We start from the raw sequence: 55,171 nt of genomic DNA on the forward strand, positions 1-55,171 counted from the left end.
GGGGGTGCCGCCACAGGAGGTCGTATGGATGCCATCAGCAGTTTCGCCGCGCGTTATGCCCGTAGCCGCGAAGAGGAAATGTCGATTGACGAGTACCTCGCCGAGTGCAAGCGCGATCCCATGGCCTACGCCACGGCCGCCCAGCGCATGCTGGCCGCCATTGGCGAGCCCGATATGGTGGACACGCGCAATGACCCGCGCATGTCACGGCTTTTTGCCAACAAGGTCATCAAGCGCTACCCGGCCTTTGCCGAGTTCTACGGCATGGAGGACGCCATCGAGCAGGTGGTGAGTTTCTTTCGCCATGCTGCGCAAGGGCTGGAAGAGCGCAAGCAGATTCTTTATCTGCTGGGCCCTGTGGGCGGCGGCAAGAGTTCGATCGCCGAGCGCCTCAAGCACCTGATGCAGAAGGTGCCTTTCTATGCGCTCAAGGGCTCGCCGGTGAACGAATCGCCGCTGGGCCTGTTTGATGCGCTGGAGGACGGCCCCGTGTTGGAGGAACAGTTCGGCATCCCCCGCCGCTACCTGCAGCGTGTGCTCTCGCCGTGGGCGGTCAAGCGGCTCGACGAGTTTGGCGGCGACATCCGCCAGTTCCGCGTGGTCAAGCGCTACCCCAGCATCTTGAAGCAGGTGGGCATTGCCAAGACCGAGCCGGGCGATGAGAACAACCAGGACATCTCCAGCCTGGTGGGCAAGGTGGACATCCGCAAGCTAGAAACCTTTGCGCAGGATGACACCGACGCCTACAGTTACAGCGGAGGCCTCTGCCTGGCCAACCAGGGCCTGCTCGAATTCGTTGAAATGTTCAAGGCACCCATCAAGGTGTTGCACCCGCTGCTCACGGCCACGCAGGAGGGCAACTATAAGGGCACGGAGGGCTTTGGCGCCATTCCGTTTGACGGCGTGGTGCTGGCGCACAGCAACGAGAGCGAGTGGAAGGCATTTCGCAACAACAAGAACAACGAGGCGTTTCTGGACCGCATCTACATCGTCAAGGTGCCGTACTGCCTGCGCGTGAGTGAAGAGACCCGCATCTACGAAAAACTCATCCGCGAGTCGTCGCTGGGCAACGCCGTGTGCGCGCCGGGCACGCTCAAGATGATGGCGCAGTTCGCCATCCTCACGCGGCTGAAGGAGCCCGAGAACTCCAGCATCTTCAGCAAGATGCAGGTGTACGACGGCGAGAGCCTGAAGGACACCGACCCGCGCGCCAAGAGCTACCAGGAGTACCGCGACTACGCAGGCGTGGACGAGGGCATGACGGGTATATCGACCCGCTTTGCGTTCAAAATTTTGTCGAAGGTGTTCAACTTTGACAGTGCCGAAGTGGCCGCCAACCCGGTGCACCTGATGTATGTGCTGGAGCAGCAGATCGAGCGCGAGCAGTTCCCTGCCGAGCTGGAGACCAAGTACACCAGCTACATCAAGGAGTTCCTGTCCCCCCGCTATGCCGAGTTCATTGGCAAGGAGATCCAGACCGCCTACCTGGAGAGCTACAGCGAATACGGCCAGAACATCTTTGACCGCTACGTGACCTACGCCGACTACTGGATCCAGGACAACGAGTACCGCGACACCGACACCGGCGAGGTGTTCGACCGGGGCGCACTCAACGCCGAGCTGGAAAAGATCGAGAAGCCTGCAGGCATTGCCAACCCGAAGGACTTTCGCAACGAGATCGTCAATTTTGTGCTGCGCGCGCGCGCCAACAACCAGGGCCAGAACCCCAGCTGGACCAGCTACGAGAAGCTGCGCCTGGTGATCGAGAAGAAGATGTTCTCCAACACCGAAGAGCTGCTGCCCGTGATCAGCTTCAACGCCAAGGCCAGCGCCGAAGAGGCGCGCAAGCACGAGGACTTTGTCACCCGCATGGTGAACAAGGGCTACACGCCCAAGCAGGTGCGGCTGTTGTGTGAGTGGTACTTGCGTGTGCGCAAGAGCAGCTGATCAAGGGACTGGATTGCCAGCGCAGCCCTGCGGGCGCTGGTTCATGCATGGGGGCAACGGATGGCATTGCAAATCATCGATCGCAGGCTCGCTGGCAAGAACAAGTCGGTGGGCAACCGCGAGCGATTTGTTCGCCGTTACAAGGAACAGATCGCGGACGCGGTGCGCCGTGCTGTCTCGCAGCGCGGCATCCGCGACATGGAGCAGGCCGAGAGCATCACCATACCGCGCAAGGACATCAGCGAGCCCGTGTTCCACCATGGCCAAGGCGGCATCCGAGACACCGTGCACCCCGGCAACGCAGAACATGTGCGCGGCGACCGCATCGAACGGCCCCTGGGCGGAGCGGGCGGGCGCGGCTCGCAGGCCAGCGACAGTGGGGAGGGCGAGGACGACTTCACCTTCACGCTGACCAAGGAAGAGTTCATGCAGCTCTTTTTTGAAGACCTGGCGCTGCCGCACCTGCTGCGCACCCACATCGGCGAGAACCCGCAGTGGAAGTCGCGCCGCGCGGGCTACAGCCAGGATGGAATCCCCAACAACCTGGCTGTGCTGCGCACCATGCGCGGGGCGCTGGGGCGGCGCATTGCGCTGGGCAAGTCGACCCACCGCGAGCTGCTGGCGCTGCAGGCCGAGCTGGACGCCCTGCTGGCGCAGGACGACGGCACGAGCGAAGCGGTGGCCGAGCTGCAGCGCCGCATCGATGCGCTGACGGCGCGCATCGACAAGATTCCGTACCTCGACCCCATCGACCTGCGCTTTCGTGCGCGTACACCGGTGCCAGTGCCCAGCAGCCAGGCGGTGATGTTCTGCGTGATGGACGTGTCGGGTTCCATGGACGAGACGCGCAAGGATCTGGCCAAGCGGTTCTTCATCCTGCTGTACCTGTTTCTTACGCGGCACTACGAGACCATCGACATCGTGTTCATCCGCCACCACACCCAGGCGGCCGAGGTAAGCGAGGAGCAGTTCTTTCACTCCACCGAGAGCGGCGGCACCGTGGTCAGCAGCGCGCTGGCGTTGCTGGACCAGATCATCCGTGCGCGCTATCCGCAGGGCGACTGGAACATCTACGTGGCCCAGGCCAGTGATGGCGACAACTTTACCAACGACAGTGGCATCTGCCGCAACCTGCTGGTGGACAAGATCCTGCCGCTGGTGCGCTACTTTGCCTATGTGCAGGTGGCAGAAGAGGAGCAGAACCTGTGGGACGAGTACAGCCAGTTGATGCCGCTGTTCTCCCACTTTGCAATGCGCAAGGTCGCCGCACCCGGCGACATCTACCCGGTGTTCCGCGACCTCTTCAAGAAAGAGGGGGTGGCCGCATGAACAACGTTGTGCAGTATCCCGTGCTGGAGCGCCGCATCAGCGACAACCCCTGGAAGGCCGCCGCCGTGGGTGAGCGCCGCCACCGCGCCGTGCCCGGCCAGCCCCTGCCTGCGGGCGCGCGGCCTGCCGAGCCGTTGCCCGACCCGAGCGACTGGACGTTTGAGCTGATCGAGCGCTACCACGCCGCCATTGCCGCCACGGCAGAGCGCTTTGGCCTCGACACCTACCCCAACCAGCTGGAGATCATCACCGCCGAGCAGATGATGGATGCCTACTCCAGCGTGGGCATGCCGGTGAACTACCGGCACTGGAGCTACGGCAAGGAGTTTCTGGCCACCGAGCGGCGCTACCGGCGCGGGCACATGGGGCTGGCGTATGAGATCGTCATCAACTCCAACCCCTGCATCAGCTACCTGATGGAGGAGAACACCACCGCCATGCAGGCGCTGGTGATTGCGCATGCGGCCTACGGGCACAACAGCTTCTTCAAGGGCAACTACCTGTTTCGCATGTGGACCGACGCGTCCAGCATCATCGACTACCTGGTGTATGCCAAGGACTACGTGGCCCAGTGCGAAGAGCGCTACGGCATGGCCGAAGTGGAGCGGCTCATGGATTCGTGCCACGCGCTGGCCAACTTTGGAGTGGACCGCTACCGCCGCCCCTCCAAGAAGAACCTGGCGCGCGAACGGCTGGAGCGCGCGCAGCGCGAGGCCTATGCCCAGCAGCAGGTGAACGAGCTGTGGCGCACCCTGCCCATGCGTCCCGGCAAGGAGGATGCCACGCAGGAGCACAACCGCTTTCCGCAGGAGCCGCAAGAGAACATCCTGTACTTCATCGAAAAAAACGCGCCCCTGCTGGAACCCTGGCAGCGCGAGATCGTGCGCATCGTGCGCAAGATCGCGCAGTATTTCTACCCGCAGCGCCAGACCCAGGTGATGAACGAAGGCTGGGCCACCTTCTGGCACTACACGCTGCTCAATACGCTGTACGACGAGGGCTACCTGAGCGACGGGGTGATGATCGAATGGCTGGGCTCGCACACCAACGTCATCTACCAGCCGCCCGTGGGCCACCGCGCCTACAGCGGCATCAACCCCTATGCGCTGGGGTTTGCCATGTACCGCGACATCCAGCGCATCTGCCAGAACCCCACAGAGGAGGATCGGCACTGGTTCCCCGACATCGCAGGCACACCCTGGCTGCCCGCGCTGGACCACGCCATGCGCAACTTCAAGGACGAGAGTTTCATCGGCCAGTACCTCAGCCCGCATCTGATGCGCGAGATGCGTCTGTTTGCGCTGCACGACGATGCCAACGAGCGCGAGCTGGTGGTCAGCGAGATCCACGATGAGAACGGCTACCGCCGCCTGCGCCAGATGCTGTCGCAGCAGTACGACCTGGGCACGCGCGAGCCCAACATCCAGGTCTGGAACGTGAACCTGCGCGGCGACCGCAGCCTGACCCTGCGCCACACCCAGTTCCAGGGCCGCCCGCTGGCCGACGACACGCAGGAGGTGCTGCGGCATGTGGCGCGCCTGTGGGGTTTTGGGGTGCAGATCGAGAGTGTGGATGCCGATGGCAACCACCCCGTGCTGCTGCACTCGGTGGCCTCATCGGCCGCGTGAACAACAGGGGCTGAGCGGGGGGGGGAGGTGGCAGCGCGATGCGCGCCTGCAGACCTGCTGTACGCGCCATGGGCCAGCGCCCATTTTTTGCAGGAAGATTGCTATTAAATATATAGCTGGATACGCTCGTTGGATAAGCGCTAAGGCCTGTTTTTGCTTGGTGTTTTGGAGGCTGCCGACGATGAGGGACCATTGCGCCATTCAGGCGGCGGCAGCGGCCCCACGCAGTGGGCAGTCCGTGGCCACCCGCTCGGCCAGAGTCTGGCGCAGGGCCTGCAGCGCGGCAATGCGTGCGTCGATCTCCTGCAGCTTCACTGCCAGCACCTGGGTCAGCGCTGGGCCGGGGTCGGCGGCGTCCCAGATGGCGGGCAGCCGGTCGCCAATCTCTGCCAGCGTAAAGCCCAGCTGCTGCGCGGTGCGGATGTACTGCACCAGCATCGACGTTTCGGCCGGGTAGTCGCGGTAGCCATTGGCCAGGCGTCGCGATCGGATGAGGCCTTGTTGTTCGTAAAAGCGCAGTGCCTCGCGGCTCAGGCCGGAAGCATTGGCGAGTTCACCGATCAGCATGGGGGTTTCCTTGTGGCGTGAAAACAAATGCCACCCCTGGAAGGGGCTTGACCCTGAAGCGTACTTCAGGGCTGAACCTCGGGGCTTCTTTCATCCCCAGGTTGATCCTCATGCCCTTATCTTCAATTCCCACTCCGCGCTACCTGCGTATCGTGCGCGCCAGCGGCTGGTACGACCTGCTGGTGACCTGGCCTTTTGTGCTGCCGTGGACCTTTGCGTGGCTGTATGCCCAGTTGGGCATGTTGGCCGCCGTGCTGGGCCTGCCCGGCACCCTGCACCCGTTGGACACCACCCACATGTTGCTGGCCAACCTGCTCGGCTCGGTAGTGGTGGTGTGGTCTATCGCGCGCATGGTTGCGCCCAGCTTGCTGCTGGGGCGCTTGGATGGCGTGGCGCGGTTTCTGTTTGCGGCCTGGCAGATCTATGCCGTGGCCCACGGCGCCAATGTGATCGTGCTGGGCTTCACGCTGTTTGAGCTGCTGTTTGGTGTGCTGCAGTGGTGGCGCGTGGCGGGCACGTCCCCAGCACGGGTCAGTGTGCTGGCACCGGCAGGCACCTGAACGCCAGGGCGCCTGTCGCCAGCATGGCGGCAATGGTCAGCATCACAGCCACATACGGGTCTGCGCCCTGTGCGGCGGCGATGGAGGCTGCCACGCCGGTCACCCACTGCATCAGTGCCACGCCCAGAAACAGCGCCATCGTGAACACCGCCATGGCGCGCCCGGTGACGGCGGGTGCGTAGGCCGAACGCACGTCTGAATACTGCAGCACCATGTAGCCCGACAACAGGCCCACCGCGATGGAGCCCGCCACGTCCAGCCACTCGGCGTGGAGCAGGCCGATGGCACCGAAGAGGGTTGCCAGCAGCACCGTGAAGCCCGTGATCCAGCGGCGGCGTTGGCCAGGCCCCGGGTCGAGCCGCCCGAACATTGCCGGTGTGAACAGCGACACCAGCGACGACAACATGGCCACGTTGCCGCTGGCCACCAGCGAATAGCCATGCCGCTCAATGAGCAGCGGCCCCAGCCACAGCCCGCGCAGCGTGAGGAAGGAGGCATACGTCGTCAGCGCCAGCAGCATGATTCCGGCGGTGTGCGGCAGCAAGAACAGCGCGCCAAACCCGCGCACCGCCTGCAGCACCGATTCGCGCGGGGGCGCGTTGTGCGTGGGCTGCACCGGCTCGTGCACCTTCCAGAAGATCAGCAGCCAGGCCAGCGCCGCAAAACCCGCCAGCACCGCAAAGCCCATGCGCCACGACGACAGTTGCACCAGCCACGCTAGTGGCGTGCCCGTGAACAACATGCCCAGCCCGCCCACGCCCATGGCCACACCCGAGACCATCGCAAACCGGCTGGCCGGAAAGTAGCGCGCAATGAACACCGTGCACACCAAAAACGCGGGCGCGCAGCCCACGCCGATCAGCACCTGCCCCAGCAGCACCGCGCCATAGCCGGGCGCCAGCGCCGACAGCACCGAGCCCGCAATCGCCAGCGGAAACGCCACCAGCAGCGTGCGCCGCACGCCATAGAGGTCGATGCCGATGCCCATGAAGAGCTGCATGGTCCCGAAGGCGAATGCAAACGCGCCGGCAAACACGCCCAGCGCCTGCGCCGACAGGCCGAACTCTGCCCGCAGGCCCGTTGCCATGATGGCCGTGATGGTGCGAAACGCCTGGCTCAGCGCAAAACCCGTCACCAGTGCCAGCAGCATGGCCCAGGCGGCGCGGAGGGGGAGCAGTGGGGTAGTGGGTGTGGGGGGCGGGGGCACCTGCACGGTGGTGGGTCTCCAAAAAGGGGTGGCAACAGGCTGCCCCGTTTCGAGCGTACATGGACAGGGCGGTGACCGCTGTCTCGCGTGAATCGCACGGGTTGCCGGGTCCGCCAATCTGCACCAGATGGGAGCGGCCGACGGGCGCGTGGGGCAGGCAGTAGGGGCGTTGGGCGAGGGATAAGGGTCATGACTTGCGCAAACCAGGGCTCGGGCCAGCGGTGCACCTTTGGGCAAGGGCGGCTGTTGCATCCCGATTTGCGAAGGTTCATTTGTGCAGGTTCTAAGGGTATGTCCCGAGCCGTCGCCGCAGGCGCTCCAGTCGCCAAGGTGACGTGGCGTTTTGGGACCAGGCTGCGCGCAATCGGGTGCTAGGTCCGTGCATTGCAACCATGCGTGCTTGCAATGCCGTGTTGGACGGGGCAGTCTTGCCCGTCATCGGGGCGCCACGGAGCGAAGTCAGACTTTAGAGAAGGCTCTCGATGTGGGGATCACCCCAATCGACGGGGCGTGGACCGTGCGGCACTCTCATGGCCATGCCCTGCGCTGGGTGTGGATGGCGGCTGAAACCGTTCCTCGGTTTCGGCTTTTCGCCTGCAGCGGAGTGGTGGCAAGGTTTGTGCTTGGAAGCCCCCAGTGACCCCGGTGGTCGGTGGCCACAAGCAGTTTGCAGGTTGGAGTGTGTGCCGCAATGCACATCGCTACTCAGGAGTGACTGATGAAGAAGATGGTTTCGCTGTGTTCAGGTGCGCTGGCAACGCTGTTGATGTCGGGATGCGCCAGCCAGCCACCCGTGATGCAGGCCTTTAGCGAGCCAACGGACCGCGGCAGCATGCAGTTCGCCTGCGGCAATGGCGAAAAGGTGGAGATGCAGTTCTACCCCGAGCAAGGCCGCAGCGTGTTGCGGCGCAGCGGCTGGACGGTGGAACTGCCCAAACAGGCCACGGAAACCGGCTACGCCTTCAGCAACGGCCCCACCACCGTGCTCGGCAAGGGCAATGAGCTGACCATCCAGATTGGCCATCTGGCACCGATCTGGTGCCGTAGCAACCGCCCCATGATGGTGGCGGGCGTGCAATAGGCGGGCTGCAGAGCAGGCCACCCCCGCGCCCGGTAGTTTCGGGTTGCGGCATTCTTCAAAAACAATAGCTGCCAGCGCCTATGAACAAGGCGCTGGTGGCTTTTTTTGTGGGTAATTTCTAGGTCGCTTTTCCAGGTGGTGGGGTGATGCGGGTCGGCACTCTCACGCTGCCGCTGTGAACGAATTCATGCACCACTGCGCAGCCGCTGCAACTCGGCCTCCGCAACGTCGATGCGCACCGTGCCCTGCGCCACCAGCACCTGCGCGACGCGGTCGATCTCGTCGCCCGCGGCGCCCGCCATCATCGCGATGTTCTGCGCGTGCAGGGCCATGTGCCCCTTCTGGATGCCGGTGGTGGCCAGGGCCTTCATGGCCGAAAAGTTTTGCGCCAGGCCCACGGCCGCAATGATCTGGGCCAGCTCGCGGGCCGACGTGACACCCAGAATCTTGAGCGCTGTCTTGGCCGTGGGGTGCAGCTTGGTGGCGCCGCCCACCAGGCCCACGGCCATGGGCATTTCGATGGAGCCTGCCAGGTCGCCGCCGTTGGTCACCTCCCAAGTCGTCAGGCTGGTGTAGTGGCCGCCGCGTGCGGCGTAGGCGTGGGCACCGGCTTCTACCGCGCGCGTGTCGTTGCCGGTGGCCAGCACCACGGCGCTCACGCCGTTCATGATGCCCTTGTTGTGCGTTGCGGCGCGGTAGGGGTCGGCTGCCGCAAAGTGGTAGGCCGCAAGCATGCCGTCGCGCACCGCCTCGCCGCCGATGTCGGCCGTGCGCCACACGCAGCGCGCGCGCGCCAGGCGCCGGTCGGCCAGGTTCGACAGGATGCGCAGGTTGGTCTGTCCGCCCGTCCATGCCCCAATCTGCGGCGCAATCTTTTCGGCCATGGTGTTGACGGCATTGGCGCCCATGGCGTCGCGCGTGTCCACGATGAGGTGGGTGATCACCATGGTGCCGCCGCGGGTGTCGATGACCCGCACCTCCAGGTCGCGGAAGCCGCCGCCCAGCTTGACGAGCATGGGGTCGCAGGCATCGCACAGCGTGCGGATGTCTTCCTTGTGCTCCAGGATGCGGATGCGTGCGTGCTGCGGGTCAGACACCTGCGTGAGCTGGATCTGCGCAATCATCTCGGTGCCCGACATGGAGGTAACGAAGCCGCCGTGGTCATAACACTGGCGCGCCGCGTTGCACACCGCGGCCACCACCGACGATTCTTCGGTGGCCATGGGAATCAGCCGGTCTCGGCCGTCGATCTTCATGTTGGTGGCAATGCCCACGGGGATGTTCATCGTGCCGATGACGTTCTCGATGAGGTGGTCGGCCAGCTCGGCAGGCAGGTTGCCGGTGTTCAGCAGGTGGGCCTTGTCGTCGTCGCCAAGGCCCGCAAACTGGGCCACGGCGTCGATGCGTGCGGGAATGGCGAGCTTGTGAAAACCGCCGATGCGGCTGCTGGGGTGTGCGGTGGAAGTCATGGAAGTGTTTGGGATAAATGGGTGAACAAGCGGCTCAGCGCGACGCCATCAGCCGGGGCAGGTAGGTGACCAGATCGGGGAAGGCCGCGCAGATGAGCAGGCCGACGAACTGCAGCCCGAAGAACGGCAAGATGCCCCAGTACACGGCGTTCATGCCGATGTGGCTGGGCAGCGTCCCCTTGATGTAGAACAGCGTGTAGCCAAACGGCGGGCTGATGTAGCCCATCTGGATGGTGATGGCGTACAGCACGCCAAACCACAGCTCGTCAAAGCCCAGCAGCCGCACGATGGGCAGGAAGACAGGCACCGTGAGCAGGATGATTCCCAGCTCGTCCAGCACTGTGCCCAGGAACACCAGCAACAGCATCATGGCCGCCAGGATGAGCCAGCGGTTCACGTCCAGCCCCTGGATGAACTGCAGCAGCGTGTCCGCCCCGCCCAGGCCCGTGAAGATGGCCACATAGGCCTTGGCGCCCAGCGTGATCCACAGGATCATCGCCGTAGCTTTCAGCGCATCGGTCGCTGCGCCGCGCAGCATGCCGCGCTCCCACCGGCGCTTGATAAGGCTGGGCAGCAGCGCTCCGGCCACGCCTACCGCAGCAGACTCGGTCGGTGTCGCGATGCCGAAGAAGATCGAGCCCAGGATCATCACGATCAGCATGGCGGGTATCACCAGGGCCTTCAGTGCCACCAGCTTTTCGCGCAGCGGTGCCTTGCGGGTGCTGGGGTCCAGGGGCACCCACTCGGGCTTCACCCAGCCCACCACGATGATGTAGGCGATGTACAGCGCGGCCAGGATGAGGCCCGGCACGATGCCTGCAATCAGCATCTGGCCGATGGAGATCTGGGCCGTCACGGCGTACACGATGGTCAGCACCGATGGCGGGATCAGGATACCCAGCGTGCCCGACGCGCAGATCGTGCCCAGCGCCAGCTCGGGCTTGTAGCCGCGCCGCAGCATCTCTGGCAGGGCGAGGATGCCCATGGCCGTCACGGCCGCACCCACCACGCCGGTCATGGCCGCCATCACCACGCAGATGATGACGGTGCCGATGGCGAGGCCGCCTTTGAGACGCCCAAACCACAGCTCCATCGCGCGGTACAGGTCTTCGATGACACCCGAGCGCTGCAGGATGCAGGCCATCAGGATGAACAGCGGGATCGCGAGCAGTGCCTCGGACTTCATCGTGTCGAAGATCTGCAGCACCAGCACGATGACCGCGTTGGGCTCCCACAGCGTCACAGTGAACAGCAGCGACAGGCCGCCCAGCACGAAGGCAATGGGCAGACCGGTGAGCATGAACAGCGTGAGGCTGCCGAACATCAGCACCAGAATCATGTTGGAGGTCATGGGTGGGCCTCCGCGGGGGACGCGTCAACGGTTGCTTCGCCAAACAGCGTGCGAAAGAACTCCACCACGGCCTGCAGCAGCATCAGCGCCAGAGCCAGCGGCACGGCGGCCTTCACCGGCCAGATGGGAGGGTTCCAGGCTGAAAAGCTGGTCTCGCGGTAGGTGAAGGCGCTATAGGCTGCGGGTGCGCTGAAGTACAGCAGGATGGCGCAGAACAGCACGATGATGGGAAAGTTCACCAGGTCCAGCCGCCGCTGCCATGCGGGGCTCAGGCGCTGGCGCGCCACGTCGAGCGCCACATGGCCCTTGAGGTGCAGTAGGTACGGACCGCCCAGCAGAAAGTACGGGCCGAACAGCAGCACGGCCAGCTCCATGCCCCACACCGTGGGCGCATTGAACACATAGCGTGCAATGACTTCATAAAGCATGACGGGGACCACGATGGCCATCAACCACACCGTGGCCTGGAAGATCCAGCGGTTGAGTGTGGTGATGGCAGACGTGGAGACAGAGAGCCATGACGGCATGGGGTGACTCCTTGGGACAATGGCAGGTGCGCCGGGCACCCATGGCGGGCACCCGGGGCTAGGGCTTTCCAGCGCTGCTTAGGCCAGCAGGCCCAGCTCTTTCATGAAGGCCACCTGGCTGTCCAGGATCTTGGTGGCGAGGGCGTCGCCCTTGGTGGCGGTGCGCCACGCGGCCATGGCCTTGGGCCGTGCAGCGGCGATGTCGGCTGCGCTGAAGCGGATGATCTCGCAGCCCTTGGCCTGGTACTTGGCCAGCACGGTGGCATCGCTCACCAGAATGTGCTGGCGCAGTGCCGCCGAAATCTCGCGCGCGGCCACGGCCAGCGCGGCCTTGAACTCGGCGGGCAGCTTGTCGTGTGCTGCACGGTTGGCCACGTAGCTGGTGGCGGTGGTGGGCTGGTGAAAGCCCGGCACCACTACAAACTTGGCCACCTCTGCTAGGCCGGCTTCAAAGTTGGCCGTCAGGTCGCCCCGATCGGCCATGTCGATCACGCCCTTGTCCAGCGCCGAATACACCTCGCCCGTGGGCAGCGGCGTCACCGACACGCCCATGGCGCCCATCACGGCCGAGGCCAGGCCCACAAAGCGCCCCTTCTTGCCCGTGAGGTCGGCGATCTTGCGGATTGGCACCTTGGAGTGCAGCGGCTCCTGGCCGTACACGGTGGGGGCGATGTAGTGCAGGCCTGCGGGCGCATACGCCTGGCGCACCAGGTCAAGCCCGCCACGCTCGTAGAACCAGGCTTCGTATTCGTCGCTCTCGGCAAAGCCGAACGGAATGGTGCTGGTGAAGGCAAATGCGGGGATCTTGCCGGCTTCGTAGCCGTCGAAGGTTTTCATCAGCTCAAACGCGCCGCCGCGCACGGCATCAAACGCTTGCGCGGCGGGCACGATCTGGCCGGCCGCAAACAGGTTGATCTTGAAGCGGCCACCGGTCAACTCTGCCACGCGGGCCACAAAACGCTCTTCAAACTTTTGTGGCGTGGTGCCGCCATCCCACAGTGCCTGCATGCGCCAGGTGACGGTGGCCTGCGCGTGGCTGGCCAGGGGCGCCGCTGCGCCCACGGCAGCGGCTGCAGCCAGGGTGGATTTGAGGATGTTGCGTCGTTGGACGGCTTTGTCTGCCATGTCTTGTCTCCGGTTGGTTTGGAATGTGTGCACCCATCGCCGTGGGTTTGCTGCCTCGGCCCAATGCGCAGTGTGGGCTGCGGGCGAGTTCGAAAAGTATATGGACAATGCAGCCGGTGGTTGGATACAGTTTGGGCACAGATCACAAAACTGTACCCATCAATAAACGGGTACAGATCAGGAGACAGACCCATGCCCCACCCCGAAGAAGACGCATCGCCCGACAGCAAGGTCGAAGCGCTGGCGCGCCGCATTGCGCAGTCCATCGAACAAGGCACCGTGCTACCCGGCACCCGCCTGCGGTCCATCCGCGATGCAGCCGCCAAGGACGGTGTGGGACGCAACACGGTGGTGGAGGCCTACAACCGCCTGGCCGCGCGCGGCTATGTGGAAGCGCGGCCCGGCTCGGGCTATTACGTGCGCAAGCCCAGCAGCGTACATGCCCAGGCCCCTGCGCCGCATGTGACCGAAGCGGTGGACGTGGTGTCGCTGCTGCGTGAGCAACTGGAGCAGCACTACGAGGTGCGTGTGGGCGATGGCCGCCCGCCCGCGTCGTGGATGGAGGGGTCCGAGCTGGGCAGCTCGCTGCGCCGCGCGCGCTCGCAAGGGTTGACGGACATCGAGCATGGCTACGGCACTCCCTGGGGCTACCTGCCACTGCGCGAGACCATTGCGCGCATGCTGGGCGAGCGCACCATCCCCGTCAGCCCGCGCCAGGTGCTGCTGACCCAGGGCGCCAACCACGCGCTGGACCTCATCGTGCGGCACCTGCTGGACGCGGGCGATGAGGTGCTGGTGGATTCACCCGGCTACTACCCGCTGTTTGGCAAGCTCAAGCTCGCCAAGGTGGAGATGCTGGGCGTGCCTCGGCTGGCCGATGGCCCCGACCTGGATGCGCTGCAGGCGCTGCTGGAAAAGCACCGGCCCAAGGTGTTCTTCACGCAGTCGCTGGCGCACAACCCCACAGGCGGGTCGATCAGCCTGCCCAAGGCCCACCGCCTGTTGCAGATGGCTGCGGCCCACGGGTTTCTGGTGGTGGAGGATGACCCATTTGCCGACCTGCAGCCGCCCAACGCCCCGCGCCTGGCAGCGCTGGACCAGCTGGAGCGCGTGATCTACGTGAGCAGCTTTTCCAAAACGCTGTCGGCCGGTCTGCGCGTGGGCTACATCGCAGGGGCGGCGCACCGCATCAATGCGCTGTGTGACCTGAAGATGGTGACGGTGGTGTCCACGTCCGATTTTGTAGAGCGCGTGGTGCACCAGCTGATCTCTGCGGGCCAGTACCGGCGCCATCTGAGCCGTCTCAAGGCCCGGCTGGACAGTGCGTTGGGCCCTGCGCAAAAAGCATTGGCACGCCTGGGCCTCACCGTGCACCCCAGCCCCCCGGGCGGCTATTACCTGTGGGTGGAGTTGCCGCATGGCATCACCGAGCTGGGCCTGGCCCGCAGTGCGGCAGAGCGGGGCATTTTTCTGGCGCCGGGCGCCGTGTTCTTTCCGCAGCGGCAGGGCCAGCAGCAGCCTTTGCAGGCCATGCGGGTGAACGTGGCCTATGCCAACGACCCGCGGTTTTTGCGCTTTCTGCAGGGCGCGCTCAAGGCGGCGTCTTGAAGGCGCGCCGAACCCGGTTCACAAGTCCGTGCGCAGCTTCCAGATCTCGGGGAACAGCACCACGTCGAGCATCTTGCGCAAGTAACTCACCCCGCCCGTGCCACCCGTGCCGCGCTTGAAGCCGATCACGCGCTCCACCGTGGTCACGTGGCGGAATCGCCAGAGGCGGAAGGCGTCTTCCAGGTCGGTCAGCTCCTCGCCCAGCTGGTACAGGTCCCAGTGCTTCTCGGGGTTGCGGTACACGGTGAGCCAGGCCTGCTCCACCGCATCGTTTTCCACATAGGGCTGTGTCCAGTCGCGTTCGGTGTGGCTGGCGGGCACGGCCAGGCCGCGCCGGGCCAGCAGCCGCAGGGCCTCGTCGTACAGCGACGGTGCCTCGTACGCCGCCTGCACCAGGGCGAGCAGGTCGGCGCGGTGCTCGTGGGGCTTGAGCATGGCGCGGTTCTTGTTGCCCATCGAGAACTCGATGCAGCGGTACTGATAACTCTGGAAGCCGCTGGACTGGCCCAGGTACGGCCGCATGGCGCTGTACTCGGGCGGTGTCATGGTGGCCAGCACGTCCCAGGCGTGCACCAGCTGCTCCATGATCTTGCTGACCCGCGCCAGCATCTTGAACGCGGGCGGCAGCTCGTCGCGCGCAATGTGGCCGATGGCCGCCCGCAGCTCGTGCAGCATGAGCTTCATCCACAGCTCGCTGGTCTGGTGCTGCACGATGAACAGCATCTCGTCGTGTGCGGGCGACAGCGGCTTTTGCGCGGTGAGGATGGCGTCGAGCTGCAGGTAGTCGCCATAGCTCATGCTTTGGCTGAAGTCGAGCTGGGCGCGCTCTTCGTGCACGATGGATTCGGGCAGGGCGGCAGACGCCGGGTTGTTGCCGTCGGCAGGAGTTTGCGAGAAAGGGCACATGGTGGTTTGCCTTTCCGATCAAGTGACGGCGTGCGTCTGGTTGAACTCGGCCTTCTTCCACTCGCCACTCTCCAGCACCTGGCGCAAGTGCTCCACGGCATTCCACACATCCTCAAAGCCCAGGTACAGCGGCGTGAAGCCAAAGCGCAGGATGTCCTTGTGGCGGCCAGTGCCGCCGTCGCCCTTGCGGAAATCGCCGATCACACCGCGCGCAATCAGCGCCTGCACGATGGCGTAGGCGCCGCTACCCTGGCCGTTCACGCCCGCACCCTCGTCGCGCGTCAGGCACACCTGCGAGCCGCGCTTGGCATGGTCACGCGGCGTGGCCAGGCCCAGGCCGTGGCCAGCGCAGCGCTCTTCCACCAGCTGGATGAACAGGTCGGTCAGCGCCAGCGACTTGGCGCGCAGCGCGGCCATGCCGCCCAGGCTTTGCGCAGCGGTGAACACATCCAGCCCGCATTGCAGGGCCGACAAGCTGATGATGGGCTGCGTGCCACACAGGTAGCGCGTGATGCCCGGGGCGGGCTGGTAGTCGGGCGTGAAGGCAAACGGTGCGGCATGGCCCCACCAGCCGGACAGCGGCTGCCAGAAGCGGCTGGCATGGCGCGGGTGCACCCAGGCAAAGGCCGGTGCGCCGGGGCCGCCGTTCAAATATTTGTAGCCGCAGCCAATCGAGAAATCCGCGCCTGCACCGTTCAGATCGACCGGCACCGCGCCCGCGCTGTGCGCCAGGTCCCACACGCACAAGATGCCCTGGGCGTGCGCGGTAGCGGTGATGGCCGCCATGTCGTGCATGGCGCCGGTGCGGTAGTTCACGTGCGTGAGCATCAGCACGGCGACGTCGCTGGTCAGTGCTGCGGTGATCTCTTCGGGCTCTACCAGCACCAGCTCCAGGCCGCGCTCCTTGCACAGGCCTTCTGCAATGTAGAGGTCGGTGGGGAAGTTGCTGCGCTCGCTCACGATGCGCTTGCGCGCGGGGCTGTCTTCGCGCGCGATGTTGAGCGCCGCGCTCAGCACCTTGTAGAGGTTGATGGACGTGCTGTCGGTGCACACCACTTCATCCTGGCCCGCGCCGATCAGCGGGGCCAGCTGGTTGCCCAGGCGCTGGGGCAGGTCAAACCAGCTTGCTGTGTTCCACGATTTGATGAGGTCTGTGCCCCATTCGCGGGTGACCACATCGGCCACGCGCGCGGCGGCGGCCTTGGGGGCCACGCCCAGCGAGTTGCCGTCCAGGTAGATCACGCCCGGGGGCAGGGCGAAGTGGCCGCGCAGCGGCGCGAGGGGGTCTTGCGCGTCGAGCGCGCGGCAGTCTTGCAAGGTGGTGGTCATGGTGTTCAGAGTGGTTTGCTTCTGTTTTGATAGCTACTGGCGCTTGATGGACGAGCGGTAGAGGCCAAAAAAGCTTGAAATTTTCGGGCTACAGCGCCCGCAGCACGGCGCGCACGGGCGATGCGTCGGCCGTGGTCAGCTTGAGCGGTAGGGCAATGAGTTCGTAGTCGCCCTCGGGCACGGCGTCGAGCACCAGGTTTTCGAGCACGCGCAGGCCCCGGCGGCGGATGACCTGATGGCTGTCGAGCGTCTTGCTGTCGGCCGGGTCGATGCTGGCGGTGTCGATGCCCACCAGCAACACGCCCAGGTCGGCCAGGCGTTCGATGGTGCCGGGGGCATAGGCGGCCAGCTGGCCATCCCAGCGGTCCACAGGCATGTGTTCATAGGTGCGCACCAGCACGCGCTGCGGCAGGGTGCCGTTCACCGCGTGGGCAATGTGTTCCCAGTTGATCAGCGGGCCGCAGCCGATGGCGTGGATCACGCGGCAGGGGCCCAGGAACGCGTCGAGCGACACGTCACCAATGGTGGCGCCCTGTGCGTCATAGTGCAGCGGCGCATCGGCATGGGCGCCGACATGGGGCGACATGGTGATCGCGCTCACGTTGACCGGGCAGCCCGGGCCGATGGTGGCACACCACTGCTGGCTGTAGGCCGTGTCGCCGGGGAACACGGGGCTGCCCGCGTGCACGGGCGGCGAGATGTCCCAAAGCTGGCGGGCGGTGGGGGAGGAGGGCGTTGACATGGGACAAAGTTTGCATGTCCCGAAAAACCCGTGGTGTCGGTTATTTCCAACACCTGGTCGATTTTTTGTTGAAGCCTAAACTATTTTGATGCGGCAGTAGCCCGGCTGCTGGAGCGTGTCACCTCACAAGATGGCGCCTTCCGGGAGCGGCGCCAGCCCGTGCCGCGCACGCGCCTTGTGGCAGGCGTAGTCGCCCGCCGAGAACTCCCGGCAGGGCGCCGGGCGCAGTTCGTAGATGCTGCAGGCCACCTGCTGGCCCACCTGGCCGGTCAGCGCGGCGCAGCGGATGGGCACCTGCTCCGTGCCCCGCATGCGGCAGGTGCTGCCGTTCACATCCAGGGCCAGACCGTCGGGCACCGTGCCGCCCATTGCCTGCATCTCGTACACGGCAAAGTCCACGCGAAAGCTGGCGCAGCAGGCGCCGCAGCTCAGGCACGGGTGGGCGGAATCGGCGGTGGTGGTGGTGACGGACATGCAGGACGGGCAGTGGGCCTGTGGCGGGGCCGTCAGGCTTTGTGGGGGAGGGGAATGCTAACGAAAAAGCCCACACCTTTGCCATTCAAACCCACGCCGATCTGCACCTGCCCGCCCATGCGCAGCACTGCCTGCCGCACGATGGCCAGGCCCAGGCCCGAGCCGTTGGCGGCGTGGCCCAGGCCACGGTAGAAGCGCTCGAACACATGCGATTGCTCGGTGGCCGCGATGCCCGGCCCGTCGTCCTGCACCGACAGGTGCAGCGCCGTGCCCTCGCGCCACAGTGCCACCGCCACGTTGCCGCCGTTGGGCGTGTAGCGCACAGCGTTGTCGATGAGGTTGTGGGCGATGGATTCGAGCGCAGGCTGGTCGAGCCGCGCGGGCAAGGTGTCGGGCGCGTCCAGCGACAGCTCGATCTGCCGTGCCATCGCATCAGGCACGGCCTGGGCCAGCGCGCCGCGCAGCCACTGCGCCACGTCCAGGTCGCGCGGGGCGGGGCGCTGGGCGTCGTCCAGCGCGGCCAGGTCGAGCAGTTGCTGCGCCAGGTGCGAGGTGCGGGCGATGGCCTGCTCCAGGTGGGCCTGGGCTTGCATGCGTTCCTCTTCGATGGGCGAGCGGGCCATCACATGGGCCTGGGCGGTGATCACGGCCAGCGGCGTGCGGATCTCGTGCGCAGCGTCCTGCACAAAGGCGCGCTCGCGCTCCACCTTCTGGCGCAACTGGGCGAAGAGGTGGTCCAGTGACTGCTCCAGAGGCTTGAGTTCGCGGTGGCGGGCGCGGAAGCCAACGGGCTGCAGATCGTCCTTGTCCCTGCGGGCGATGAGGTTTGCCAACTGTTGCAGCGGGCGCAGGCCGTTGCGCACTGACAGCCACACGGGCAGCAGCACGAAGGGGGCGGCCAACAGGAGATAGGGCACCAGGTAGCGGCCGTTGTAGGCCAAGTAATCCGCATCCGTCCGCTTGTTATCGACAATGCGCAGTCTCCAGCGGGCGTTGTGGCCGACGTAGATCCGATAGGGCTTGCCCTGCACGACGGATTCGGAAAGGGCAGAGCCTTCTTGCAGAGCAGGCAGTGGGATGTCCAGCTCTTGAAGACCTGCGGGGGAATAGACCACCTGCCCTGTGGCGCTGTTGCGCAGCTCATGCATCGATGCGCCCGGCAGCAGGCCAATCTGGCGACGGCGGATGTTGGTCCAGTGGTTGGTGGCCGCTACGGCCGCAGCGGCCTGCGCCGGGTCCGTGATCGGGGTGAGCGACTCGAGCAGCGCGTCGCCGTACTTCAGCAGCCCCGGGTCGTTGGTGATGGCCTGCTTGTAGTTGAAGTAGTTGTAGCCCAGCAGCACAGCCCACACCAGCACAAACGCCACGGTGACGGACAACACGCTGCGTCGCACCAGCGTGGGCTCGGCCAGCCGACGCCATGTCGCGCGCAACTGGCGGGGCGTACGGCTGCCGGTGCTCGGGGGGAAGGCGGGGGTGCTCATGCTCATGCCTGCAACAGATAGCCCACGCCGCGCACCGTGCGGATCAGCTCCGCCCCGATCTTGCGCCGCAGGTTGGACACATGCACTTCGATGGCGCCAAAGTCCACGGGCTCGCCCAGCGGGTCCAGCCGCTGCGAGAGCAGGCTTTTGGACACCACCACGCCCGGCTCGCGCGCCAGCTCCAGCAGCAGCTGGAACTCGCGCGGTGACACATCCAGCACCGTGCCATTGCGCTGCACGGCATGGCGCCGCGGCTCGATCACCAGCTCGCCCAGCACCCAGCGCTCGCTGGCCTGGCGGGCGCTGCGGCGCAGCACGGCGCGGATGCGCGAGAGCAGTTCGGCCGTAGCAAAAGGCTTGACCACGAAATCATCGGCCCCGCCATCCAGCCCGGCCAGCCGGTCTTCCACGGCCGAGCGCGCGGTGATCACGATGATGGGCACCTGCTCGCCCTGCGCCCGCCAGCGTGCCAGCAGGCCGAAGCCGCTGCCGTCGGGCAGCGTCAGGTCCAGCAGCACGCAGTCGATGGTGGTGGCATCGACAGTGGCCGGGGCATCCACCGTGCGGCGCAGCCATTCGCTGGTCAGGCCCTCCACCTTCAGCGCGGACTGCAGCGCGCGGCCCAGGTCCAGATCGTCTTCGATAAGCAGAATGTGCATGGGGTGCGATTGTGGCGGGTGCGAAGCCTGCGGGGCGTTGTCTGAAGCGGTGTCTTTGGCTGGCGTTAAGGCTGTGGTTTGCACAATGTCAGCGGGCGCAGCCCAACGTGACTCGCGCACCGACGTTTGAGGGAGAAGAAGAATGAATGGAAGAAGCTGGGGAGGATGCTCTTGTGGGTGATGACAAATCGATGACGAATGTATCGGCCCCTTCAGGGCTGGTGCTGCGGCCGTTTCGCGGCCCGTCGGACTTCCCGGCCATGGCCGAGGTGGCCAATGCCAGCTTTGATGCCGACGGGGTGCTCGCACGCCGCGCGCCCGAAGACCTGGCACGCGACTACGCCGCCTTCACCAACTGTGATCCGTATCACGACGCAATCATGGCCGAGCTGGATGGCGAGCTGGTGGGCTATGGCCGGTGCTGGCGGTTTACCCAGGCCGACGGGTTGACGCTGCACGCGCAAATCGGTTTTGTGCCCGGGCATTGGCGCGGGCGCGGCATTGGCCGTGTGCTGCAAGGTTGGATTGAGCGGCGGCACCACACCGTGGCAGCGCAGCAGCCGGGCGGCCCGCACGTGCACCATGCCTATGTGCAGCAAGGCGAGGAAGCGCGCGCGAAGCTGCTGCAGGCCAGAGGCTATGCGCCGATGCGGTACTTCTTCGAAATGCTGAATACCGAACTGCATGCTGCGCCGGACTTTCCCCTGCCGCAAGGGCTGGAACTGCGGCCCGTTTTTCCAGAGCACTACCGCGCCATCTGGGACGCTCACCACACTGCGTTTGAAGACCACTGGGGCATGGCACCGCCGTTGCCTCGTGACTACGACACTTGGTTGGAGAGCTGGGTTTTCCAGCCCGCGCGCTGGCAGGTGGCGTGGGACGGCAATGAGGTCGCAGGCCAGGTCCGCACGTATATCAACGAGGATGAGAACCGCCATCTGTCACGGCGCCGGGGCTACACCGAGTTCATCAGCGTGGGGCGCAAGTGGCGCAGACGCGGTCTTGCAAGGGCATTGATCGCCCGCAGCCTCCGCCTGTTGGCCGACGAAGGGATGGCCGAGTCGGCGCTGGCGGTGGACGGTGAGAACCTGACGGGCGCTAATCGTGTGTATGCGGACTGCGGATTTCAGGTGGTCAAGCGCAACACGATTTACCGCAAGCCGCTGGAGGTGCCCAAGCTGTAGTCGCGGCGTGCGTTGGCTCCGGAATCACCTGTCGCGTGGATGCTGCAGTTCAGCGACACCCAGGGGCACAGGCATAGGTCTTAGGCTGCGCTTAAGCCTTGCCCTCGGACAATCTGGCGCAGAGAGGGCATCTATGAAGCAAACAATAAACAACAGCCATCGCATTGCCATCTGGGCGACGTGCTTGGCCTCTGCGGCAGGGAGTTCGTCATGGGCGCAGGGTACGCCGGAGGGAACGGGCGGCGCTACGCCATCGCTTGATGGCGTCACGGTCACGGCACGCAGGTCGTTGGAGCAGCGTTTTTTTGCAGCCGGGTCGCTGGTGGTGGTGGACCGCAGCGACATCGAGCAAATGGGCGCGTTCTCGGTGGCCGATGTTCTGCGCCAGCTGCCAGGCGTGCAGGTGACGCCAAGTGCTGACGGCAGCGTGGAGATCCGCATGCGTGGCATGGAGCGCGGTGCCACGCAGTTGCTCATCGATGGCCAGCGCGTGGGCGGCAAGCGCACGCAGCTGCCCATTGACCAGCTGCCGCCCGAGCTGATCGAACGCATCGAGGTGGTGCGCGCGCCAAGCGCAGAGTTCTCGGGCGCCACGGGTGGCACGCTCAACATCGTGTTGCGCCAGGCCACCGTGAAGCGTGAAACCACGCTGCGCCTGACCGACAACCACGTGTGGGGCCGCAATGCGGGGCAGGCGTTTTTCTCGCGCACCGGCCCCTTGGGGCCAACTTCCACGGGCGCCGACGCGCCTCGCGAAGCGGAGGCCAGCCAGCCCTGGTCGTACTTCGTCGCTGCGTCTGCAACAGGCCTGCTTCTGGGTTCAGACACGCACCGCAGCACGCAGCGTGACGGGGCTGACGTGGCGCAGTCCGACACCAGCGCCCGCTACAAGCGCACCGACTACGCGCTGGTGCCGCGCATCAGCGGGAAGCTGGGGGCGGCAGACCAGGTGACGCTGCGGGCAACCCTCAGCAAGGCTGACTTTGGCGGCACAGCCGACAGCGTGGGCAGTGGCGATGGCACATATGCCCTGAACTCGCAGGAGTCGCACCAGTACGACCGTCGCTATCTGCAAGCAGCCGCCGACTGGACACACCGCTTTGCTGCCAGCAAGCTCGAAACCACGCTGACCGCCAGCCGGGCCAGCGACACCGTGGACCGCAGAGGAGATCTGTTGCGCAACATTGGCGCGGGCGGTGCAGTGGTCACCGACAGCTACAGCTTTGTGGACGACCGGCGCGAGGATGTCTGGAGCCTCAGCAGCAAGCTCACCGGCACGGCCGATGCACTGCTGTGGAGTGCCGGGGCGCAATTTGAAGACCGCAAACTCTTCGTCAGCACCACCGCGAGCGGCGCCCTGCCGGTGAACTCGGGCCTGGACGCTGGCATCCGCCGGTGGGTGGTCTGGGGGCAGAACGAATGGGAGCTGCCGGCCAGCACCACGCTCACGCTGGGCCTGCGCGGCGAGCGTGTGGAGCTGAACGGGGGAAGCTCGGCAGTGGCGGGCAGCAAGCAGTGGAACATCCTCCAGCCATCGCTGCACACCCGCACGCCGTTGTCCGACGACCTGCAGTGGCGTGTGAACCTCGCCCGCGTCACCCAGCTGCCGCGCGTGTGGGACTTGGTGGACCGGGTCATCCCCAGTCAGGGCAGCAACAGCCTGGGCAACCCCGACACCATCGGCAACCCCAACCTGCGCCCGCAGGTAGCCTGGACGCTGGACACCGGCTTCGAGCGGCGCCTGACCAACGGCCACGCAGGCCTGAACCTGTTTGTGCGGCAGATGAGCGATGTGCTGGCGCCCACGCTGCAATTGAACGGATCGCGATGGGTAGAGCAACGTGCGAACGTGGGCGACGCGATGGTTTGGGGCCTGGAAGCGGATGCCCGCACGGGGCTCGCTTGGCTGGGCCTGGGACGCGACTGGACGCTGTCGGCCAACGCGAGCCTGCTGCAATCGCGCATGACCAGCGGGCCCAATGAAGGGCGGCGCATCCCCGGGCAGGCACGCTACGTGGCCACGCTGACCGCTGCCAAACCCATGCCGCGCACCGGCGGCTGGTATGGCGGCGCCACGTTGACCATGACCGGGCGTGCCGACCAGGACATCAACTCCACACTCACCGGCCAAAACCGCGCGAACGCCATGCTGGACTTCTACGTGGGGCAGCTGGTACGCGGACTGGGATATTGGCGGCTGGGCGTGTACAACGTGGGCGACGCGCACTTCCGCCGAGATCGCGTGGATGCTTCGGGCGCGGTGCCTGTGGTCAGCCGCAGCAGCATGCAGTGGACGCCGCGTGCGTACCTGACTGTAGGGACGCAGTTTTGAACTCGCTGCGCAACGGTGGTGTAGCGTCCGTCAGCGCTCTCAGTCAGCCGAGTGAGCGAGAAAGGTCAGCATGAAAACAGGAACGAGGTTTGCAGCAGTTTCTAGCCAACTCTCTGTACTTGTGGTCACAGCGTCGCTGTGCTGTGCCATGGTGGCCGACGCAGTCGCCGCACCGTTTGGCTCTGCAAAGCAGGTTGATCAAGGCGCTGCCACGGCAGAACCGGTTTTCACGCGGGCCCGCTTGGTGTCCGTTCAGCTGGATCGGGACGGCCGACTGCTGGTGCGTTTGAAGCTGCTGCCGCGCTCCAAGATTCCGTTCACCACGCAGACTTTCACGGTGCGCGACAGGGAGCTTCTGGCTGACATTCCCGAGGGGGCGTGGGTCAAGTTCACGGCCCGAAATATCGATGGTGAAAATACGCTGACCAGCATTCACGCAGTGCCGGAATGCAAGCGCTTTCAGTCCTGCGACTGATGTAGCGCTGTCACGCCCGACCCTGGTGTCCGGTACAGCGCGTTACTTTGTCTCCGGGCCGTAGAGCCGCCCTTCGGTCAGCGCCTCCAGCGCATGGCTCAGGTTCGTGCGCGCCTGGGCTTCGTGCCGTTGGTAAAGCAGTTCCGTGCCGTAAATGCGCGGCCGGTCAAGAAACCCCTGCAGCACCGCGCTGCGCCCCGCTACATAACGCGGCCAGCGCACAAAAAAGTATTCGCGCCGCACATTGCGTTCGAACTGGCGGTACACCCCGTCGCTCTGGCCGAGGATGGACAGGTCGATATCGACCACCCACTGCGCATCGCCTGTGAGTGGGCCGGGGGAGTGGCGGGTGTCGAGGATGTGCTGGTGCACGGTTTGCGCCAGCGTGGCGGGTAGGCCCTGGCCCAGGATGAAGCGGCTTGCCCAGTCGGCGCTGCGCTCTTCGTTGTGTTTGCTCCACGGCCAGTAAATGGCATCGTGATACCACAGGGCCAGCGCAACAGCGTGGGGGTTGTCGAGTGCGGCGGGTTGCTGATCCTGCACCGCGTGCCAATGCCGCAGGCAGGCCCAGAGGTGGGTGGTGTCGTGGTAGGCGCGCGGCCAGCGCGCCCAACTGAGCACAAGCCGTCGCCCCTCTTTACGCCACGCCGGTGTATCCCGGCCGAGTGCTTGGCCCAGCGATGCCCAGTATGCCAGCAGTTCGGCGCTGTGGGCGGGCTGGCGACGCCAAGGCATGGAGAGCCAAAAAATCAGGCTATGCGGCCGAGCAGAAGGTACTCCATGAGTGCCTTCTGCACGTGCATCCTGTTTTCTGCCTCATCCCACACCACGGATTGCGGCCCGTCGATCACATCCGCCTCCACTTCTTCACCCCGGTGCGCAGGCAGGCAGTGCATGAACAGCGCATCAGGCTTGGCGGCGGCCATCATCTCGGCGTCTACGCACCAGTCGGCAAACGCCTTTTTGCGCTCTTCGTTCTCTGCCTCGTAGCCCATGCTGGTCCACACGTCGGTGGTGACCAGGTCGGCGCCTTGGCAGGCTTCGAGCGGGTTGCTAAAAAATTGATAGCTGCTTGCGCTTGTCCCACCTGCGCCAGCGGCCAATTTCTCATCAATTTCGTAGCCACGGGGTGTGCTCACATGCACCTTGAAGCCCAGCAGCGCAGCCGCCTGCAGCCAGGTATTGGCCATGTTGTTGCCGTCGCCCACCCAGGCCACCGTCTTGCCCTGGATGGAGCCGCGGTGCTCGATGTAGGTGAAGATGTCCGCCAGGATCTGGCAGGGGTGGTATTCGTTCGTCAGACCATTGATGACCGGCACGCGGGAGTTGGCGGCAAAACGCTCGATCTTGGCCTGCTCGTAGGTCCGGATCATCACCAGGTCCACCATGCGGCTGATGACCTTGGCGCTGTCTTCAATCGGCTCGGCGCGGCCCAGCTGGCTGTCGCCGGTGGTCAGGTGCACCACGCTGCCGCCGAGCTGGTACATGCCGGCCTCGAAGCTCACGCGAGTGCGTGTGCTGGCCTTCTCGAAGATCATGGCCAGCGTGCGGTCTACCAGAGGGTGGTGCTTCTCGTAGGCCTTGAACTTCTTCTTGATGAGCGCGGCACGCTCGAACAGGTAGGTGTATTCGTCGGCGGTGAGGTCGTTGAACTGCAGGTAATGTTTCATGGGCTTGTGTCTCGGTGCCGGCCGATTACTCGGCCAGGATAGCTTTGACCAGCGGGGTCAGTTTGGCGACGATTTCGTCGGCCTCGGCGGTGGTCAGGATCAGCGGGGGAACCAAACGGATCACGCTGTCGGCCGTCACCGACAAGAGCAGGCCGGCTTCGGCAGCGCGGCCAATCAGTGCGCCGCAGGGCTTGTTCAGTTCAATGCCCAGCATCAGGCCCTGGCCGCGAATTTCCTTCACGCCGGGCAGGCTGCCCAGTTCGCGCTGCAGCGCTGCCCGCAGGTGGTCGCCCACCGTGGCCGCATTTTGCAGCAGGCCTTCTTCTTCCATGATGCGGATGGTCTCGACCCCTGCGCGCATGGCCAGGGGGTTGCCACCAAAGGTGGTGCCGTGGTTGCCGGGCTGCAGTACGTTGGCGGCCTTGGGGCCAGCCACCACCGCGCCAATCGGCACGCCCGAGCCCAGGCCCTTGGCCAAGGGCATCACGTCGGGCACGATGCCTGCCCATTGGTGCGCAAACCACTTGCCAGTGCGGCCCACGCCACACTGCACTTCGTCAATCATCATGAGCCAGCCGCGCTCGTCGCACAGCTTTCGCAGCTGCTGCAGATATTCCACGCGCATCGAATTGATGCCACCTTCGCCCTGGATGGTTTCAAAGAACACGGCCACCACATTGGGGTTGCCTTCGGTAGCCTTTTTGATGGCCTCGATGTCGTTCATGGGCACGCGGATGAAACCTTCGACCAGCGGGCCAAAGCCGCTGTGGATCTTGGGGTTGCCCGTGGCCGACATGGTGGCAATCGACCGACCGTGGAAGGCCTTCTCGTACACCACGATCTCGGGCTTGGCGATGCCTTTGTCCACGCCGAACTTGCGCGCGATCTTGAGCGCGGCTTCGTTGGCTTCCAGGCCCGAGTTGCAGAAGAACACGTTCTGCATGCCCGACAGCTCCACCAGCTTGGCGGCCAGTTGCTCTTGCAGCGGCACGTGGTAGTAGTTGGAGGTGTGGATCAGCTTGGTGATCTGGTCCTGCAGCGCGGGCACCAGCTTGGCGTGGTTGTGCCCCAGCGTGTTCACGGCGATGCCACCCAGACCATCGAGGTATTCCTTGCCGTTCACGTCCCAGACTCGGCAGCCTTGCCCACGGGCCAGCGCAATAGGTACGCGGCCATAGGTGTTCATCACGTGGGGCGAAGCTGCCGGGGTGGTAGCGGTCATGCAGAAATCTCCAGACGGTGCGGTGATGGGTTGGCTTGTGGCCTGTATGAAACCCGAAAAAGCGAAGCACGATTCTAGGGGGAGCCCGGTGCATGGCTGTTGAAGATTGCGCATCACTGCAATGCGGGCACTACCTGAGTTTTGGTCCCTATGTGCAGCCCGACGCAGGGTTTAGGGAGCCAGCTCTTATATAAGAGTTAGAATGTCGCGCTGCGGTGCAGCATGCAGTGATCCTGTGTCTGGCGCGCTCACTACCACTCCAATCCCCGATGGTTTCCCCCTCCTCCAAAGAAGTCTTCATTCAGGGCATCACCCACGATGGGAAAACCTTTCGGCCCAGCGACTGGGCCGAGCGGCTGGCCGGGGTGATGAGCAGTTTCCGCCCCGGCGGAGCGCGCCCTGGCAGCCATCTGAGCTACTCGCCCTGGTGCATTCCCACCACGCTCAATGGCGTGAAATGTGTGGTGGTGCACCGCGACCTGCAGGGCCACGAGCCCATGGCCTGGGACTTTGTCATCAATTTCGCGCGCGACAACAATCTGCAGGTGGCTGAAGCCTGCCTGCTGCCTGATCCCCCGTCCTCCAAGCTCTGAGCCGGCTTGTGGCCTGACCGCTTGCGGGCCAGGGGGGTCTTTTTCGGCCTGTGCGCTGGCTCTCTCACGGATTTCAGCATGGGCTGCCCCAAAGCAGGGTCCTCACACGTCCGGCCCTTTGGCTCGGTGCTTGCTTCCCGCCCAGAAACGAAAAAACCGCCCGAAGGCGGTTTAATTCGTTTTTCTTTTGCTGGCAGCGCACCCGTTACAAACGGCGAACGGTACATGCCGTTCGGGCTGTTTGCCTGCCGGGGCAGGCGGAGGGGTTGGTTTAGGCGGCTGCCAGTGCCAGGGCTTTCACCTTGGCAGACAGACGGCTCTTGTCGCGAGCAGCCTTGTTCTTGTGGAAGATGCCCTTGTCAGCCACGGTGTCCACCACGGCTTGCATCTTGGCGAACAGTTCGGTCGCCTTGGTCTTGTCGCCAGCCAGAACAGCCTTTTCGACGTTCTTGACAGCGGTACGGTATTTGGAGCGCAGCGAGGTATTCGCAGCGTTGAGCTTGATGTCCTGACGGACGCGCTTGCGGCCCGACGCCAGGCGCGGGTTCTTTTTCTTGGGTTTAGCGGATGCCATGATTTAGTTCCTTGGGTCTGTGGATGATGCCAGCAAAGCCCGCGATTATAGCCCAAGGCTGTTTGTTCATCGCCATGGTGTTCAAAACCGGCGTAGCGCCATCGCTAGCGTACCCCTGGAACCGGCTCTGCCAGACCACAGGGTGCGTCTCTCTCTGGGGGAAGGTGCGAAGCGGCTCAGGGGGAATACACTCCCGCCCGTGTCACTGTTCAAAGCCGCCTCCACCGTTTCCCTTTTGACCCTTGCCTCCCGCATCACCGGGCTGGTGCGAGAGCTTCTCATGGCTTCCGTCTTTGGGGTTAGTGCCATGACGGACGCCTTCAATGTGGCATTTCGTATCCCCAATCTGTTCCGGCGGGTGCTGGGCGAGGGCGCCTTCAGCCAGGCTTTTGTCCCGGTGCTGTCCGCCACCCGTGCCCAGGAGGGCGAAGAGAGTGCCCGCGCGCTGATCGACCATGTGGGCACCTTGCTGGCATGGACGCTGGTGCTGCTGTGTATTGCTGGCGTGCTGGGCGCCCCCTGGATGGTGTGGGGCATGGCCAGCGGGCTCAAGCAGTCGCCCCAGGGCTTTGACGCCGCCGTCACCATGACGCGCTGGATGTTCCCCTACATCGGCTTCATGTCGCTGGTGGCGCTGGCGGGGGGCATTCTCAACACCTGGAAGAAGTTTGCAGTGCCGGCGGCGTCGCCGGTGCTGCTCAACATCGCACTGATCCTGTCCATCACGGTGGGCGCACCCTGGTTTTCCCGCCATGGCATCGAGCCCATCTACGCCCAGGCGGCGGGGGTGATGCTGGGTGGCTTGCTGCAACTGGCCATCCAGGTGCCTGCGCTGGTGCGCCTGGGGTTGCTGCCGCGCATTGGGGTGCGCTGGGCGGCCATTCGTGCCGCCTGGTCCGACCCCACCACGCGCAAAGTGGCACGGCTGATGCTGCCCGCGCTGCTGGGGGTGAGCGTGGCGCAGATATCCCTGCTGATCAATACGCAGATTGCCTCGCACCTGCCCACAGGCAGCGTGAGCTGGATCACCTACGCAGACCGCCTGATGGAGCTGCCGACCGCGCTGCTGGGCGTGGCGCTGGGCGTGGTACTGATGCCGCAGCTGGCCAGCGCCCGCGCCAAGCAGGACGACGACCAGTACTCGGCCATGCTCGACTGGGGGCTGCGCCTGGTGGTGCTGTTGTCCGTGCCCTGCATGGTGGCCTTGCTGGTCTTTTCAGAGCCGCTGGTGGCGGTGCTGTACCACTATGGGGCCTTTGGCGACCAGGACGTGCGCCAAACCACCCTGGCCCTCACGGGTTATGGCGTGGGCCTGGTGGGCATTGTGGCCATCAAGGTGCTGGCGCCGGGCTTCTATGCCAAACATGACATGCGCACCCCCATGCTCATTGCGGTGGCGGTGCTGGTGCTGACCCAGTTGATGAACCTGGTGCTGGTGCGTTATCTGCAGCATGCGGCCCTGACGTTGACCATCGGCATTGGTGCACTCATCAATGCCGGTTGGCTGTTGATCGGTCTGCTGCGGCGCGGCAGCTACCGGCCCCTGCCGGGGTGGGGCAAGTTCGCCCTGCAGGTGATCGCTGCGAGCGCCTTGCTGGCCGTGCTGCTGGTATGGGGTGCGCAGCATTTCGACTGGGTGGAAATGAGGGGGCAAACCCTGCAGCGGATAGGGTTGCTGGCGGCGCTCATGGCTGCTGCTGCCGTGCTGTACTTTGGCGCGCTGTGGGCAGCCGGGCTCAAGCTGCGCCAGCTGTTGCGGCGCTGATTTCACCGAAGGCCACAAATGCCCTGTCAAGAAGGGCTTTCTGTCGCTTGACGCCGCCCGCCCCGGCACTTACAACACCACCATGTCACTGAGCTATTCCGTACCCACCTCGCTGGAGTACTTTGCATCGCTGGTGCAAAGCGATGATCACTTCCCGCTGCTGGAGGCAGCGGCCAGCCTGGCGCAGGACGAATACCCTGAGCTCGACATGCAGCAACTGCTGGGCGATATGGACCAGTTGCTTGCGCGCATCAAGCGCCGCCTGCCTGCCGATGCCCCTGCGCTGCAGCGCCTGCGTACGCTCAACCAGTTTTTCTTTGTCGACCTGGGCTTTGGCGGCAACATCAATAACTACTACGACCCCGAAAACAGCTATCTCAACGCCGTGCTGCGAACGCGCCGGGGCATCCCCATCAGCCTGGCCGTGTTGTGGATGGAGCTGGCCCAGGGCCTGGGCCTGCATGCGCGGGGCATTGCATTCCCCGGGCACTTCATGGTCAAGGTGCTGCTGCCCAAAGGACAGGTGGTGCTGGACCCGATCTCGGGCCAGTCGCTCAGCCGCGAAGAGCTTGCCGAACGGCTGGAGCCTTACAAGCGCCGCAACGGCCTGGTGGACGACTACGACGTGCCGCTGGGCCTGTACCTGCAGGCGGCCACACCGCGCGACATCATTGCGCGCATGCTGCGCAATCTGAAAGAGGTGCACCGCACGCAGCACGACTGGCAGCGCTTGATCACCGTGCTCGACCGGCTCATCGTGCTGCTGCCTGACGCCTGGGGCGAGCGGCGCGATCGGGGGCTGGCCCATGCCGAGCGGGGCAACACCCTCGAAGCGATGGCCGATCTGGAAGCCTACCTGGCCCACGCCGAAGACGGGCTCGACATCGACCTGATCGCTGACCGGCTGAGCGCGCTGCGCAACGCCAACGGCTGACGCTCAGAACGGCGCGCTGCCTTCTGGCAGTGCCGCCTGCAAGTGCGCCACCTGCCGACGCAGCTCGGTGTTCTCTGCCGTCAGTTCTGCCACGCGGGCCCGCAGGGCCTGCAGTTTATCGGCGCCCGCTTCAGCGCCCGGGCTGGCGTCCTTGGCCGCAGGGCTTTCGTCCGATGGCGCTTCTTCGCGTGGCTTGCGCTTGTTGAGTTCGCGCACCCGCTTGGCGGCCTGCTTGAGTTCGTCCTTGCCTGCCACCACCGCCGCCACTTGCTCTTCGGCCGGAAGGGTGGCCACAGCCGCTGCCGCATTGATGGAGATGGTGCCGGACTTCACGGCCGCCACCAGTTCCGGTGCGGCCTGCTTCTGGATTTTTTCGATCATCACCACCTGGCTGCTGCTCAGGCGCGCGGCCTTGGCAATGGCTTCGCGGCTGTCCAGGGGCGAGGGTGCGGGCAGGGCGGCCGCAGCTTCGGGGGTGTCAGGGGTGGTGGTGGCCGCTTCGGTGTCTGTGGACGTCGTTGCGCGGGCCTTGCGGTCGACCATGATCTCGCGCTTGCGCAGTGCCAGTACGCCGCGCTGGAAATCCGATACGCTGCGGCGTCCCAGGTGCTGGTCGATCATCCACAGGTGCACGTCTTCCATCGACTGAAAGCGCGGGTTTTGCACGGTCTGGAACGGCAGGCCATGTTTCTGGCAGATGCCATAGCGGTTGTGGCCGTCCACCAGCACATCGCCCCACAGCACCAGCGCGTCGCGGCAGCCTTCGGCCAGGATGCTGCGCTCCAGCGCCTCGTGCTCGTCGGGGGTCAGGGGTTCGATATAGGCTTTGAGTTCTTCGTTGACGACGATGTTCATGGCAGGGCAGGCAATCGGGAGCGGGGAAGGGGCGCGATTGTAGAGGCCCCGACAAGAGTCCTGGGCCAGGGCGCCGCCCTGGGCGCTACGGGTCTCGCGTGCCCCGCAGCGCCAGCCAGCCCGCTACCGCTGTAAAGGCCGCCACCACGGCCACGATGATCCAGAAGCCATGCCCGTTGTCGGCCAGCGGCACGCCGCCCACGTTCATACCGAACAGGCCGGCCAGGATGTTGATGGGCAGGGCCAGCACGGTCACCACCGTCAGCACAAAGAGGCTGCGGCTGTTGGCTTCCTGCACGCTGGCTGCGATCTCTTCCTGCAGCAGCTTGATGCGCTCTTGCAGTCCCTGCATGTCGCGCAACACCACCGAGAACTCTTCCGTGGAGTCGCGCAGCTCCTGCGCATCGTCCGAGCCCATCCACGCCGGGGGATGCTGCAGCAGGCGGAACAATGCAGCAGGTTCGGGCGCCAGCAGCCGCTGCAGCCGCACCAGCAGCCGCCGCAGCACACCCAGGCGTGCGCGTTTGTGGTCCAGGCGCCCGGCCAGCAGCGCGTCTTCCACGTCGTCGATGCGCTGCGTCACGCCGCGCACGATGTCCACCAGACCCGAGGCCTGCGTGCGCATCAGCTCGGCCAGCAGGGCCACGCTGGAGCAGGGCGCATTGCCGCTGCGCACGGCGGTGCGCAGTGCGTCCACCGACCGCAACGGGCGTGTGCGCCCAGTCACCATCAGGTGCGGCGCTACGCTGGTCCACAGGGTGGCGATATCCGAGGGCTCGAACGCAAAGTCAAAGTGCGCGTCGTTGAGCACCGCAATCAGGGTGTCGTCGTCGCGCTCGATGCGGGTGGACACAGAACGGTCCTTGAGCGCGTCAAAAAAGGCTTCGGGCAGATCGGCATGCCGCTCCATCCAGCGCACGGCCTGCGCGTGGCTGAGGTTGAAATGCAGCCACAGGAACTGCCCTTGCGGTGCGGCTCCTGATGGAATGCTTGCCAGCCACTGCGCCGCCTGCACGGTATCGACCTCGCGCGGCGCGATGTTTGCGGCGAGCAAGTAGCCGCAGATGAGCCCGGCGGCATCACCCCCATAGTTCAGGCTGTTGCCTGCAGGCGCTGCGTTGGGGCGGTGGGGGGCGAGGGTAGCGGAGGGCACGGGCCTGCATCCTGGCCGCTGCACATGACATGGCCGTGACAGATCACACCCGTGTCACGGTCCTGTCACTTGGCGGTACCACCATGGCGCCATCTTTTTTTGCACCGCCGGACGGCACCATGTTCCACAGCAACACCCTTGACACCCAGGAGCTGATGCAGCGCATCGCCAACGACCTCATCGACAGCTACGACGAAGAGCTGGAGCTGGAGATCGAGGACCGCAATGTGGACGACATCGGCGCGCCGCAGCCCACCGATCGCCTGGCGCGCCAGCAGTATTTCAAGGATCTGTTCCAGTTGCAGGGTGAACTCGTCAAGCTGCAGGACTGGGTGCAGCACAGCCGCCAGAAGGTGGTGATCTTGTTCGAGGGGCGCGATGCAGCCGGCAAGGGCGGCGTGATCAAGCGCATCACCCAGCGCCTGAACCCGCGCGTGGCCCGTGTGGCCGCGCTGCCCGCACCGAATGACCGCGAGCGCACCCAGTGGTACTTTCAGCGCTATGTGGCGCACCTGCCTGCGGCCGGCGAGATGGTGCTGTTTGACCGCAGCTGGTACAACCGTGCGGGCGTCGAGCGGGTGATGGGCTTTTGCAGCGACGACGAATACGAAGAGTTCTTCCGCACCGTGCCTGAGTTTGAAAAGATGCTCGTGCGCTCGGGCATCACACTCGTCAAATACTGGTTCTCCATCACCGACGAAGAGCAGCATCTGCGCTTTCTGGGTCGCATCCACGACCCGCTCAAGCAGTGGAAGCTCAGCCCCATGGACCTGGAAAGCCGCGTGCGCTGGGAGGCCTACACCAAGGCCAAAGAGACGATGCTGGAGCGTACCCACATCCCTGAGGCGCCTTGGTGGGTCGTGCAGGCGGTGGACAAGAAAAAGGCCCGCCTCAATTGCATCGCCCACCTGCTGTCGCAACTGCCCTACCAGGACGTGCCCCACCCGACCGTGGTGCTGCCCGAGCGGGTGCGCAACCCTGAATACCTGCGCCAGCCGGTGCCCGCGAGCATGTACGTGCCCGAGGTGTATTGAAGAATTGCTATTAAATTTATAGCTATCTGCGCTTGTCTATCAAGCGCTAGCGGCCAAAATCAGCGCGCCAACTCCTCTCGCACGGCCGCGACTTGCCGGCGGGAGACCGCCAGCAATTCGGTGGACCCCTGCAGCCGCACCGCCCAGCCTTCGCCCTCTTCGGGGTCGTAGTGTTTCTCCAGTGCGCGTACTGCGCGGCGGGCCACCAGCGCATTGCGGTGGATGCGCAGGAAGCGCGGGGCGAACTTGGTTTCTATCTCGCTGAGCGAGCCGTCCATGATGTAGCTGCGGGTGGTGGTGCGCACGGTCACGTACTTCTGCTCGGCCTTGAAGTACAGCACCTCGGCCAGGGGCAGGCGTTCGGTGCGGCCCCGGTCCTGGATCAGCAGGGTTTCGCCTTCGGGCAGGCTGGGCGCCTGGGCGGGTGCGGAAGGGCGTGCGCTGCGCTGCGCCTTGGCCAGTGCCTGCTGCAAGCGTTCGCGGCGCACGGGCTTGGTCAGGTAGTCGGTGGCGTCCAGCTCGAACGCGCTCACGGCGTGGTCGGCGTGGGCCGTCACAAACACCACCGCCGGGGGCTGGGGCAGGGTCTGCAGTGTGTGGGCCAGGGCCAGGCCGTCCTGGCCGGGCATGTGGATGTCGAGCAGCACCAGGTCAAAACCCCGTCCGCCCGTGGGGCCCAGCAGTGCCATGGTTTCGCTCGCGTTGGAGGCCTCGGCCACCGTCATGCGCTGAGCGGGCTGGGCCTGGGCGCAATCGGCCAACAGGGTCCGCAGGCGGCTGCGCGCAAGGGCTTCATCGTCAACGATCAGGATGTTCATGGTCTCTCAAGGGGCTGTTGTTGTCGTTGGGGCTGTCCACCATGCGGCGCTGCAACGGCGCCGCGCGGCTGCCATGGCGGTTGCCGGGGTTGCCAGAACTGCGGCGCGCGGGCGGTGCTGTGCTGCGCCCACCCCGGGGGCGGGGCTGGGGGTCGGGGGCGGGCAGGGTAATGCGCACCTGGTAGAGGCCGTCCTGCACGCCAGCGGTGAACTCGCCCTGCACATCGTGCAGCAGCGCCAGCCGCGCACGCACATTGGCCAGCGCAATGCCGTGGCCCCGGGGCGCGGTGTCTTCGCCATTGCCATGGCCGTTCTTGCCTTCCTTGGGGGGAAGGGTGTTGGTGATGCGCACCACCACACGGCTGCCGCGCAGCTCGGTCAGCACGCGGAGCTTGCCACCCCGGTCGCTGGGCTCCACGCCGTGTTTGACGGCGTTTTCCACCAGAGGCTGCAGCAGCAGCGGGGGCAGGCGGGCGCCGTCGGTGCGGGGGTCCAGGTTCCACTGCACCTGCAGGCGTTTGCCAAAGCGCACCTCTTCGATGCCCAGGTAGCGGCGCGCGAGCGTGATTTCTTCGGCCAGCGTGGTCGATTCACCCTGCTCGATGAGGGCGACCCGAAACAGGTCGGACAGGTCTTCCAGCAGCGATTCGGCCTTGGCCGGTTCTTCGCGCACCAGCGCGATGGCGCTGTTGAGCGTGTTGAACAGAAAATGGGGGCGGATGCGTGACTGCAGCTCCGTCAGGCGCGCCGTGGTGGCCGCGGGCGTGCGGCCCCGCGCGCGCAGCACCAGCGCTGCCACCAGCATGGCGGCCAGCAGCGCGCCCGTGGCGGCGCTGGCCAGCCAGGGGGCCGAGGTGGGCTGCGCCACCAGCGCCAGCATGCCGCATGCATAGGCCCCGGCCAGGGCACCCAGCAGCACGCCCGCCAGGTATTGCTGCACGGTGGTCAGTCGCTGCAGCACGGTCTTGAGGCTGCAGGCCGTGACCAGCCACAGCAGCGTGGCGGGCAGCGCACCACCCGTCAGCAGTGCCAGGGTGGCCAGCCATTCCACAGGGTTGCCCGCCCCATACATCGCGCCCACGCCCACCACCAGCTCCACGAACAGCACGGCCCGCAGCACCACGCCCACCTGGCAGGCGTCAAACACCAGGGCCCGCCCGCGCGGCGGCTGCCCGCCCGGCCCGGCGCCAGCGGCCGCCCGCACGCTGCGCGCAGACCTTTCTGGCGGGCCAGAATCGGGCAGCGGGGGCTGGGTCGATAAAATTTGCGTGTTTTGCATTGCGGCGCCCGGGTTGTCCGGGTGTCTGAACCTCCGGATTATTGCCCTCCTTATGTCCAAAGCCCAAGCCACCAGCGCCGACTCTGCGCCGTCCCACAACCAACTCGACACCAAGGCCCAGGCCTGGTCGGCGTTGTTTTCCGAGCCCATGAGCGACCTGGTCAAGCGCTACACCTCCAGCGTGTTCTTCGACAAGCGTCTGTGGCAGGCCGATATTGCAGGCAGCCTGGCACATGCCGAGATGCTCGCCGCGCAGGGCATCATCTCTGCCTCCGACCACGCCTCCATCCAGCGCGGCATGGCGCAGATAACGTCCGAGATCGAGTCCGGTGCCTTTGAATGGAAGCTCGACCTGGAAGACGTGCACTTGAACATCGAAGCCCGCCTGACCCAGCTGGTGGGCGATGCGGGCAAGCGCCTGCACACCGGCCGCAGCCGCAACGACCAGGTGGCCACGGACGTGCGCTTGTGGCTGCGCGGCGAGATTGATTTGATCGGCGACCTGCTGAAAGAGCTGCAGGTGTCGCTGGTGGATGTGGCCGAGCAGAACGTCGAGGTGATCCTGCCCGGCTTCACCCACCTGCAGGTGGCTCAGCCCGTGAGCTTTGGCCACCACATGCTCGCCTATGTGGAAATGTTCAAGCGCGACGCCGAGCGCATGGCCGACGTGCGCCGCCGCACCAACGTGCTGCCCCTGGGCAGCGCGGCGCTGGCGGGCACCACCTACCCGCTGGACCGCGAGCGCGTGGCCAAGACGCTGGGCATGGAAGGCGTGTGCCAGAACAGCCTGGACGCCGTGAGCGACCGCGACTTCGCCATCGAATTCACCGCCGCCGCCAGCCTGTGCATGGTGCACGTGAGCCGCTTGAGCGAAGAACTCATCATCTGGATGAGCCAGAACTTCGGCTTCATCAAGATCGCCGACCGCTTCACCACCGGCAGCTCAATCATGCCGCAGAAGAAGAACCCCGACGTGCCGGAACTGGCGCGCGGCAAGACCGGCCGCGTCGTCGGCCACCTGATGGGCCTGATCACCCTGATGAAAGGCCAGCCCCTGGCCTACAACAAGGACAACCAGGAAGACAAGGAGCCACTGTTCGACACCGTGGACACGCTCAAAGACACACTGCGCATCTTTGCCGAGATGGTGGGCGGCCAGATGAACCCCGCCACGGGCCAAAAGGAAGGCGGCATCGCCGTGAACGCGCAGGCCATGGAGCAGGCTGCCCTCAAGGGCTACGCCACGGCCACCGACCTGGCCGACTACCTGGTGAAAAAGGGCCTGCCCTTCCGCGATGCGCACGAAACCGTGGCGCATGCGGTGAAGGCGGCCACCTCGCACGCGTGCGACCTGTCGGAGCTGCCTTTGACGGTGCTACAGGGCTTTCACCCCGCCATCGAGAAGGATGTGTACGAGTGCCTGAGCCTGCGTGGCTCGCTCAACGCTCGCAACACGCTGGGGGGTACGGCCCCCGCGCAGGTGCGCCTGCAGTTGGAGCGCCATCGCGCACGCCTGGCCTGATTTTTGCGGTGCCCATTGCACATCCCTTTGGAGCTTTTGCCATGACCCCATCCCGCCGCAGCCTGTTGTCCCGTCTTTTGCGCACCAGCGCCTTTCTGGGGGCTGCGCTGACCGTGGGGCTCGCGTCGGCGCAGTCGGCCAAGCCCATTCGCCTGCTGGTGGGGTTCCCGCCCGGCGGTGGTTCGGACGCCATTGCGCGCACCTTGTCCGAGAAGCTCAAGGACGAACTGGGCGTGCCAGTGGTGGTGGAAAACCGCCCTGGCGCCGGGGGCCAGATTGCGGCCCAGGCGCTCAAAGCCGCAGTGCCCGATGGGACCACGCTGTTCATCACGCACGACCACACCATCTCCATCCTGCCCCAGGTGGTCAAGAACGCCGGCTTCGACCCGGTGCGCGACTTCGTTCCCGTCGGCGGCTTTGCCACCTTTGTGAATGCATTTGCCGTCTCTGGAGGCACGCCCGCCAAGTCGTTCGGCGACTACGTCAACTGGGTGCGCACGGCGGGCCAGGGCAAGGGGGCCGTGGGTATCCCGGCGCCAGCTTCCACCCCCGAATTCCTGGTCAAGCTGATCGGGCAGAAGTACCAGATCGACCTGGTGTCCGCCCCCTACCGGGGCAGCGCGCCCATGATGGCCGACATGCTGGGCAACCAGATCGGTGCAGGCGTCGCCTCGGTGCAGGATTTCATCGAGAACCACAAGGCGGGCAAGGTGCGCGTGGTGGGCGTGCTCGGCACCAAGCGCCAGGCCGCCATGCCCGATGTGCCCACGTTCGACGAAATGGGCCTCAAGGGCTTTGAAGACCTGCCGTACTACGGCATCTACGCTCCTGCCGGCACGCCGCAGAAGTTCATCACCGAGTTTTCCATCGCCCTGTCCAAGGTGGTGGCGATGCCGGATGTGCGCGAGCACCTGACGGCCATGGGCCTCACGGTGGGCTACATGACACCGCAGCAGCTGGCCACCCGCCAGGCGGCCTACACCGAGGCTTGGACGCGCATCATCAAGACCAGCGGGTTTGTGGCGCAGTAGGCCAGGGCGTGCTTGGTGTGGTCATTCGAGCGGATGCCGCTGCATCCTCCAGTTCCTGAGAACGGTCGAATTGCGGAAATTCAAACTGCGGATTCACGTGCTGCAGATTTCTAAGGCTGGGCCGGGCCTTTGAATTGGTGCGCCGCAAAAGCCGTGACCCGGTCAAAGCGCTCCTCGGGCAGGGTGTCCAGAGTCTGCTGCGGGCGCGGGGCCTGCAGACGTTCATTCTCATCGGCGCGATGGCTCTTTCATGGCAGTGTCTGTGCCGTCGCGGCGGGTGCCTTTTGGGGCCGTGGCCGAGGCTTCGAAGCGGGCCGGTGCCCGCAGTTCAGTGCGCGCGCGCCCGGCCCGTACCCTGCGACGGCGTGCCTCCGCGCCCGAACTGGTGCCAGGCCCGGCGCAGCTGGGTGTCGGAGCTGAACCCCGCCATCAGTGCCGCCTGCGTCACGTTCTGGCCAGACCGCAGCGCGGCCTCGGCCGTGGCCAGGCGGATGCGCCGCAGGTACTGCAGCGGGGCGATGCCTGCATGTTCCAGAAACAGCCGCGTGAGGTGGCGCGGCGAGGTATGTGCCACCTCGGCCATCTGCGGCACGCTCCAGTCGGCCTGCGGTTGCTGGCCCACGGCGTCCTGCACGCGGTGCAGTGCGGGGTGCATGTGGTTGCGGTGGTGCAGAAACGGCGAGAACTGCGGGTCGTCCGGCCCCCGGCGCAGCCCGATCACCATGGCCTGCGCCACCTGCACCGCCACTGTGGGGCCGCAGATGTCGGAGATGCGGTGGAGCAGCAGGTCGATGCCGGTGGTCACGCCTGCGCTGGTGTAGATGGGGCCATCGGCCACGAACACGCGGTTGGCGGCCACGTCGCAGCGTGGGTCTACCAGGGCCAGCTCGTCCAGGTGCAGGTGGTGCGTGGTGGCGCGCCGGCCGGTCAGCAGCCCTGCATGGGCGGCCAGCACCGCGCCCGCGCACACGGTGACCAGCTCCAGCTGCCCCGCCACCGGGCGCAGGCCGCGCAGCCAGTGCAGCAGGGCCTGGGCTTCGGGGCCGCTCACGTCGATGTGGTGGCCTGCCAGGCCCACCAGCACCACCCACGCGGGGCTGGGCAGTGTGTCAGGCAGCGGCGCCAGCCCGGTGACAGCGACCCCCACGGACGACATCGACTCGGGCGTGGGGCTCACGAAGTGCTGCACAAAGCGCTCTGGTTGGCCTAGGGCGACCAGGGTCTGGTTGGCAATGCGCAGCGCCTCGGCCGGGCCGGCCCAGTCCAGCACCAGGCTGCCAGGCAGCAGGGCGAAGTACACGTGGATGGGGGAATGTTTTATGTCCTGCATGACAAGTTCTTGAAAAAGGCGCCGCTCCCAAGGCGTTTTATGGCTCCCTGTTCCACGGGGTGTCCATCTGGCGGGCGGTGCGCTCCGCAAGTGCTGCGCTCGCCAGCCGGGTGACCAGGTGCAGGCTCATGTCAATGCCGGCGCTGATGCCGGCCGACGTGACCAGCGCCCCCCGGTCTACCCAGCGCACATTTTCCCGCACATCCAGGGTGGGAAACCGCGCCCGCAGGTCAGCAATGTCCTCCCAGTGGGTGGTGGCAGGGCCTTCGGTCAGCACGCCTGCGGCTGCCAGGATGAATGCTCCTGTGCACACCGATGCGGTCATCTGCGCACCACGCGCCGCCTGGGCCACCCAGGCGCGGGTGTCTGCGCAGGCCGCGGCGGCGTCCACCACGCCGCCGGGCACGATGAGCACATCGGGCGCGGTGGCCCTGGTGAAGTCCGCGTCCGGCAGCACGCGCAGACCAGCGCGGGCCCGCACGGGGGCCAGGCTGCGGGCCACGCACTGCACGGCAAATGGCGCGGGTGCGCCAGGCTGCAGGCGCTGCGCCATGCGCACGGCGGTGGTGAACACTTCGTAGGGGCCGCCCAGGTCCAGGGCTTCCACCTCGTCAAAAACGAGGATGGCGACTTGCAGGGGCTTTGGGGGTTTGATGGCAGATGGGGTGGTCATGGTGTGGTGCGGGGAGGGTGGTGGGCAAACACATAACGCGGGTAGGTGCCGTGCGCCGTCGTTGTGGCGTTCAGGTCGATATCGACGGTGCAAAAGGGTTGTTCTGCCGTGGTGCGGGCGAGCAGGGCGCCATCGGGGCTGATGACCCAGCCCGCGCCGCCATAAGTGCCTGCGGCGTGGTCCGCGCGGTTGGACGACAGGCTGTAAGCGCCAGTGCGCACGGCCGCAACGGTGCCCACGGCCAGCCATTTGTCGGTGGTGGCGGCCGCTGTGGCGCGCGGCGACAGGATGGCCTGCAGCCCGCCCAGCGCCGCATAGTGGGCATAGGTGTCCAGCGCCCAGAGTTCGGTGCAAATGTTCAGGCCGAAGGCCAGCGGCCCGGCGTTGAAACGGGGAAATGCTGCATCACCGCGCGTAAACCACTGGGCCTCCCAGCCACCCGGTTCATCGGGCAGGTGAAACTTGCGCCGCAGGGGCGCGTAGCCGGTCTGCGCGGACCAGAGAAAGCCTTCGTTCAAGCGCTGCTCGCCCGCAGTGACCGGGCGCGCGCCCACCACCCAGTCGGCGCCCAGCTCGGGCAGGCGGGCTGCCCAGGCGTCGCTGAGTGCGACGGCAGCGCCCCAGCGTGCTGGATCGGCGGGGAGCGATTCCCACACCGGCTCGACAAAGGCGAACTCGGGCAGCAGCACCAGCTCGGATTGCGCGCTGTGGGTGTGGGCGCACAGTGCTACCCAGGCAGCTTCGAGCAGATGGGGTTGGTAGGGCAATTCGCAGACAGTGGCGCGCATGGTGTTCTCCGGCGGTCAGGCTGCGGCCGCTTCCAGGGCGTCCAGGGCTTCCCGCACGGTGCGCAGGGTGGCAAAGCGGCCCTGCAGCACCGTGGCAGTGCGGGTCTTGATGTCGGCGGCTGCCAGCGTCTGGCCGTCGGGTTGCACCATGTCCCAGGTCAAGGTGGCGTCGGTCACATAGTCCACCTCCCAGCCCAGGTCCGAGGCGTGGCGCGTGGTGGTTTCGCAGCATTGTTCGGTGCGGATGCCGCTGATGATGAGGCGCTGGATGCCATGGCGCGTCAGCCACACGTCCAGTCCCGTGCCCACCAGCGCGCTGTGGCGCGACTTGGTGAAGGTGGCGGCCGCCTCGAAGGGCGCCAGGCCGTCGAGTGCGCGCACCTGGCCTGACACCTGCGAAAACGCATTCTCGGGCACTTCGGGGCCTTCGCTGTGGAACACCCGCACCACCGGCACGCCGCGCGCCACGCAGCCTTCGATCAGGGCGTTCTGGGCCTGCAGATAGGCGGGCAGGTCGTGCGTGGTGAAGTAAGGGCGGTGGCGAAAGGACTCCTGGACGTCAATCACAATCAGACATGTTTTCATGGTGTGCTTCTTTCGATGGATGGTTTGAAGCCTTTATTTTTATTGCGCTAAGGCGTGGAGTCCGCGCCAGACGGGACAGGTTTCGATCAATTTACGCCATCGGTGGAGGTCTTGGTGAGGTTTCACAGGGAATGGTGGGCAAGCGGGCCATGGGGTTGTCTGGAAAAAGGCGATTAACGCTTTATGGGTAATGTTTTGTAGCTATCAAATTGATAGTTTTGCGCGGTGAGCCGCATAAGCTGTTATGGTGATTAGGGTTTTCCCTAAATTTTTTTGCCCTCTACAGCCCACCCACTACACGACTCCCCGCCATGGCCAGACGCTCCCGCTTGTTTTCCCTGTCAGCGCTGACGCGGGCCTACCAGCGCAACCTGAAGGCCTTTGCCCGGGTGGCGCGCCCTGTGCGCGCCAAGGCCCCGGCTGCGCCGCGCCGGGTGGTGCCTGCGCCAGCCGTGCCAGCCCGGCGCGCGGCCAGCAAGCCCGTGCCCGCTCGCGGAGAGTGGGTCGGTGGCATTGCACCCGGGCCTGCGGGCGCGCGGCGCTACCACCTCTACATCCCGCCAGGGCTGGCGCTGAAAGCAGACGAGAAACTGCCCTTGCTGGTCATGCTGCATGGCTGCGGCCAGACGGGGGGCGATCTGGCTGCCGCCACGCGCATGAACCGGCTGGCCGCGCGCGAGCGTTTTCTGGTGCTGTACCCCGAGCAGGAGCGCATGGCCAACGCCCATGGTTGCTGGAACTGGTTTGAGCGCCGCAACGGCAAGGCCCAGGCCGAAGCAGCCACGCTGCTGGCTGCGGTGGACAAGGTGGCGCGCCGCTACCCGGTGGACCTGGCCCGTGTGGCCGTGGCGGGCTTGTCGGCCGGTGCCAGCATGGCCGTGCTGATGGCCGCGCTCTATCCCCAGCGGTTCTGTGCCGTGGCCATGCATTCTGGGGTGGCACCGGGCACGGCCGAATCGGCCGCCACGGCGCTGGCCGCCATGCACGGGCGGCGCGCTGCGCACCTGCCAGAGCCCCTGGGTGTCTCCCTCAACCAGGGTGCAACCCCTTCCGTGCTGCCGCTGCCGCCCCTGCTGGTGCTGCATGGCGATGCCGATGGTGTGGTCTCTGTGCGTAACGCGGCGGCCACGGCCCTGCTGTGGGCGGATGCGCTGGGCGCGCGGGCCGGAGCCTTGCGCACCCTGCAGCGTGGCCAGCGCCATGCCATGCGGGTGACCGAATTCAAGACCCGGGGCCGCACCGTGGTGGCGCTGCGCGAAGTGGCGGGGCTGGCCCACGCCTGGAGCGGCGGCGTGGCGCAATTGCCGTTCAGCGACCCGGCCGGGCCGGATGCCTCGGCCCTGGTGTGGGCCTTTGTGGCGCGGCAGTTTGCAAAAAATGAATAAAAATAAGCTCTAGCGCTTATCTGTCAAGCGTGAGAAGCTATTAAATTTGTAGTGAATGTGGTGTTGATGCTGCCGGTGGCAGCATCCATGGCCTGCTACACCAGCCGCGCTGCCACCAGTTCCTTCTTGAGGTAGGCATAAAACAGCGGGGCCGCCACCAGCCCGGCGGGGCCAAACACGGCCTCGGCCACGAACATCACGCTCAGCAGCTCCCACACGCCCATCTGCGTGCGGCGGCCCACCACCTTGGCGTTGATCACGTATTCGGCCTTGTGGATCAGGATCAGAAAGCCCAGGCAGGCGGCCGCCGCCAGCGGCGACACCGACAGCCCCACGATGGTGATGACCACGTTGCACACCAGGTTGCCCACGATGGGCACGAGCCCGGCAATGAACGTGAACGTGATCAGCACGGGCGTGTAGGGCAGCTCCAGATTCCACAGCGGCAGCACAAACAGCAGGAACAGCGCGGTGAGCAGGGTGTTGAACGCCGCAATCCAGAACTGCGCGGCCACGATCTGCCGGAACGCCTCGCCAAACAGTGTGATGCGCAGCTTGAGCTGCTGGGCCAGCGGGCCGCGCGCGAGGGCTGGTGGGCGCACGGCCGCCAGCGCGCCGATGAGCAGGCCCACGTAGGCAAACAGCAGCCCGGCCAGCCAGGCGCGTCCGGCCATGGCCAGCGCGCCGGCCTTGGCGCCCAGGTAGTTGGCGATGATGCGCTGGATTTCAGCCGCGCCCTCGGGCAGGTGGGCCGCCATGTCGGCAGGCAGCTTCAGCCGCAGCTCCAGCACCGTACGCGCCATGTAGTTGAGCAGCTCACGGTATTGCTGCGGGGCATCGACCAGATAACCCCGCGAGTGCGTCAGTCCGGCGGCCAGCAGCGCCAGCGGCAGCAGCATGACCAGACCTGCCGCCACCACCTGCGCCACCCGCAGGCTGCGGGCGGAAGGTGTGGACTGGCGCTGCACCCGTCCCAGGCCCTGGGCAAACCAGCGCGTGAGGGCCCGCGTGAGCAGAAAGCCCAGGCACACGCACAACAGGCCCGGCAGCAGGCCGCGCCACATCACCAGCAGCAGCACGGCCGCCACCAACAGGTAGCTGGCCACCACAACGCCCCGGGTCAGGGCGCGCGGTGGCAGCGTGGTGGGCTCGGGCGGTGCGGGGGCGACGGGGGCAGAAGGGGGGCGCTGCGCCATGCGCTGAAACTGGTCGTGTGCGGTGGGGTTGAATGAACGCGGGCGGGGGCGATCAGGCCACCACCACGGCGGCGCCTTCGGCGCGCGCAGCGATCGTGCCAATCGTGTACACCTGCTCGCCCGCAGCACGCAGTGTGGCGGCTGTGGCCTCAGCGTTGGCGGCATCCACCACCACCACCATGCCAATGCCGTTGTTGAAGGTGCGGTTCATCTCGATGTCGTCGATGCCGGCGGTCTTTTGCAGCCAGGCAAACAGCTCGGTCTGGGGCCAGCTGCCCTTGGTCAGATGGGCGGCCGTGCCTTCGGGCAGCACGCGGGGGATGTTCTCCAGCAGGCCGCCACCGGTGATGTGGGCCAGGGCCTTGATCGGATGGACCGCCAGCGCAGCCAGCACGTTCTTCACGTACAGGCGGGTGGGTTCCATGATGGCCTGCTTGAAGGGCTTGCCGTCCAGCGTGGCGGGCAGGGTGCCAGCGGCTTCGGCGCGGTCGATGCACTTGCGCACCAGGCTGAAACCGTTGGAATGCACACCATGGCTGGCCAGACCCAGCACCACGTCGCCGGGCTTGACGTCCTTGCCGGTCAGGATCTTGGACTTTTCGACCGCGCCCACGGCAAAGCCGGCCAGGTCGTACTCACCGGCAGGGTACATGCCGGGCATTTCGGCCGTTTCGCCGCCGATCAGCGCGCAGCCGCTCAGTTCGCAACCCTTGGCGATGCCGCCCACCACGGCCGCAGCCGTGTCCACATCCAGCTTGCCGCAGGCGAAGTAGTCCAGGAAGAACAGGGGCTCGGCGCCTTGCACCAGCACGTCGTTCACGCTCATGGCCACCAGGTCGATGCCCACGGTGTCGTGCATGTTCCATTCAAACGCCAGCTTGAGCTTGGTGCCCACGCCGTCGGTGCCGGAGACCAGCACCGGCTCCTTGTAGCGCTTGGGCACTTCGAACAGCGCGCCAAAGCCGCCAATACCCGCCAGCACACCTTCGCGCATGGTCTTCTTGGCCAGGGGTTTGATGCGTTCGACCAGGGCATCGCCCGCGTCGATGTCAACGCCAGCGTCTTTGTAGGACAGGGGGGTGGGGGAGGTGGCAGAGGTGCTCATAGGGGTGCTCAAGGCAGGGACGGCACGGAACAGCGTGCGCAGCAGACTAAAATTTGCACAGATTTTACGGGTTGCGCACCCAGTGCCACCCGCTCACCCCTTCACACCGCCCTGTTTTGTCCTTCAAGCCCATGCTGTTTCATGCCCCAACCCTCTGCCTGCGTGCCTGTGGGCGGCAGCCATGATGAAGCAACTGGCACTGGACATCGGCCTGGCCACAGGGCCCACGCTGGCCCGGTTTTATGCAGGCCCCAATGAAGCCGCCCTGCAACATCTGCGCCTGGCCGCTGGCGAAGGCAGCAGCGAAGCCACCCGCTCCCCCGTGCCCACCTACCTGTGGGGCGAGCCCGGCAGTGGCAAGACCCATTTGCTCCAGGCCGTGCGCCAGGCCCTGCGCGAGCAGGGCTCCAGCGTAGGCTGGCTCGACCCGGCCGTCGCCGAACCCCCTGATTTCGACGAAAACTGGGCAGCCGTGCTCATGGACGACGTGCACCTGTACAGCACAGCCCAGCAGGCCACCGCGTTCAATTGGTTCGTCAACGCCATCAGCCCCGCCAGCGGCAGCCAGCGCTGGGTGCTGGCTGCTGGCAACCTGCCCCCGGCAGACCTGCCCTTGCGCGACGACCTGCGCAGCCGCCTGGGTTGGGGCCATGTGTTCCAGTTGCAGCTGCTGGGCGAGGCCGAGCGCCGCGCCGTGCTGCGCCAGGAGGCCGACGCACGTGGCGTGTTCCTGGGCGATGAAGTTATGGACTACATGCTCAACCGCTTCTCGCGCGACCTGGGCAGCCTCATGCAGCTCTTGGACCAGCTGGATGCCTTTGCCTTGCGCACCCAGCGCGCCATCACGATTCCCTTGCTCAAGACAATGTTGGAATCGGAATAACGCCGTGCCCCCACGTCTTTTTTTACGTGTGAACCTGAATGACTTCTGAACCCCGCCGCCTGCGGCTTGCGCTGTTTGACCTGGACCACACGCTGCTGCCGCTCGACTCCGACTACGAGTGGGGCGAATTCACCATCCGCATCGGCTGGAACGACCCTGTGGAGTTCGCGCGCCGCAACGACGAGTTCTACGCCCACTACCAGGCGGGCACGCTCGATGTGCACGACTACGTGCGTTTTGCGACCGAGGCCGTGCGCCTGCGCGGGCCCGAGGCGGCGGCGGCCGCGCACCAGCAGTTCATGCGCGAGGTCATCACCCCGGCCATCAAACCCAGGGCGCTCCACCTCATCCGCCAGCACCAGGCCGCGGGCGACGAGGTACTTATCGTCACCGCCACCAATGAATTTGTGACCACGCCCATCGCGCAGGCGCTGGGCGTGTCGCAACTTCTGGCCGTGCAACTGGTGCGCGACGCCAGCGGCTGGTACACCGGCGAGATCGATGGCATTCCCACCATGCGCGAAGGCAAGGTGCACCGCATGGAACAATGGCTGGCCGAGCGGCAACTGGCCTGGGGAGACGTCGAAAGCACGTTTTACAGCGACTCGATGAACGACGTGCCCCTGCTGGAGAAGGTGAACCACCCGGTGGCCACCAACCCCGACCCGCGCCTGCGCGCCCTGGCCCAGGAGCGCGGCTGGCGCATACTGGACCTGTTTGCGGCCGATGCCGAAACGCCTGCACCACCAGCTGAATGATGAGCGCCTTGCAGCCCCCACCAGCCGCCGTTTCGTGCCCGACCCCCTGAAACCTTTCACTCCATGATCAAGAAGTTCCTAGACAAACTGATGGGCAAATCGACGCCCGGCACCTCGGGCGGCAAGCCCCACTTCGGCAAGCGCGAGGAGGTGCCCGCCTCGGTGCACGGCATCAACCCCGAACTGGTGGACCGCCGTGCCGCCGAGGTGGTTGCCACGCTCAAGCAAGCAGGTTTTGAGGCCTACATCGTCGGCGGCGCCGTGCGCGACCTGCTGCTGGGCCTGCGCCCCAAGGACTTTGACGTGGCCACCAACGCCACGCCCGAGCAGGTCAAGGGCCTGTTCCGCCGCGCCTTCATCATCGGCAAGCGCTTTCGCATCGTGCACGTGGTGCACGGCCGGGGGCGTGAGCATGAAGTGATCGAGGTCTCCACCTTCCGCGCTTACCTGGACAACGCCGCTGCAGGCCAGGTGGCGGGCAACGAAAAGACCAGCAAGGCCCAGCTGTCGGGCATGCAGCACGCTGTGGATGCCAGCGGACGCGTGCTGCGCGACAACGTCTGGGGCCCGCAGGACGAAGACGCCACGCGCCGCGACTTCACCGTGAACGCCATGTACTACGACCCGGTGAGCCAGATCGTGGTCGACTACCACAAGGGCCTGCAGGACGCCAAGAAGAAGACACTGCGCATGATTGGCGACCCCGCCACGCGTTACCGCGAAGACCCGGTGCGCATCATCCGTGCCGTGCGCTTTGCAGCCAAGCTCAGCGGCCTGGGTTTCAGCATCGAGGCCAAGTCGGCAGCCCCGCTGGTGCAGTCGCAGGCGCTGCTGGCCGAGGTGCCGCAGAGCCGCATGTTCGACGAAATGCTCAAGCTGCTGCAAACCGGCCACGCCATTGCCACCATTGAACAGTTGCGCAAGCTGGGCATGGCCAAGGGCATCTACCCGCTGTTGGACGTGGCCGTGGAGCGCGCCGATACGCCGTTTGTCAAAGCCGCCCTGGTGGACACCGACCGCCGCGTCAACGAAGGCAAGCCCGTCGCCCCGAGCTTCCTCCTGGCCTGCGTGCTGTGGGAAGACGTGCGCAATGGCTGGCAGGCGCGCCTGAACCAGCGCCAGCACCCGCTGCCCGCGCTGCAGGAGGCCATCGACGAGGTGTTCGACAAGCGCATTGGTGATGTGTCCGGCCGGGGCAAACTTGCCGCCGACATGCGCGAGATCTGGGTTATGCAACCGCGTTTTGAAAAGCGCGTGGGCAACACACCGTTTGGCATGGTGATGCAGCCGCGCTTTCGCGCCGGTTTCGACTTCATGCGCTTGCGCGCCGATGTGGGCGAGGTGGAAGAAGCGCTGGCCGAGTGGTGGCAGGACTTCCAGACCGCCGACGACGAGCGCCGTGATGACCTGATGGACCAGGCCAAGGAAGAACAGAAAGCCCGCCAGAAAGCGCAGCCAGTGGTCAAGCGCGTGCCCCGCGCTGCACCCGCCGCCGATCCGCGCGGCTTGCCCCAAGGGTCAGACGCCGGACCGGTCGACAGCGACGCTGAGTTCCCCTCCGAAGGTGGTGCCCCCAAGAAGCGCCGCCGCCGCCGTCGCAAGCCCGGTGGTGCGGGAGGCGGCGAAGGCGCAGCCCCTGCGGCGGCGGGCGAGTGAATCTGCCGGACCTCGGCGACGAGCGCGAACGGCCCGCCCTGGTCTACGTGGGCCTGGGCGCCAATCTCGGCGAGCGTGAGACGGCCTTGCGCAATGCTTTGGCGGCAATCGACCAGTTGCCAGGCACCCGGGTCACACGCGTGTCGCCGCTCTACGGCAGCGCGCCGGTCGATGCCGGTGGGCCCGACTACCTCAATGCCGTGGCCGAGCTGACCACGGCACTGGCCCCGCAGCCCCTGCTGCAGGCCCTGCAATCCATCGAACAAGCCGCTGGCCGCCAGCGCCCCTACCGCAACGCCCCGCGCACGCTGGACCTGGACATCCTGTGGTTTGGCGGCCAGGCCATCGACACCCCCGAGCTCACCGTGCCCCACCCTCGGATGGCTGAGCGCGCGTTTGTGCTGCGCCCCCTGGCCGATCTTGCGCCAGAGCGGGTGGACGCCGCAGCGCTGCAGGCCGTGGCATTGCAGGACATCCACCGGCTCGAAGGCCCGGGTTGGGCGGACGCGGTGGTGGGTAGATGATTTGCTCCTAAATCAGGAGCTGCTAGCGCTTTGTAGATAAGCGCTAGAGGCTAAAAAAGCATAAAAATATTACCCTGCGCGACGGATGGACCCGCACCGGATGAAACTGGCGCAGCCCAACGCCAGTGCCACCGTGGAACCGGCTTTGCCGGGCCACGGGCGGCGTACCTCTTGGGGGTTGAGATACTGCCGCTCAGGGGGTCAATCCACCTTCGCGCCGGATGCCTTCACCACCTGCTGGTACTTCGCGCGTTCGCTGGCCATGAAGCTGTCGAACTGCTGCGGCGTGGTGGGCACGGGTTCGGCCAGCAAGGCGCCAAAGCGGGTCTTGGTTTCTGGCGCATGGAGGGCGGCTACAAAGGCCTTGTTCAGCTTGTCGATGATGGGCTTGGGCGTGGCTGCAGGTGCCACCAGGCCCCACCAGGTGTCGATGGAAAAGCCCTTGAAAGTAGCAGACAGGGGCGGCACGCCCGGCAGCGAGGGCGAGGCGTCCAGCGAGGTCACGGCCAGGGCCTTGAGCTTGCCGGCACGGATATTGGGTGCGGCGGCCGCCAGGTTGTCGATGTTGAAGTCCACCTCGCCCGCGAGCAGCGCCAGCTGCGCGGGGTTGGCGCCGCGGTAGGGGATGTGCAGCGCAAAGATGCCCGCGCGCTGCTTGAACATCTCGCCCGCCAGGTGGCCCGCGCTGCCATTGCCGCCGCTGCCGTAGTTGAGCTTGGCGGGGTTGGCCTTGGCGTAGGCGATCAGGTCGGCCAGGGTGTTGATCTTGAGCTGCTCGGCTTTGGCGGCGTTGATGACCAGCACGTTGGGAACACGCACCATCTGCGTGATGCCCGCGAAGTCCTTGCCCGCGTCGTAGGGCATCTTGGTGTACAGCCAGGGGTTCACTGCGTGCGTGGCCGTGGCGGCGATGCCGATGGTCAGGCCATCGGGTGCGGCTTTGGCAATGGCGTCGGCACCGATGTTGCCGCCTGCACCGCCCTTGTTTTCAATGATCACGGTGCCCAGCGAGTCGCGCACGCGCTCGGCCAGTGCACGCGCCGTCACGTCGATGGGCCCACCGGGTGCGTAGGGCACGACCAGACGGATGGGCTGGCCGGAGTCCTGCGCAAGCGCGACCGAGGCCGCGAAGGGGGATGAAAAAGCCGCTGCAACAGCGGCACTGGCGATGAGGTGGTTTCTGCGGTTCATGGTGCCATTGTGCAAAAAATAATAAGACTGCTTACGAAAACTGGTGGACGGCAGCTGTGGAGGGTGCCTGTGGAGGGCTGTCACAGCGTGCGCAACGTGTTTTCTGCCAGCCCCAGATCTTCCACCAGCATGCCCAGCTCGTGCGACGAGCGGATGTCCAGTTTCAGGAAGATGGCAGAGCGGTGCGTGTCCACCGTGCGCGGGTCGATGGGTCGCTCCGGGTCGCGCTGGGCCAGCGCGCGGGCCACCTCCTTGCTGCTGATGCCGGTGGCCAGCAGGCGCGCCACCTCTTGCTGGCGCGGGCTCAGCGTGTTCCAGCGCTCCCGCAAGGTGTTGCGCCGCTGTGCGCGCTGTGCGTCTTCCAGCGACAGGTTCGCGGCCCGGAGCACGGCGGCCAGCAGGGTTTGCTCGTCGCAGGGTTTTTCGAGCCAGTCCACGGCCCCTTGCTTGACGGCGGTGACGGCGGAGGACAGTTCGCCATGGGCGGACAGGAACACGGTCTTGAGCACGGCATTGCGCTCGCGCAGGGCATCGAACACCTGCAGGCCGCTCATGCCGTCCATGCGCAGGTCCAGCAGCACGCAGCCCGGGTGGGCGAGGTCGGCGCGGGCCAGGAACTCAGGGCCGCTGGCAAACGTGCGGGGCGCATGGCCACCGGCCAGCAGCAGGGCGGCCAGGGAGTTGCGCACGCCCTCGTCGTCGTCCACGACGTAGACATTCGCGGGAACTGTGGTGTTGACGGTGACGGGAGTGGTCGGACGGCTGTCGATCATGGTGGGGGCAAGAAAATGCGGGGCAACCGGATCTCAAACACGGCGCCGCCGCCGTCGCGGTTGCGCGCCAGCAGCTCGCCGCCCATGCTTTCGACAATGGAGCGGCAGATGTTCAGGCCCAGCCCCAGGCCGTCGGAACGGGTGGTGAAGAAGGGCTCGAACAGGCGTTCGGCGATCTCGGGTGGCAGGCCGGGCCCCCGGTCCAGCACTTCGAGGCAGGCAAACCGGGTATCGGCCGTGGTGCGCAGCAATAGTTCGTGCGCCTCGGGCGGCGTGGCATCTGCGCGCATCGCCTGCATGGCCTGCAAGGCGTTGAGACCCAGGTTCAGCACCACCTGTTCGAGCAGCACGCGGTCGGCATTCACGCGCAGCGGGCCGTGGGCCAGGTCCAGCCGCACCGCCACCCCGTGCCGTCGCGCCTCGGCGCGCAGGAGCAGGCCCAGGGACTGGTCCACGGCGGCATTGAGGTCGCAGGGCTCGCGGGCCTCGGGGTGTTGGCGCACCCAGCGGCGGATGCGGCCGACGATGTCGGCGGCGCGCAGGGCCTGGCTGGAGAGTGCGGTGAGGCTGTCGTTCAGCAGCTCGGTTTTGCCCTGCGCCGCCAGTGAGCGCGCTGCGGCGGCGTAGTTGACCAGGGCGGCCAGTGGCTGGTTCAGCTCGTGCGCCAGCGTGGAGGCCATCTCGCCCACGGTGATCACACGCTGCACGCGCTGCAGCTGGGCCTCGCGCTGCTGCTGCTGTTCTTCGGCGCGTTTTTGGGCGGTGATGTCCACCACCGAACTCATCCAGCCGATGTGCTGGCCGTTGCCGTCGATGAGGCGTGCGGTGTAGAACATGGTGTACACGTCGGAGCCATTGCGGTGCCGCAGCCGGTTTTCGTTGCCCTGGGGCGCGGCTTTGCCGGCCAGGGCGGTGTCGCTGTCGTTCCAGTGCCGGTCCAGGTCGTCCGGGTGCCAGTAGGGGTAGGGCGGCAGGCAGCCGATCAGCTCGTCTGCGCTGTAGCCCACCATGTCGCACATGGCGGCGTTCACGTAGACGATACGGCCTTCGAGGTCGCGCGCGCGCATGCCCACCAGCAGCGAGTCTTCCATCGACTGGCGAAATGCCTGCGCCTGCTGCAGTGCATGGGTGCGCTCCTGGACGCGCTGCTCCAGCTCGATGCGGGCCTGCCGGTTCTCTTGCAGGCGCCGTTCGCGCAACTGCCAGTACAGGGCGCCGAGCACCAGCAGGCCCGACGCCAGGCTCGCCAGTGCCCAGGCCTGTTGGCGCGCCAGGGCGACGGCCTTGCTGTCGGCCGTGAGGGTCAGCGTCCAGCCCAGATCGGGCAGGCGCTCTTCAAGGGCCAGATAGCGCTTGCCGGTGCCGGGCACGAGGATCTCGGTGCCTGGCTGGCCGTCGCGCTGGAGCGTTTTCCAGGGCACGGGCTGGGGTGTCCAGCGTGCGCCATACTGCTCGTCGAATTGCACCTGCTGCACGTCCTGCTCGGGCAGTGGGCGCGTGGTCTGGTACAGCCAGGGGAGGACAGAGCCGAGGAAGATAATGCCGCGCTCATCGGTCACGAAGACCGGGTCGCGCAGTTGCGCCCAGGTGTCCACGATGGGCTGCATCCACACCTTCACGGCCACGACGCCGATCACCCGGCCGTTTTCCACCACGGGTGCCGATGCAAAAAGCCCAGGTTCGCCGGTGGTCTTGCCCACGCCGTAAAACCGCCCCGGCTGCCCTTGCAGTGCATCGCGGAAATACGGGCGATTGCCGTAGTTCTGGTTCACGAAGCTGGTGGGGGTGTCCCAGTTGCTGGAGGCTACCGTGAGCCCGTCGGTGTTCATCACATACAGCGTGTCCGAGCCTGCATTGGCATTGATGGTCTGCAGGTAGGCATTGGCAGCGCTGCGCAGCGGTTGTGCGCCGGGGTTGTGCAGCAACTCGGCAATCAGCGGCTGCTGCGCCGCCGTGAAGGGCAGATAGCTGTAGCGGGTGGCCACGCCGCGCAGTGCCAGGGCCTGCACCTCGCCCGAGCGGCGCAGGTTGTCCCACTGGTTGTCGAGTTCGCTCTGGGTTGCCCATTCTCCCGCGCCCAGCACCAGGAGCACCGCCAGCCCCACCACGGCCGCCATGGGGCCCGTGCCGCGCACTGCGGCGCGCCATCGCGAAATCCGCCCTGGTGGGAGCGCAGTGCCGGGAGGCGGCAGCGCCAGCGGCGCACGGGGTGCAGCGGGCTCAGCCGGGGTGGTTGGCATGTGCGCCCCGGTCAGCCGCCGTGCTTGTCCGCCTCGGAGGTGAAGGCATCCGCATAGAACTCTTCTGCGGGGAGGCCGCGCTGTGCACTGTAGGCATCGCGGGCCGAGTCCACCACGATGGGCGCCCCGCAGGCATACACCTGGTGGCCCGAGAGGTCGGCAAAGTCGTCCATCACCGCCTGGTGCACAAAGCCGGTGCGGCCAGTCCAACCGTCTTCGGGCATGGCATCGGACACTACGGGCACGTAGGTGAAGTGGGGCATTTCGGCCGCACGCGCCAGCACCCAGTCATGCAGGTACAGGTCGCCCGGCCGGCGGCCGCCCCAATACAGCGCGGTCGGGCGTGTGATGCCCTTGAACTGCATGTGCTCGATCAGCGCCTTGATGGGCGCAAAGCCCGTGCCCGAGGCCAGCAGCACGATGGGCTTGTCGGAGTCCTCGCGCAGGAAAAAACTGCCAAACGGGCCTTCCACCCGCAGGATTTCCTTTTCCTTCATCGCGCCGAACACATGGTCGGTGAACTTGCCGCCCGGCATGTGGCGGATGTGCAGCTCCACGCCCGGCGCTTCAGCCTGCGTGTGGGGCGCGTTGGCCACCGAGTAGGCCCGGCGGGCGCCATCCCGCAGGATGAATTCGATGTACTGGCCTGCGTGGTAGCGGAAGGTATCGGCGGCGGGCAACTGCAGGCGCACCTGCATCACGTCGTGGGATTTTTTTTCCAGGGTAGATACGCGCACCGGCATCTTCTTGATCGGATACGCGCTTTCGTCAGTGACCTGGCGTGATTCGAGCACCACGTCGGTCAGCGGTTGCGCGCAGCAGGTCAGCACCAAGCCTGCAGCCTCTTCATCGGCCGTGAGTGCCTTGGACTGGTGTTCGCCGTGGTGCACGGCGCCGCTGATCTTCTTGCACTTGCACGAACCACAGGCGCCGTCCTTGCAGCCGTAGGGCAGGCCCACGCCGCTGCGGATGGCGGCGGACAGGATGGCCTCGCCCGCATTGGCACTGAAAGCGCGGCCGCTGGGCTGCACGGTGATCTGGAACGCTGCGGGAGTTGCAGCCTCTGCGCTGGTCATGTGTGGGTATCCTTGGAATCGTCTTCGATCAAACTATCGGCCCAGCAAAAGCCAAGCAAACGGACCCAATTTTGCCTTCAATACAAAGCCCCCTTGGCGCCCTCCCTGCGCGCTTTCGCCGTGAACGCCTCCTGATCGTGGGTTGCGGTGATGTAGGTCAACGCATCCTGCGCGATCTGCAATCAGGCCCCGGCGCCGCACGCATGCGGGTGATGGCGCTCACGTCCAGCCCCTCGCGGGTCGCGGGGCTGCGCGCCCTGGGAGCCAGGCCCATCGTGGGCAATTTGGACGATGCGCCTTCGCTGCGTAGGCTTGCTGGGCTGGCCACCCGGGTGTTGCACCTGGCGCCTCCGCCGGTCGAAGGGGCCGGAGGAAATGCCTGGTGGCTGGACCCTCGCACCATCGCCTTGGCCCGCGCGCTGCGGCTGCGAAGCCTGCCGGTGTCCTTGGTGTATGCATCGACTAGTGGGGTGTACGGCGATTGCCAGGGGGCCCTGGTGCCTGAGACGCGGGCGGTGGCTCCCGGCACCCCGCGGGCGCAGCGCCGCGTGAACGCAGAAACTGCGGTACGCCA

Annotated in this window: 51 protein-coding genes (1 of these 51 running past the window's edge); 21 read left to right on the plus strand and 30 right to left on the minus strand. The window is 65.9% G+C overall.

Annotated elements, in window-relative coordinates; all coding sequences use genetic code 11:
- Positions 1-24 precede the first annotated feature (24 nt).
- The 3 genes from ACSQ22_RS12665 to ACSQ22_RS12675 are packed head-to-tail and all read left to right on the plus strand — an operon-like array spanning position 25 to position 4,904.
- Complete coding sequence (locus ACSQ22_RS12665; RefSeq protein WP_436130506.1) at positions 25-1,947, plus strand: PrkA family serine protein kinase; 1,923 nt, start codon at positions 25-27, stop codon at positions 1,945-1,947.
- Between the two features lie 60 nt (positions 1,948-2,007).
- Entirely contained in the window at positions 2,008-3,276 is a 1,269-nt protein-coding gene (locus tag ACSQ22_RS12670; protein WP_436130507.1) for a YeaH/YhbH family protein, read from the plus strand.
- Positions 3,273-4,904, plus strand: coding sequence for a SpoVR family protein (locus ACSQ22_RS12675; protein ID WP_121419246.1), 1,632 nt, complete (start codon positions 3,273-3,275; stop codon positions 4,902-4,904). The genes ACSQ22_RS12670 and ACSQ22_RS12675 overlap by 4 nt, the downstream gene beginning before the upstream one ends.
- A gap of 201 nt (positions 4,905-5,105) precedes the next feature.
- Here ACSQ22_RS12675 and ACSQ22_RS12680 read toward each other — a convergent pair whose 3' ends face one another.
- The gene (locus ACSQ22_RS12680) at positions 5,106-5,471 is read right to left on the minus strand and encodes a MerR family DNA-binding protein (protein WP_436130508.1); all 366 of its coding nucleotides are present in this window, start codon (positions 5,469-5,471) and stop codon (positions 5,106-5,108) included.
- A gap of 110 nt (positions 5,472-5,581) precedes the next feature.
- On the opposite strand from ACSQ22_RS12680, the gene ACSQ22_RS12685 reads away from it, so the two are divergent.
- Positions 5,582-6,031 (plus strand): hypothetical protein, encoded by a 450-nt coding sequence (locus ACSQ22_RS12685; RefSeq protein ID WP_436130509.1) that lies wholly within the window; start codon positions 5,582-5,584, stop codon positions 6,029-6,031.
- On the opposite strand, the gene ACSQ22_RS12690 is transcribed toward ACSQ22_RS12685, so the two are convergent.
- Complete coding sequence (locus ACSQ22_RS12690; protein WP_436130670.1) at positions 6,003-7,181, minus strand: MFS transporter; 1,179 nt, start codon at positions 7,179-7,181, stop codon at positions 6,003-6,005. The two genes, ACSQ22_RS12685 and ACSQ22_RS12690, sit on opposite strands and share 29 nt — an antisense overlap.
- 775 nt (positions 7,182-7,956) lie before the next feature.
- On the opposite strand from ACSQ22_RS12690, the gene ACSQ22_RS12695 reads away from it, so the two are divergent.
- Entirely contained in the window at positions 7,957-8,319 is a 363-nt protein-coding gene (locus ACSQ22_RS12695) for an MliC family protein (RefSeq protein WP_055394413.1), read from the plus strand.
- 185 nt (positions 8,320-8,504) lie between these two features.
- On the opposite strand, the gene ACSQ22_RS12700 is transcribed toward ACSQ22_RS12695, so the two are convergent.
- From ACSQ22_RS12700 to dctP, 4 genes are all read right to left on the minus strand, one after another.
- The gene (locus ACSQ22_RS12700; RefSeq protein ID WP_436130510.1) at positions 8,505-9,788 is read right to left on the minus strand and encodes a hydroxymethylglutaryl-CoA reductase, degradative; all 1,284 of its coding nucleotides are present in this window, start codon (positions 9,786-9,788) and stop codon (positions 8,505-8,507) included.
- Between the two features lie 34 nt (positions 9,789-9,822).
- Positions 9,823-11,139: a TRAP transporter large permease gene (locus ACSQ22_RS12705; RefSeq protein WP_055394417.1), complete on the minus strand. Its 1,317-nt coding sequence runs from the start codon at positions 11,137-11,139 to the stop codon at positions 9,823-9,825.
- The gene (locus tag ACSQ22_RS12710) at positions 11,136-11,666 is read right to left on the minus strand and encodes a TRAP transporter small permease subunit (RefSeq protein WP_121507247.1); all 531 of its coding nucleotides are present in this window, start codon (positions 11,664-11,666) and stop codon (positions 11,136-11,138) included. Before ACSQ22_RS12710 ends, ACSQ22_RS12705 begins: the two co-directional genes overlap by 4 nt.
- Before the next feature lie 78 nt (positions 11,667-11,744).
- On the minus strand, positions 11,745-12,791 hold the full coding sequence (dctP, locus tag ACSQ22_RS12715; protein WP_176888715.1) for a TRAP transporter substrate-binding protein DctP: 1,047 nt from the start codon (positions 12,789-12,791) through the stop codon (positions 11,745-11,747).
- Positions 12,792-12,983: 192 nt separating this feature from the next.
- Here dctP and ACSQ22_RS12720 point away from each other — a divergent pair, with 192 nt between their 5' ends.
- The gene (locus ACSQ22_RS12720) at positions 12,984-14,399 is read left to right on the plus strand and encodes a PLP-dependent aminotransferase family protein (protein ID WP_436130511.1); all 1,416 of its coding nucleotides are present in this window, start codon (positions 12,984-12,986) and stop codon (positions 14,397-14,399) included.
- A gap of 18 nt (positions 14,400-14,417) precedes the next feature.
- On the opposite strand, the gene kynA is transcribed toward ACSQ22_RS12720, so the two are convergent.
- The 6 genes from kynA to ACSQ22_RS12750 form a co-directional block, all read right to left on the minus strand.
- Positions 14,418-15,305 carry a tryptophan 2,3-dioxygenase gene (gene kynA / locus ACSQ22_RS12725; protein ID WP_436130512.1) on the minus strand — a complete coding sequence of 296 codons (888 nt, stop codon included), beginning with the start codon at positions 15,303-15,305 and terminating at the stop codon, positions 14,418-14,420.
- Positions 15,306-15,323: 18 nt separating this feature from the next.
- The gene (gene kynU / locus ACSQ22_RS12730) at positions 15,324-16,634 is read right to left on the minus strand and encodes a kynureninase (RefSeq protein WP_436130513.1); all 1,311 of its coding nucleotides are present in this window, start codon (positions 16,632-16,634) and stop codon (positions 15,324-15,326) included.
- A gap of 88 nt (positions 16,635-16,722) precedes the next feature.
- Positions 16,723-17,376, minus strand: a complete 654-nt coding sequence (gene kynB, locus ACSQ22_RS12735) for an arylformamidase (protein WP_436130514.1) — start codon at positions 17,374-17,376, stop codon at positions 16,723-16,725.
- 123 nt (positions 17,377-17,499) lie between these two features.
- On the minus strand, positions 17,500-17,850 hold the full coding sequence (locus tag ACSQ22_RS12740) for a YkgJ family cysteine cluster protein (protein ID WP_436130515.1): 351 nt from the start codon (positions 17,848-17,850) through the stop codon (positions 17,500-17,502).
- 32 nt (positions 17,851-17,882) lie between these two features.
- Positions 17,883-19,334 (minus strand): sensor histidine kinase, encoded by a 1,452-nt coding sequence (locus ACSQ22_RS12745; RefSeq protein WP_436130516.1) that lies wholly within the window; start codon positions 19,332-19,334, stop codon positions 17,883-17,885.
- Positions 19,335-19,336: 2 nt separating this feature from the next.
- The gene (locus ACSQ22_RS12750) at positions 19,337-19,993 is read right to left on the minus strand and encodes a response regulator transcription factor (protein ID WP_436130517.1); all 657 of its coding nucleotides are present in this window, start codon (positions 19,991-19,993) and stop codon (positions 19,337-19,339) included.
- A gap of 191 nt (positions 19,994-20,184) precedes the next feature.
- On the opposite strand from ACSQ22_RS12750, the gene ACSQ22_RS12755 reads away from it, so the two are divergent.
- From ACSQ22_RS12755 to ACSQ22_RS12765, 3 genes are all read left to right on the plus strand, one after another.
- Positions 20,185-21,177 (plus strand): N-acetyltransferase family protein, encoded by a 993-nt coding sequence (locus ACSQ22_RS12755; protein WP_436130518.1) that lies wholly within the window; start codon positions 20,185-20,187, stop codon positions 21,175-21,177.
- A gap of 133 nt (positions 21,178-21,310) precedes the next feature.
- Entirely contained in the window at positions 21,311-23,509 is a 2,199-nt protein-coding gene (locus tag ACSQ22_RS12760; protein WP_436130519.1) for a TonB-dependent receptor plug domain-containing protein, read from the plus strand.
- A gap of 70 nt (positions 23,510-23,579) precedes the next feature.
- Positions 23,580-23,984: a hypothetical protein gene (locus tag ACSQ22_RS12765; protein ID WP_436130520.1), complete on the plus strand. Its 405-nt coding sequence runs from the start codon at positions 23,580-23,582 to the stop codon at positions 23,982-23,984.
- Between the two features lie 42 nt (positions 23,985-24,026).
- On the opposite strand, the gene ACSQ22_RS12770 is transcribed toward ACSQ22_RS12765, so the two are convergent.
- From ACSQ22_RS12770 to ACSQ22_RS12780, 3 genes are read right to left on the minus strand one after another with little or no spacing between them, the layout of a single operon-like run.
- The gene (locus ACSQ22_RS12770; protein ID WP_436130521.1) at positions 24,027-24,719 is read right to left on the minus strand and encodes an HD domain-containing protein; all 693 of its coding nucleotides are present in this window, start codon (positions 24,717-24,719) and stop codon (positions 24,027-24,029) included.
- Between the two features lie 14 nt (positions 24,720-24,733).
- Positions 24,734-25,654, minus strand: a complete 921-nt coding sequence (gene argF, locus ACSQ22_RS12775; protein ID WP_121507236.1) for an ornithine carbamoyltransferase — start codon at positions 25,652-25,654, stop codon at positions 24,734-24,736.
- 25 nt (positions 25,655-25,679) lie between these two features.
- Positions 25,680-26,876: an aspartate aminotransferase family protein gene (locus ACSQ22_RS12780; protein ID WP_436130522.1), complete on the minus strand. Its 1,197-nt coding sequence runs from the start codon at positions 26,874-26,876 to the stop codon at positions 25,680-25,682.
- A 269-nt stretch (positions 26,877-27,145) separates the two neighbouring features.
- On the opposite strand from ACSQ22_RS12780, the gene ACSQ22_RS12785 reads away from it, so the two are divergent.
- Entirely contained in the window at positions 27,146-27,469 is a 324-nt protein-coding gene (locus ACSQ22_RS12785) for a DUF3579 domain-containing protein (RefSeq protein ID WP_121507234.1), read from the plus strand.
- Between the two features lie 271 nt (positions 27,470-27,740).
- Here the strand turns inward: ACSQ22_RS12785 and rpsT are convergent, their stop codons facing one another.
- Complete coding sequence (gene rpsT / locus ACSQ22_RS12790; RefSeq protein ID WP_008905691.1) at positions 27,741-28,043, minus strand: 30S ribosomal protein S20; 303 nt, start codon at positions 28,041-28,043, stop codon at positions 27,741-27,743.
- Between the two features lie 199 nt (positions 28,044-28,242).
- Between rpsT and murJ the strand changes: the two genes are divergently transcribed.
- Complete coding sequence (gene murJ / locus ACSQ22_RS12795; protein ID WP_121419265.1) at positions 28,243-29,808, plus strand: murein biosynthesis integral membrane protein MurJ; 1,566 nt, start codon at positions 28,243-28,245, stop codon at positions 29,806-29,808.
- 82 nt (positions 29,809-29,890) lie between these two features.
- Positions 29,891-30,742: a SirB1 family protein gene (locus ACSQ22_RS12800; protein WP_121422607.1), complete on the plus strand. Its 852-nt coding sequence runs from the start codon at positions 29,891-29,893 to the stop codon at positions 30,740-30,742.
- Positions 30,743-30,745: 3 nt separating this feature from the next.
- Here the strand turns inward: ACSQ22_RS12800 and ACSQ22_RS12805 are convergent, their stop codons facing one another.
- Positions 30,746-31,597, minus strand: a complete 852-nt coding sequence (locus tag ACSQ22_RS12805; RefSeq protein WP_436130523.1) for a plasmid replication/partition related protein — start codon at positions 31,595-31,597, stop codon at positions 30,746-30,748.
- Positions 31,598-31,682: 85 nt separating this feature from the next.
- Positions 31,683-32,750 carry a transporter gene (locus ACSQ22_RS12810; RefSeq protein WP_436130524.1) on the minus strand — a complete coding sequence of 356 codons (1,068 nt, stop codon included), beginning with the start codon at positions 32,748-32,750 and terminating at the stop codon, positions 31,683-31,685.
- 119 nt (positions 32,751-32,869) lie between these two features.
- On the opposite strand from ACSQ22_RS12810, the gene ppk2 reads away from it, so the two are divergent.
- Positions 32,870-33,784, plus strand: coding sequence for a polyphosphate kinase 2 (gene ppk2, locus ACSQ22_RS12815; protein WP_218299068.1), 915 nt, complete (start codon positions 32,870-32,872; stop codon positions 33,782-33,784).
- Between the two features lie 59 nt (positions 33,785-33,843).
- Here the strand turns inward: ppk2 and ACSQ22_RS12820 are convergent, their stop codons facing one another.
- The gene (locus ACSQ22_RS12820) at positions 33,844-34,602 is read right to left on the minus strand and encodes a LytR/AlgR family response regulator transcription factor (protein ID WP_055394454.1); all 759 of its coding nucleotides are present in this window, start codon (positions 34,600-34,602) and stop codon (positions 33,844-33,846) included.
- On the minus strand, positions 34,583-35,881 hold the full coding sequence (locus tag ACSQ22_RS12825; RefSeq protein ID WP_176888730.1) for a sensor histidine kinase: 1,299 nt from the start codon (positions 35,879-35,881) through the stop codon (positions 34,583-34,585). The genes ACSQ22_RS12820 and ACSQ22_RS12825 overlap by 20 nt, the downstream gene beginning before the upstream one ends.
- A 52-nt stretch (positions 35,882-35,933) precedes the next feature.
- On the opposite strand from ACSQ22_RS12825, the gene argH reads away from it, so the two are divergent.
- Entirely contained in the window at positions 35,934-37,403 is a 1,470-nt protein-coding gene (argH, locus tag ACSQ22_RS12830; RefSeq protein WP_436130525.1) for an argininosuccinate lyase, read from the plus strand.
- A 41-nt stretch (positions 37,404-37,444) separates the two neighbouring features.
- The gene (locus tag ACSQ22_RS12835; protein ID WP_436130526.1) at positions 37,445-38,434 is read left to right on the plus strand and encodes a Bug family tripartite tricarboxylate transporter substrate binding protein; all 990 of its coding nucleotides are present in this window, start codon (positions 37,445-37,447) and stop codon (positions 38,432-38,434) included.
- 328 nt (positions 38,435-38,762) lie between these two features.
- Here ACSQ22_RS12835 and ACSQ22_RS12840 read toward each other — a convergent pair whose 3' ends face one another.
- Genes ACSQ22_RS12840 through ACSQ22_RS12855 form a run of 4 tightly spaced genes read right to left on the minus strand, consistent with a single transcriptional unit; the run spans position 38,763 to position 41,810 of the window.
- Entirely contained in the window at positions 38,763-39,764 is a 1,002-nt protein-coding gene (locus ACSQ22_RS12840; RefSeq protein ID WP_436130527.1) for a GlxA family transcriptional regulator, read from the minus strand.
- A 37-nt stretch (positions 39,765-39,801) separates the two neighbouring features.
- Complete coding sequence (locus tag ACSQ22_RS12845) at positions 39,802-40,437, minus strand: DJ-1/PfpI family protein (protein WP_436130528.1); 636 nt, start codon at positions 40,435-40,437, stop codon at positions 39,802-39,804.
- Positions 40,434-41,225, minus strand: coding sequence for a carbon-nitrogen hydrolase family protein (locus tag ACSQ22_RS12850; RefSeq protein ID WP_436130529.1), 792 nt, complete (start codon positions 41,223-41,225; stop codon positions 40,434-40,436). The genes ACSQ22_RS12845 and ACSQ22_RS12850 overlap by 4 nt, the downstream gene beginning before the upstream one ends.
- A gap of 15 nt (positions 41,226-41,240) precedes the next feature.
- On the minus strand, positions 41,241-41,810 hold the full coding sequence (locus ACSQ22_RS12855) for a cysteine hydrolase family protein (protein ID WP_306556521.1): 570 nt from the start codon (positions 41,808-41,810) through the stop codon (positions 41,241-41,243).
- A 311-nt stretch (positions 41,811-42,121) separates the two neighbouring features.
- Here ACSQ22_RS12855 and ACSQ22_RS12860 point away from each other — a divergent pair, with 311 nt between their 5' ends.
- Complete coding sequence (locus ACSQ22_RS12860; protein ID WP_436130530.1) at positions 42,122-43,195, plus strand: extracellular catalytic domain type 1 short-chain-length polyhydroxyalkanoate depolymerase; 1,074 nt, start codon at positions 42,122-42,124, stop codon at positions 43,193-43,195.
- Positions 43,196-43,290: 95 nt separating this feature from the next.
- Here the strand turns inward: ACSQ22_RS12860 and ACSQ22_RS12865 are convergent, their stop codons facing one another.
- Together ACSQ22_RS12865 and purM are read right to left on the minus strand one after the other, a co-directional pair.
- On the minus strand, positions 43,291-44,391 hold the full coding sequence (locus ACSQ22_RS12865) for an AI-2E family transporter (RefSeq protein WP_121419276.1): 1,101 nt from the start codon (positions 44,389-44,391) through the stop codon (positions 43,291-43,293).
- A gap of 52 nt (positions 44,392-44,443) precedes the next feature.
- Positions 44,444-45,496, minus strand: a complete 1,053-nt coding sequence (gene purM / locus ACSQ22_RS12870; protein WP_436130531.1) for a phosphoribosylformylglycinamidine cyclo-ligase — start codon at positions 45,494-45,496, stop codon at positions 44,444-44,446.
- 184 nt (positions 45,497-45,680) lie between these two features.
- Between purM and hda the strand changes: the two genes are divergently transcribed.
- From hda to folK, 4 genes are all read left to right on the plus strand, one after another.
- Positions 45,681-46,379 (plus strand): DnaA regulatory inactivator Hda, encoded by a 699-nt coding sequence (gene hda, locus ACSQ22_RS12875; protein WP_055395116.1) that lies wholly within the window; start codon positions 45,681-45,683, stop codon positions 46,377-46,379.
- Between the two features lie 38 nt (positions 46,380-46,417).
- Complete coding sequence (locus ACSQ22_RS12880; RefSeq protein ID WP_436130532.1) at positions 46,418-47,137, plus strand: HAD family hydrolase; 720 nt, start codon at positions 46,418-46,420, stop codon at positions 47,135-47,137.
- A gap of 63 nt (positions 47,138-47,200) precedes the next feature.
- Positions 47,201-48,793, plus strand: coding sequence for a polynucleotide adenylyltransferase PcnB (pcnB, locus tag ACSQ22_RS12885; protein WP_436130533.1), 1,593 nt, complete (start codon positions 47,201-47,203; stop codon positions 48,791-48,793).
- Complete coding sequence (gene folK, locus ACSQ22_RS12890) at positions 48,790-49,317, plus strand: 2-amino-4-hydroxy-6-hydroxymethyldihydropteridine diphosphokinase (protein WP_431152213.1); 528 nt, start codon at positions 48,790-48,792, stop codon at positions 49,315-49,317. The genes pcnB and folK overlap by 4 nt, the downstream gene beginning before the upstream one ends.
- 201 nt (positions 49,318-49,518) lie before the next feature.
- On the opposite strand, the gene ACSQ22_RS12895 is transcribed toward folK, so the two are convergent.
- The 4 genes from ACSQ22_RS12895 to ACSQ22_RS12910 all read right to left on the minus strand — a co-directional run bounded on the left by ACSQ22_RS12895 (position 49,519) and on the right by ACSQ22_RS12910 (position 54,597).
- Complete coding sequence (locus tag ACSQ22_RS12895) at positions 49,519-50,508, minus strand: tripartite tricarboxylate transporter substrate binding protein (RefSeq protein WP_436130534.1); 990 nt, start codon at positions 50,506-50,508, stop codon at positions 49,519-49,521.
- An 80-nt stretch (positions 50,509-50,588) separates the two neighbouring features.
- Complete coding sequence (locus ACSQ22_RS12900; protein WP_436130535.1) at positions 50,589-51,281, minus strand: response regulator transcription factor; 693 nt, start codon at positions 51,279-51,281, stop codon at positions 50,589-50,591.
- Positions 51,278-53,521: a PAS domain S-box protein gene (locus tag ACSQ22_RS12905; RefSeq protein WP_436130536.1), complete on the minus strand. Its 2,244-nt coding sequence runs from the start codon at positions 53,519-53,521 to the stop codon at positions 51,278-51,280. The genes ACSQ22_RS12900 and ACSQ22_RS12905 overlap by 4 nt, the downstream gene beginning before the upstream one ends.
- An 11-nt stretch (positions 53,522-53,532) precedes the next feature.
- Entirely contained in the window at positions 53,533-54,597 is a 1,065-nt protein-coding gene (locus ACSQ22_RS12910; RefSeq protein ID WP_436130537.1) for a CDP-6-deoxy-delta-3,4-glucoseen reductase, read from the minus strand.
- A 71-nt stretch (positions 54,598-54,668) separates the two neighbouring features.
- Here ACSQ22_RS12910 and ACSQ22_RS12915 point away from each other — a divergent pair, with 71 nt between their 5' ends.
- A protein-coding gene (locus ACSQ22_RS12915; protein WP_436130538.1) for an NAD-dependent epimerase/dehydratase family protein crosses the window boundary here: on the plus strand, positions 54,669-55,171 show its 5' portion. Its footprint extends 454 nt past the window's final position; only the first 503 of its 957 coding nucleotides appear in the window; it begins with the start codon at positions 54,669-54,671; the stop codon falls past the right edge of the window.

Origin of the sequence: Acidovorax sp. LjRoot38 (genome assembly GCF_964252975.1) — a bacterium.
GTDB classification, from domain to species: domain Bacteria; phylum Pseudomonadota; class Gammaproteobacteria; order Burkholderiales; family Burkholderiaceae_C; genus Acidovorax; species Acidovorax facilis.

Excerpts from the sequence above, each read along its gene's own strand:
- ACSQ22_RS12770 (WP_436130521.1), bottom strand. The coding sequence starts at position 24,719 with ATGCCTTGGCGTCGCCAGCCCGCCCACAGCGCCGAACTGCTGGCATAC.
- kynA (WP_436130512.1), bottom strand. The coding sequence starts at position 15,305 with ATGTGCCCTTTCTCGCAAACTCCTGCCGACGGCAACAACCCGGCGTCT.
- kynB (WP_436130514.1), bottom strand. The coding sequence starts at position 17,376 with ATGTCAACGCCCTCCTCCCCCACCGCCCGCCAGCTTTGGGACATCTCG.
- ACSQ22_RS12835 (WP_436130526.1), top strand. The coding sequence starts at position 37,445 with ATGACCCCATCCCGCCGCAGCCTGTTGTCCCGTCTTTTGCGCACCAGC.
- argH (WP_436130525.1), top strand. The coding sequence starts at position 35,934 with ATGTCCAAAGCCCAAGCCACCAGCGCCGACTCTGCGCCGTCCCACAAC.
- ACSQ22_RS12710 (WP_121507247.1), bottom strand. The coding sequence starts at position 11,666 with ATGCCGTCATGGCTCTCTGTCTCCACGTCTGCCATCACCACACTCAAC.
- rpsT (WP_008905691.1), bottom strand. The coding sequence starts at position 28,043 with ATGGCATCCGCTAAACCCAAGAAAAAGAACCCGCGCCTGGCGTCGGGC.
- ACSQ22_RS12845 (WP_436130528.1), bottom strand. The coding sequence starts at position 40,437 with ATGACCACCCCATCTGCCATCAAACCCCCAAAGCCCCTGCAAGTCGCC.
- purM (WP_436130531.1), bottom strand. The coding sequence starts at position 45,496 with ATGAGCACCTCTGCCACCTCCCCCACCCCCCTGTCCTACAAAGACGCT.
- ACSQ22_RS12825 (WP_176888730.1), bottom strand. The coding sequence starts at position 35,881 with ATGCAAAACACGCAAATTTTATCGACCCAGCCCCCGCTGCCCGATTCT.
- ACSQ22_RS12900 (WP_436130535.1), bottom strand. The coding sequence starts at position 51,281 with ATGATCGACAGCCGTCCGACCACTCCCGTCACCGTCAACACCACAGTT.
- ACSQ22_RS12880 (WP_436130532.1), top strand. The coding sequence starts at position 46,418 with ATGACTTCTGAACCCCGCCGCCTGCGGCTTGCGCTGTTTGACCTGGAC.
- ACSQ22_RS12760 (WP_436130519.1), top strand. The coding sequence starts at position 21,311 with ATGAAGCAAACAATAAACAACAGCCATCGCATTGCCATCTGGGCGACG.
- ACSQ22_RS12740 (WP_436130515.1), bottom strand. The coding sequence starts at position 17,850 with ATGTCCGTCACCACCACCACCGCCGATTCCGCCCACCCGTGCCTGAGC.
- ACSQ22_RS12750 (WP_436130517.1), bottom strand. The coding sequence starts at position 19,993 with ATGCACATTCTGCTTATCGAAGACGATCTGGACCTGGGCCGCGCGCTG.
- ACSQ22_RS12700 (WP_436130510.1), bottom strand. The coding sequence starts at position 9,788 with ATGACTTCCACCGCACACCCCAGCAGCCGCATCGGCGGTTTTCACAAG.
- ACSQ22_RS12745 (WP_436130516.1), bottom strand. The coding sequence starts at position 19,334 with ATGAGCACCCCCGCCTTCCCCCCGAGCACCGGCAGCCGTACGCCCCGC.
- ACSQ22_RS12865 (WP_121419276.1), bottom strand. The coding sequence starts at position 44,391 with ATGGCGCAGCGCCCCCCTTCTGCCCCCGTCGCCCCCGCACCGCCCGAG.
- ACSQ22_RS12820 (WP_055394454.1), bottom strand. The coding sequence starts at position 34,602 with ATGAACATCCTGATCGTTGACGATGAAGCCCTTGCGCGCAGCCGCCTG.
- dctP (WP_176888715.1), bottom strand. The coding sequence starts at position 12,791 with ATGGCAGACAAAGCCGTCCAACGACGCAACATCCTCAAATCCACCCTG.
- ACSQ22_RS12690 (WP_436130670.1), bottom strand. The coding sequence starts at position 7,181 with ATGCTGCTGGCACTGGTGACGGGTTTTGCGCTGAGCCAGGCGTTTCGC.
- ACSQ22_RS12695 (WP_055394413.1), top strand. The coding sequence starts at position 7,957 with ATGAAGAAGATGGTTTCGCTGTGTTCAGGTGCGCTGGCAACGCTGTTG.
- ACSQ22_RS12895 (WP_436130534.1), bottom strand. The coding sequence starts at position 50,508 with ATGAACCGCAGAAACCACCTCATCGCCAGTGCCGCTGTTGCAGCGGCT.
- ACSQ22_RS12670 (WP_436130507.1), top strand. The coding sequence starts at position 2,008 with ATGGCATTGCAAATCATCGATCGCAGGCTCGCTGGCAAGAACAAGTCG.
- ACSQ22_RS12905 (WP_436130536.1), bottom strand. The coding sequence starts at position 53,521 with ATGCCAACCACCCCGGCTGAGCCCGCTGCACCCCGTGCGCCGCTGGCG.
- ACSQ22_RS12855 (WP_306556521.1), bottom strand. The coding sequence starts at position 41,810 with ATGAAAACATGTCTGATTGTGATTGACGTCCAGGAGTCCTTTCGCCAC.
- ACSQ22_RS12680 (WP_436130508.1), bottom strand. The coding sequence starts at position 5,471 with ATGCTGATCGGTGAACTCGCCAATGCTTCCGGCCTGAGCCGCGAGGCA.
- ACSQ22_RS12705 (WP_055394417.1), bottom strand. The coding sequence starts at position 11,139 with ATGACCTCCAACATGATTCTGGTGCTGATGTTCGGCAGCCTCACGCTG.
- ACSQ22_RS12800 (WP_121422607.1), top strand. The coding sequence starts at position 29,891 with ATGTCACTGAGCTATTCCGTACCCACCTCGCTGGAGTACTTTGCATCG.
- ACSQ22_RS12785 (WP_121507234.1), top strand. The coding sequence starts at position 27,146 with ATGGTTTCCCCCTCCTCCAAAGAAGTCTTCATTCAGGGCATCACCCAC.
- ACSQ22_RS12805 (WP_436130523.1), bottom strand. The coding sequence starts at position 31,597 with ATGAACATCGTCGTCAACGAAGAACTCAAAGCCTATATCGAACCCCTG.
- ACSQ22_RS12840 (WP_436130527.1), bottom strand. The coding sequence starts at position 39,764 with ATGCAGGACATAAAACATTCCCCCATCCACGTGTACTTCGCCCTGCTG.
- ACSQ22_RS12685 (WP_436130509.1), top strand. The coding sequence starts at position 5,582 with ATGCCCTTATCTTCAATTCCCACTCCGCGCTACCTGCGTATCGTGCGC.
- argF (WP_121507236.1), bottom strand. The coding sequence starts at position 25,654 with ATGAAACATTACCTGCAGTTCAACGACCTCACCGCCGACGAATACACC.
- ACSQ22_RS12720 (WP_436130511.1), top strand. The coding sequence starts at position 12,984 with ATGCCCCACCCCGAAGAAGACGCATCGCCCGACAGCAAGGTCGAAGCG.
- kynU (WP_436130513.1), bottom strand. The coding sequence starts at position 16,634 with ATGACCACCACCTTGCAAGACTGCCGCGCGCTCGACGCGCAAGACCCC.
- ACSQ22_RS12850 (WP_436130529.1), bottom strand. The coding sequence starts at position 41,225 with ATGCGCGCCACTGTCTGCGAATTGCCCTACCAACCCCATCTGCTCGAA.
- ACSQ22_RS12860 (WP_436130530.1), top strand. The coding sequence starts at position 42,122 with ATGGCCAGACGCTCCCGCTTGTTTTCCCTGTCAGCGCTGACGCGGGCC.
- ACSQ22_RS12910 (WP_436130537.1), bottom strand. The coding sequence starts at position 54,597 with ATGACCAGCGCAGAGGCTGCAACTCCCGCAGCGTTCCAGATCACCGTG.
- ACSQ22_RS12765 (WP_436130520.1), top strand. The coding sequence starts at position 23,580 with ATGAAAACAGGAACGAGGTTTGCAGCAGTTTCTAGCCAACTCTCTGTA.
- ACSQ22_RS12665 (WP_436130506.1), top strand. The coding sequence starts at position 25 with ATGGATGCCATCAGCAGTTTCGCCGCGCGTTATGCCCGTAGCCGCGAA.
- pcnB (WP_436130533.1), top strand. The coding sequence starts at position 47,201 with ATGATCAAGAAGTTCCTAGACAAACTGATGGGCAAATCGACGCCCGGC.
- hda (WP_055395116.1), top strand. The coding sequence starts at position 45,681 with ATGAAGCAACTGGCACTGGACATCGGCCTGGCCACAGGGCCCACGCTG.
- ACSQ22_RS12755 (WP_436130518.1), top strand. The coding sequence starts at position 20,185 with ATGACGAATGTATCGGCCCCTTCAGGGCTGGTGCTGCGGCCGTTTCGC.
- ACSQ22_RS12780 (WP_436130522.1), bottom strand. The coding sequence starts at position 26,876 with ATGACCGCTACCACCCCGGCAGCTTCGCCCCACGTGATGAACACCTAT.
- ppk2 (WP_218299068.1), top strand. The coding sequence starts at position 32,870 with ATGTTCCACAGCAACACCCTTGACACCCAGGAGCTGATGCAGCGCATC.
- ACSQ22_RS12675 (WP_121419246.1), top strand. The coding sequence starts at position 3,273 with ATGAACAACGTTGTGCAGTATCCCGTGCTGGAGCGCCGCATCAGCGAC.